Origin of the sequence: Clostridium uliginosum (assembly GCF_900112485.1) — a bacterium.
GTDB classification, from domain to species: Bacteria; Bacillota; Clostridia; order Clostridiales; family Clostridiaceae; genus Clostridium; species Clostridium uliginosum.
This window is the reverse complement of sequence record NZ_FOMG01000027.1, coordinates 1-56,021: the sequence shown is the minus strand read 5'-3', so window position 1 is coordinate 56,021 and position 56,021 is coordinate 1. Positions and strand designations below refer to the sequence as shown.

The 56,021-nt window shown below is 29.6% G+C and carries 58 protein-coding genes and 2 pseudogenes; 34 read left to right on the top strand and 26 right to left on the bottom strand.

The features are described 5' to 3' along the window. Positions 1-394: 394 nt before the first annotated feature. Positions 395-526, top strand: a pseudogene (locus BM027_RS14735) (Rid family hydrolase); the annotation flags it as partial. Between the two features lie 14 nt (positions 527-540). Continuing rightward, the gene (locus BM027_RS14730; RefSeq protein ID WP_090093485.1) at positions 541-1,314 is read left to right on the top strand and encodes a PhzF family phenazine biosynthesis protein; all 774 of its coding nucleotides are present in this window, start codon (positions 541-543) and stop codon (positions 1,312-1,314) included. Positions 1,315-1,704: 390 nt separating this feature from the next. Here the strand turns inward: BM027_RS14730 and BM027_RS14725 are convergent, their stop codons facing one another. Then, on the bottom strand, positions 1,705-2,343 hold the full coding sequence (locus BM027_RS14725; protein WP_090093482.1) for a hypothetical protein: 639 nt from the start codon (positions 2,341-2,343) through the stop codon (positions 1,705-1,707). A gap of 74 nt (positions 2,344-2,417) precedes the next feature. Further along, positions 2,418-4,082 carry an MFS transporter gene (locus BM027_RS14720; protein WP_090093479.1) on the bottom strand — a complete coding sequence of 555 codons (1,665 nt, stop codon included), beginning with the start codon at positions 4,080-4,082 and terminating at the stop codon, positions 2,418-2,420. 185 nt (positions 4,083-4,267) lie between these two features. Here BM027_RS14720 and BM027_RS14715 point away from each other — a divergent pair, with 185 nt between their 5' ends. From BM027_RS14715 to BM027_RS14710, 3 genes are all read left to right on the top strand, one after another. Next, positions 4,268-4,873, top strand: a complete 606-nt coding sequence (locus tag BM027_RS14715) for a TetR/AcrR family transcriptional regulator (protein ID WP_090093489.1) — start codon at positions 4,268-4,270, stop codon at positions 4,871-4,873. A gap of 351 nt (positions 4,874-5,224) precedes the next feature. Further along, a complete protein-coding gene (locus BM027_RS18945; RefSeq protein WP_139209558.1) occupies positions 5,225-5,404 on the top strand; it encodes a histidine phosphatase family protein in 180 nt (59 codons plus the stop codon). 636 nt (positions 5,405-6,040) lie between these two features. Continuing rightward, a complete protein-coding gene (locus BM027_RS14710) occupies positions 6,041-6,310 on the top strand; it encodes a hypothetical protein (protein ID WP_090093477.1) in 270 nt (89 codons plus the stop codon). A 308-nt stretch (positions 6,311-6,618) separates the two neighbouring features. On the opposite strand, the gene BM027_RS14705 is transcribed toward BM027_RS14710, so the two are convergent. Then, a complete protein-coding gene (locus BM027_RS14705; RefSeq protein WP_090093475.1) occupies positions 6,619-7,194 on the bottom strand; it encodes a TetR/AcrR family transcriptional regulator in 576 nt (191 codons plus the stop codon). A 134-nt stretch (positions 7,195-7,328) separates the two neighbouring features. On the opposite strand from BM027_RS14705, the gene BM027_RS14700 reads away from it, so the two are divergent. The 9 genes from BM027_RS14700 to BM027_RS18045 all read left to right on the top strand — a co-directional run bounded on the left by BM027_RS14700 (position 7,329) and on the right by BM027_RS18045 (position 13,745). Continuing rightward, complete coding sequence (locus BM027_RS14700) at positions 7,329-8,336, top strand: zinc-dependent alcohol dehydrogenase (protein ID WP_090093473.1); 1,008 nt, start codon at positions 7,329-7,331, stop codon at positions 8,334-8,336. Between the two features lie 150 nt (positions 8,337-8,486). Further along, positions 8,487-8,723, top strand: a complete 237-nt coding sequence (locus tag BM027_RS14695) for a helix-turn-helix transcriptional regulator (RefSeq protein WP_090093471.1) — start codon at positions 8,487-8,489, stop codon at positions 8,721-8,723. After that, positions 8,724-9,173, top strand: a complete 450-nt coding sequence (gene def / locus BM027_RS14690; RefSeq protein WP_090093469.1) for a peptide deformylase — start codon at positions 8,724-8,726, stop codon at positions 9,171-9,173. 198 nt (positions 9,174-9,371) lie between these two features. Next, a complete protein-coding gene (locus tag BM027_RS14685; RefSeq protein ID WP_090093466.1) occupies positions 9,372-10,148 on the top strand; it encodes a class I SAM-dependent methyltransferase in 777 nt (258 codons plus the stop codon). Between the two features lie 67 nt (positions 10,149-10,215). Next, the gene (locus tag BM027_RS14680) at positions 10,216-10,653 is read left to right on the top strand and encodes a hypothetical protein (RefSeq protein WP_090093463.1); all 438 of its coding nucleotides are present in this window, start codon (positions 10,216-10,218) and stop codon (positions 10,651-10,653) included. A gap of 215 nt (positions 10,654-10,868) precedes the next feature. Continuing rightward, entirely contained in the window at positions 10,869-11,807 is a 939-nt protein-coding gene (locus BM027_RS14675; RefSeq protein ID WP_090093460.1) for a phosphotransferase family protein, read from the top strand. 186 nt (positions 11,808-11,993) lie between these two features. Further along, positions 11,994-12,416, top strand: a complete 423-nt coding sequence (locus BM027_RS14670; RefSeq protein ID WP_090093458.1) for a VOC family protein — start codon at positions 11,994-11,996, stop codon at positions 12,414-12,416. 500 nt (positions 12,417-12,916) lie between these two features. Beyond that, positions 12,917-13,540 (top strand): GyrI-like domain-containing protein, encoded by a 624-nt coding sequence (locus BM027_RS14665; RefSeq protein ID WP_090093455.1) that lies wholly within the window; start codon positions 12,917-12,919, stop codon positions 13,538-13,540. A gap of 67 nt (positions 13,541-13,607) precedes the next feature. After that, entirely contained in the window at positions 13,608-13,745 is a 138-nt protein-coding gene (locus BM027_RS18045; RefSeq protein ID WP_242943346.1) for a hypothetical protein, read from the top strand. Here BM027_RS18045 and BM027_RS14660 read toward each other — a convergent pair. The 4 genes from BM027_RS14660 to BM027_RS14645 all read right to left on the bottom strand — a co-directional run bounded on the left by BM027_RS14660 (position 13,742) and on the right by BM027_RS14645 (position 16,307). Beyond that, entirely contained in the window at positions 13,742-14,251 is a 510-nt protein-coding gene (locus tag BM027_RS14660) for a GNAT family N-acetyltransferase (protein WP_090093452.1), read from the bottom strand. The genes BM027_RS18045 and BM027_RS14660 overlap by 4 nt on opposite strands. Positions 14,252-14,512: 261 nt before the next feature. Continuing rightward, positions 14,513-15,091, bottom strand: coding sequence for an HD domain-containing protein (locus tag BM027_RS14655; protein ID WP_090093450.1), 579 nt, complete (start codon positions 15,089-15,091; stop codon positions 14,513-14,515). Between the two features lie 35 nt (positions 15,092-15,126). Next, a complete protein-coding gene (locus BM027_RS14650; RefSeq protein ID WP_090093448.1) occupies positions 15,127-15,336 on the bottom strand; it encodes a PfkB family carbohydrate kinase in 210 nt (69 codons plus the stop codon). 17 nt (positions 15,337-15,353) lie between these two features. After that, entirely contained in the window at positions 15,354-16,307 is a 954-nt protein-coding gene (locus BM027_RS14645) for a nucleoside hydrolase (RefSeq protein ID WP_090093445.1), read from the bottom strand. 102 nt (positions 16,308-16,409) lie between these two features. On the opposite strand from BM027_RS14645, the gene BM027_RS14640 reads away from it, so the two are divergent. Continuing rightward, positions 16,410-17,042 carry a Crp/Fnr family transcriptional regulator gene (locus BM027_RS14640; protein WP_090093436.1) on the top strand — a complete coding sequence of 211 codons (633 nt, stop codon included), beginning with the start codon at positions 16,410-16,412 and terminating at the stop codon, positions 17,040-17,042. A 24-nt stretch (positions 17,043-17,066) separates the two neighbouring features. Here the strand turns inward: BM027_RS14640 and BM027_RS18745 are convergent, their stop codons facing one another. The 3 genes from BM027_RS18745 to BM027_RS14630 are packed head-to-tail and all read right to left on the bottom strand — an operon-like array spanning position 17,067 to position 19,540. Then, entirely contained in the window at positions 17,067-17,195 is a 129-nt protein-coding gene (locus tag BM027_RS18745; protein WP_278320252.1) for a hypothetical protein, read from the bottom strand. A gap of 47 nt (positions 17,196-17,242) precedes the next feature. After that, positions 17,243-18,634 carry a L,D-transpeptidase family protein gene (locus tag BM027_RS14635; RefSeq protein WP_090093434.1) on the bottom strand — a complete coding sequence of 464 codons (1,392 nt, stop codon included), beginning with the start codon at positions 18,632-18,634 and terminating at the stop codon, positions 17,243-17,245. Between the two features lie 39 nt (positions 18,635-18,673). After that, positions 18,674-19,540 (bottom strand): DMT family transporter, encoded by an 867-nt coding sequence (locus BM027_RS14630; RefSeq protein ID WP_090093432.1) that lies wholly within the window; start codon positions 19,538-19,540, stop codon positions 18,674-18,676. Between the two features lie 193 nt (positions 19,541-19,733). Here BM027_RS14630 and BM027_RS14625 point away from each other — a divergent pair, with 193 nt between their 5' ends. Continuing rightward, positions 19,734-20,633, top strand: coding sequence for a LysR family transcriptional regulator (locus tag BM027_RS14625; RefSeq protein ID WP_090093430.1), 900 nt, complete (start codon positions 19,734-19,736; stop codon positions 20,631-20,633). Between the two features lie 244 nt (positions 20,634-20,877). Beyond that, positions 20,878-21,513: a hypothetical protein gene (locus BM027_RS14620; protein ID WP_242943345.1), complete on the top strand. Its 636-nt coding sequence runs from the start codon at positions 20,878-20,880 to the stop codon at positions 21,511-21,513. A 250-nt stretch (positions 21,514-21,763) separates the two neighbouring features. On the opposite strand, the gene BM027_RS14615 is transcribed toward BM027_RS14620, so the two are convergent. Continuing rightward, positions 21,764-22,810, bottom strand: coding sequence for a PDDEXK nuclease domain-containing protein (locus tag BM027_RS14615; protein WP_090093427.1), 1,047 nt, complete (start codon positions 22,808-22,810; stop codon positions 21,764-21,766). Positions 22,811-23,044: 234 nt separating this feature from the next. Next, entirely contained in the window at positions 23,045-23,410 is a 366-nt protein-coding gene (locus tag BM027_RS14610) for a MerR family transcriptional regulator (protein ID WP_090093425.1), read from the bottom strand. A gap of 234 nt (positions 23,411-23,644) precedes the next feature. On the opposite strand from BM027_RS14610, the gene BM027_RS14605 reads away from it, so the two are divergent. Beyond that, on the top strand, positions 23,645-24,436 hold the full coding sequence (locus BM027_RS14605) for an SDR family NAD(P)-dependent oxidoreductase (RefSeq protein WP_090093422.1): 792 nt from the start codon (positions 23,645-23,647) through the stop codon (positions 24,434-24,436). 444 nt (positions 24,437-24,880) lie between these two features. On the opposite strand, the gene BM027_RS14600 is transcribed toward BM027_RS14605, so the two are convergent. The 7 genes from BM027_RS14600 to BM027_RS18290 form a co-directional block, all read right to left on the bottom strand. Then, on the bottom strand, positions 24,881-27,475 hold the full coding sequence (locus BM027_RS14600; protein ID WP_090093419.1) for an FtsX-like permease family protein: 2,595 nt from the start codon (positions 27,473-27,475) through the stop codon (positions 24,881-24,883). Continuing rightward, entirely contained in the window at positions 27,472-28,161 is a 690-nt protein-coding gene (locus BM027_RS14595; protein ID WP_090093417.1) for an ABC transporter ATP-binding protein, read from the bottom strand. The genes BM027_RS14600 and BM027_RS14595 overlap by 4 nt, the downstream gene beginning before the upstream one ends. Before the next feature lie 82 nt (positions 28,162-28,243). Continuing rightward, positions 28,244-29,233: a sensor histidine kinase gene (locus BM027_RS14590; protein ID WP_090093415.1), complete on the bottom strand. Its 990-nt coding sequence runs from the start codon at positions 29,231-29,233 to the stop codon at positions 28,244-28,246. Further along, the gene (locus BM027_RS14585; protein ID WP_090093412.1) at positions 29,220-29,906 is read right to left on the bottom strand and encodes a response regulator transcription factor; all 687 of its coding nucleotides are present in this window, start codon (positions 29,904-29,906) and stop codon (positions 29,220-29,222) included. Before BM027_RS14585 ends, BM027_RS14590 begins: the two co-directional genes overlap by 14 nt. Then, on the bottom strand, positions 29,903-30,097 hold the full coding sequence (locus tag BM027_RS14580; RefSeq protein ID WP_090093409.1) for a helix-turn-helix domain-containing protein: 195 nt from the start codon (positions 30,095-30,097) through the stop codon (positions 29,903-29,905). Before BM027_RS14580 ends, BM027_RS14585 begins: the two co-directional genes overlap by 4 nt. A gap of 497 nt (positions 30,098-30,594) precedes the next feature. Beyond that, a complete protein-coding gene (locus BM027_RS14575; RefSeq protein WP_090093406.1) occupies positions 30,595-31,449 on the bottom strand; it encodes an AraC family transcriptional regulator in 855 nt (284 codons plus the stop codon). 1,731 nt (positions 31,450-33,180) lie between these two features. Continuing rightward, complete coding sequence (locus BM027_RS18290; RefSeq protein WP_175560002.1) at positions 33,181-33,336, bottom strand: hypothetical protein; 156 nt, start codon at positions 33,334-33,336, stop codon at positions 33,181-33,183. 189 nt (positions 33,337-33,525) lie between these two features. Between BM027_RS18290 and BM027_RS14570 the strand changes: the two genes are divergently transcribed. Together BM027_RS14570 and BM027_RS14565 are read left to right on the top strand one after the other, a co-directional pair. After that, on the top strand, positions 33,526-34,761 hold the full coding sequence (locus BM027_RS14570; protein WP_090093402.1) for an AAA family ATPase: 1,236 nt from the start codon (positions 33,526-33,528) through the stop codon (positions 34,759-34,761). Next, a complete protein-coding gene (locus BM027_RS14565) occupies positions 34,748-35,404 on the top strand; it encodes an RloB family protein (RefSeq protein WP_090093399.1) in 657 nt (218 codons plus the stop codon). The genes BM027_RS14570 and BM027_RS14565 overlap by 14 nt, the downstream gene beginning before the upstream one ends. Before the next feature lie 254 nt (positions 35,405-35,658). Here BM027_RS14565 and BM027_RS14560 read toward each other — a convergent pair whose 3' ends face one another. Further along, positions 35,659-36,372 (bottom strand): ferric reductase-like transmembrane domain-containing protein, encoded by a 714-nt coding sequence (locus BM027_RS14560; RefSeq protein WP_090093396.1) that lies wholly within the window; start codon positions 36,370-36,372, stop codon positions 35,659-35,661. A 506-nt stretch (positions 36,373-36,878) separates the two neighbouring features. On the opposite strand from BM027_RS14560, the gene BM027_RS14555 reads away from it, so the two are divergent. Next, positions 36,879-37,436: an NUDIX hydrolase gene (locus BM027_RS14555; protein WP_090093393.1), complete on the top strand. Its 558-nt coding sequence runs from the start codon at positions 36,879-36,881 to the stop codon at positions 37,434-37,436. Between the two features lie 154 nt (positions 37,437-37,590). Here the strand turns inward: BM027_RS14555 and BM027_RS14550 are convergent, their stop codons facing one another. Next, a complete protein-coding gene (locus BM027_RS14550; RefSeq protein ID WP_090093391.1) occupies positions 37,591-38,448 on the bottom strand; it encodes an AraC family transcriptional regulator in 858 nt (285 codons plus the stop codon). A gap of 395 nt (positions 38,449-38,843) precedes the next feature. Here BM027_RS14550 and BM027_RS14545 point away from each other — a divergent pair, with 395 nt between their 5' ends. Continuing rightward, entirely contained in the window at positions 38,844-39,545 is a 702-nt protein-coding gene (locus BM027_RS14545) for a DUF554 domain-containing protein (RefSeq protein WP_090093388.1), read from the top strand. Positions 39,546-40,003: 458 nt separating this feature from the next. Here the strand turns inward: BM027_RS14545 and BM027_RS14540 are convergent, their stop codons facing one another. Then, positions 40,004-40,978: a polysaccharide deacetylase family protein gene (locus BM027_RS14540; RefSeq protein WP_090093385.1), complete on the bottom strand. Its 975-nt coding sequence runs from the start codon at positions 40,976-40,978 to the stop codon at positions 40,004-40,006. A gap of 616 nt (positions 40,979-41,594) precedes the next feature. On the opposite strand from BM027_RS14540, the gene BM027_RS14535 reads away from it, so the two are divergent. The 7 genes and pseudogenes from BM027_RS14535 to BM027_RS18040 all read left to right on the top strand — a co-directional run. Then, positions 41,595-42,047 (top strand): ASCH domain-containing protein, encoded by a 453-nt coding sequence (locus tag BM027_RS14535; RefSeq protein ID WP_090093383.1) that lies wholly within the window; start codon positions 41,595-41,597, stop codon positions 42,045-42,047. Between the two features lie 462 nt (positions 42,048-42,509). Next, complete coding sequence (locus BM027_RS14530) at positions 42,510-43,097, top strand: cupin domain-containing protein (RefSeq protein WP_090093369.1); 588 nt, start codon at positions 42,510-42,512, stop codon at positions 43,095-43,097. A gap of 521 nt (positions 43,098-43,618) precedes the next feature. Next, positions 43,619-44,074, top strand: a complete 456-nt coding sequence (locus tag BM027_RS14525) for a DUF3990 domain-containing protein (protein WP_090093367.1) — start codon at positions 43,619-43,621, stop codon at positions 44,072-44,074. Next, entirely contained in the window at positions 44,067-44,513 is a 447-nt protein-coding gene (locus BM027_RS14520; RefSeq protein WP_090093365.1) for a hypothetical protein, read from the top strand. Before BM027_RS14525 ends, BM027_RS14520 begins: the two co-directional genes overlap by 8 nt. Positions 44,514-44,962: 449 nt before the next feature. Further along, on the top strand, positions 44,963-45,400 hold the full coding sequence (mntA, locus tag BM027_RS14515; RefSeq protein ID WP_090093362.1) for a type VII toxin-antitoxin system MntA family adenylyltransferase antitoxin: 438 nt from the start codon (positions 44,963-44,965) through the stop codon (positions 45,398-45,400). Then, positions 45,390-45,818 carry a HepT-like ribonuclease domain-containing protein gene (locus tag BM027_RS14510; protein ID WP_090093359.1) on the top strand — a complete coding sequence of 143 codons (429 nt, stop codon included), beginning with the start codon at positions 45,390-45,392 and terminating at the stop codon, positions 45,816-45,818. Before mntA ends, BM027_RS14510 begins: the two co-directional genes overlap by 11 nt. A 417-nt stretch (positions 45,819-46,235) precedes the next feature. Continuing rightward, positions 46,236-46,331: pseudogene (locus BM027_RS18040) on the top strand (alpha/beta hydrolase); the annotation flags it as partial. A 256-nt stretch (positions 46,332-46,587) separates the two neighbouring features. On the opposite strand, the gene BM027_RS14500 reads toward BM027_RS18040, so the two are convergent. Then, a complete protein-coding gene (locus BM027_RS14500) occupies positions 46,588-47,658 on the bottom strand; it encodes a Fic family protein (protein ID WP_242943344.1) in 1,071 nt (356 codons plus the stop codon). A gap of 273 nt (positions 47,659-47,931) precedes the next feature. Between BM027_RS14500 and BM027_RS14495 the strand changes: the two genes are divergently transcribed. Together BM027_RS14495 and BM027_RS14485 are read left to right on the top strand one after the other, a co-directional pair. Next, positions 47,932-48,459 carry a PadR family transcriptional regulator gene (locus BM027_RS14495; RefSeq protein WP_175560001.1) on the top strand — a complete coding sequence of 176 codons (528 nt, stop codon included), beginning with the start codon at positions 47,932-47,934 and terminating at the stop codon, positions 48,457-48,459. A 354-nt stretch (positions 48,460-48,813) separates the two neighbouring features. Continuing rightward, positions 48,814-50,034, top strand: coding sequence for a glycosyltransferase (locus BM027_RS14485; RefSeq protein WP_090093349.1), 1,221 nt, complete (start codon positions 48,814-48,816; stop codon positions 50,032-50,034). Between the two features lie 16 nt (positions 50,035-50,050). Here the strand turns inward: BM027_RS14485 and BM027_RS14480 are convergent, their stop codons facing one another. Then, positions 50,051-50,860, bottom strand: coding sequence for a nitroreductase family protein (locus BM027_RS14480; RefSeq protein ID WP_090093346.1), 810 nt, complete (start codon positions 50,858-50,860; stop codon positions 50,051-50,053). A 167-nt stretch (positions 50,861-51,027) separates the two neighbouring features. Here BM027_RS14480 and BM027_RS14475 point away from each other — a divergent pair, with 167 nt between their 5' ends. From BM027_RS14475 to BM027_RS14465, 3 genes are all read left to right on the top strand, one after another. Then, positions 51,028-51,387: a winged helix-turn-helix transcriptional regulator gene (locus tag BM027_RS14475; RefSeq protein ID WP_090093344.1), complete on the top strand. Its 360-nt coding sequence runs from the start codon at positions 51,028-51,030 to the stop codon at positions 51,385-51,387. A 668-nt stretch (positions 51,388-52,055) separates the two neighbouring features. After that, on the top strand, positions 52,056-53,702 hold the full coding sequence (gene cplR, locus BM027_RS14470; protein ID WP_090093341.1) for an ABC-F type ribosomal protection protein CplR: 1,647 nt from the start codon (positions 52,056-52,058) through the stop codon (positions 53,700-53,702). Positions 53,703-53,925: 223 nt separating this feature from the next. Further along, positions 53,926-54,498, top strand: a complete 573-nt coding sequence (locus BM027_RS14465; RefSeq protein ID WP_090093339.1) for a hypothetical protein — start codon at positions 53,926-53,928, stop codon at positions 54,496-54,498. 305 nt (positions 54,499-54,803) lie between these two features. Here the strand turns inward: BM027_RS14465 and BM027_RS18940 are convergent, their stop codons facing one another. Together BM027_RS18940 and BM027_RS14455 are read right to left on the bottom strand one after the other, a co-directional pair. Next, the gene (locus BM027_RS18940) at positions 54,804-55,034 is read right to left on the bottom strand and encodes a PD-(D/E)XK nuclease domain-containing protein (RefSeq protein ID WP_175560000.1); all 231 of its coding nucleotides are present in this window, start codon (positions 55,032-55,034) and stop codon (positions 54,804-54,806) included. Positions 55,035-55,519: 485 nt separating this feature from the next. Further along, positions 55,520-55,786 carry a hypothetical protein gene (locus tag BM027_RS14455; RefSeq protein ID WP_139209557.1) on the bottom strand — a complete coding sequence of 89 codons (267 nt, stop codon included), beginning with the start codon at positions 55,784-55,786 and terminating at the stop codon, positions 55,520-55,522. Positions 55,787-56,021 lie beyond the last annotated feature (235 nt).

Sequence of the window (56,021 nt, the reverse complement as noted above, 5' to 3'; positions counted from 1 at the left end):
GCATGAGCAAGTAAAGAATAAGATTCCTGAAGAACATAGCAAAGCAACGATTGAATGGTTTAATAATATTAAATCAAGGCAAGTTTAAGATTCTTTTAGTTCTCAATTTTCTTATATTGTTCAAGAACTCAAAAGCTAAAGCCACATACTGGAATTAAGATACAGTATGTGGCTCTTTTTTACATGTATGTCGGCTGTACCCCACTAGGGGGTATACCCTTTTGAAATATATCCTATTAATTAACACACTTAGTTCAATTTTATGGTATTAAATGATATAATCTATTCTTATAGAATTGAATACTTTACTAAAGGAAAACGATATGATTACCCTTTACGCATCAGCCAGTAAAGAAAATTACCATCTGCTTGATAAAGAGGCATTTTATATTATGACTTTACAGCATTTAATACGGTTTATGCAAAGTACTTTACGGAAAAGCCAGCCAGAAACTGTATTGCGGTAAAAACACTCCCACTTGGTATTTTGTGCGAGGTTGAAGCTGTTGTTTTTTTAGGAGAATAAAGGAGGAAATTAAAATGAGACAATATGTAGTAGATGCTTTTACAGACAAGGTATTTGGAGGAAATCCTGCCGCAGTATGTGTTATGGATGAGTGGCTTCCCGAGAATACTATGATGAAGATAACAAGGGAAAACAATCTATCTGAGACAGCTTTTGCAGTAAAAGAAGGGTTAGATTATAAATTAAGGTGGTTTACTCCAGGTGGTGAGATTGATTTATGCGGTCATGCCACTCTTGCAACAGCATATATTATAACTAATTTTATTGAGCCCGAAATAACAGAAGTTTGTTTCCATACACTTAGTGGACTGCTAGTAGTTGTGAAAAAAGGCGACCTTCTTGAAATGGACTTTCCATCTTATAAATTAAAAAAGGTAGATGTGACTGATGTAATGGTGGAAGCTATTGGAGTTAGGCCTTTAGAAGCATATATGGGAAGAGATTTACTCTGTATTCTTGAATCAGAGGAAGAAGTTAGGAATCTAAATCCAAATCAGGAAAAGATAAGCACACTGGATGGACTGCTTTTGCAGGTTACAGCCAAAGGTAAAGAATTTGACTGTGTGTCAAGATCATTTGCACCTAAATTAAATGTACTAGAAGATCCAGTATGTGGATCAGGGCATTGCCATATCATTCCGTTTTGGGCTAACAGATTAGGAAAAACGGATTTAGTTGCCTATCAAGCTTCTCCAAGAGGCGGCACGTTATATTGTGAATATCAGGGAGAAAGAGTAAAACTGAGTGGTAAAGCAGTTTTATATTCCACTGCAAACATTAATTTTTAATATACTTTAATTAAAGAAGGGCTGTATCATAATACAAATCATTTAATGATATGATGTATATTCAAAAAAAATAGAAATAACATTTGTGTAAGAAGCATTGAAAAATAAGCTTAGAGTTTCTTCATTTGAAGTTGTTCCATAAATGATTGTCCTAATGCACATTAGGAGCAATCTTTTATGGGTACAACTTTAAATGTTAGAAATTCTTAGCGAAATTTTTCTAGTCTTCTTTAATAAATGTTATTTCTATTTCTTTGTTATTACTTTACTTGATAATTCTGAGACAATACCTTATTTTTTTACAATGTTCTTTTATTGTTTAAGAACTCAAAAGCTAAAGCCACATACTGGAATTAAGATCCAGTATGTGGCTCATTTTTAGATGTATTATTATTTTGTTTCTTTTTTTGGATACATGTTTTTTAATTCAACCCCGTAAAATGTATGTTTTTCTTTATCTAGAAGTATTTCAACTTCCTGAAAATTTTTATCAATAACATTAGGATCTAAAAATGTATATGTATCACAGTGTTCACGTGAAGTATCAATATTTGATGGCTTTCCATAAGCTGCAGTTATTTCTTCTTCAGTTGCATAGAAACTTATTCCCTTAGGTAGAACAGCAGAAACTTTGCTATCACCTGCTCCGCCAAAAGTCATTATTGATCCTACGTCACATTTATTTAATTTGCGAGCTTCAGAACTATTATTTATAAAACTTACAGTTATATGTTCTTTGTTTTTGATAACTTCTATATTTATTACATAGAAATTTGTCCCAATAGTTTTATTAGCACTTGCAGGATCTATTGACCAGCCATCTGCTTCAAGTTCTGAAAAGTTCACTGGAAGTGTGTATTTTTTTCCATCTAATAATATGTCATAGCTAAAAAGATCATCAGAAAGCGCAGAATAGTCAATTGACTTAGCTTCATTTTCTTTAACAGGTGCTTTAACAGGTGCTTTAGATCCACAGCCGCATAAAAGAATGCATAAGATAAATAGCGCCATAAATTGTAGTTTTTTCATTAGTAAATCCCCCTAAAAATTTTAATTAGCATAAATATTTTACCAGATATAATCACATATGGAAAATAAAATTTTTAATATTTTGTATAAACCATCATTTTTTCATCATCGGTTGGCTTTCTATCCGTAAATAAGCCACATATAGATAATATAAAAACTATAGCATAGGAAACTACAAAGGTATTATCAAAAGCCTTGGTTAGTTCTTTATTTTTAATATCTTTACCAAAGTTTATTATGTATTTCACTTTGGCCTTTTGTTCATTTAGGGTAGTTAAAACTTTTTCTTTTTTATCAGTAGATACCTTAGATAGCATTATCTCACCTTGATTATCAATATCCTTAATAACATCTTCATTTGAACTTGATATTGAATCTTGATTTAAATTATTAATTTTACTTAACATTTTTTCTTTAATACTTGGATCTAGATTTGCTTGTGAATTTATCTCAGTCGTAACATCCTGTTTAATATTATTAGTTGCACTTGTGATATTACTGTTTAATATACTCACAAGAACTGCAATTCCTACACACATCCCAATTTGCCTTGCTGCATTAATAATTCCTGATGCCATACCACTTTTTTCTACAGGTAGGTATTTTATTGATGAAGCGATTGATTGTACTGAAAATCCAAATCCAATTCCCATAATAATAAGCGCTATTCTCATGTTTGTTACTGAAGTGTTTATATTTATCTGTGATAACAATACTGTACCTATTCCAACAATAAGTATTCCTGAGAAATTAACAAGTCTTGCTCCAATCTTTTTAACCAAAATACTACCTAGGGGAATACCTAATACTGAAGTTATTGAAAGAGTCATAAGTATGAGCCCAGATTTAAGAGGAGAATAGTTAAATATCTTTTCCAGATAAAAATTTAATAATAAAAGTGGCGAAGCTGTTGCAAAGCCTGCTGACATATATAAAATGCAAGAGGCCGTAAAGGTACTTTCCTTGAATAAATTAAGTGGTAGCATTGGTTCTTTAGTTTTAATTTCAACAAATAAAAATGCAATAATTGATAAAATACAAATGCAAAAAAGCGATACTATTGTTTTTGATTGCCATCCATAATCGTTTCCTTTAAGAAGTGGGAAAACTAAGCAAAATATACTTATCATAAGTAAAATTGCACCTAGAATATCTACTTTTTTTGAAACAGTAGTATCATAAGATTCATTTAAAGATATAGCTGCAAAAACTATAGCTACAATAGAGATTGGAACATTAACATAGAAAATATATTTCCAGTTTAAATACTGGAGAATTATGCCGCCTATAGGTGGACCAACAGCAGCTGCAATAGCTGTAATTCCACCGGATACAGCTATTACGAAGCCTTTTCTTTCTTTTCCGAAAATCTCAAGTCCTAGAGGCAAAACAACTGGTGTTATAATTGAAGCCCCTATCCCTTGAAAGAATCTCATAATAATTAAAAATACAAATGAATTTCCTACTCCACAAAGTAGTGATGATAGTCCAAATATAAATAACCCTATTATTAATATTTTCTTCCTTCCAAATTGATCTGCAATTTTAGAACCTATAATTAGAAAAACCAAAAATGATAACAAATATGAAGTTGTAACCCAGCTCACATCATTAATACTTTTACCTAAATAAATTGCCATATCTGGCAATGCTATATTTACTATAGTGCTATCCAGCACACCTAAAAAACAGCCTATAATTAATGCTGTAAAACCTAAAATAACTTTACTTCTTTTCATAAAAACCTCCTAATATGAAATATAATTCATATTCGCATTATAGTTTTTATATCTAAAATTGTCAATAACATGAAACCAAGTTCATATTATTGACAAAAAATATTATTTATATTAAAATTTCAAGTGATTAAGGTGTCTTGAATTAATGTTTTTATGCTAAATGGAGTATATGAATGGAGTATATTATGAAAAGAGAAATAAGAATACCAGTTCAAAAAAGGTCAATTGAAAAGAGAAATAAGATAATTGATGCTGCATTGCAAATATTCAATGAGAAAGGATATTTCAACACTAATACAGCTGAAATTGCTAAAAGAGCAGAGTTAGCTACGGGTAGTTTATATTCATACTTTAAAGATAAAAAGGATATATTTTTGGAGGTATCAAATTTATATGGGCACACTATTTACAATCATAGTGTTAAGGAACTAAGTAAAATAGAAGATACAAATGATTTGGATTTAATGATAAAAACCACTATAAATATAATACTTGAAAGCCACAAAATATACTCAAAATTTCATCAAGAAATGATGACATTATGCTATATAGATAATGAAGTTAAATACCAAGTTCGTGAGCAACAAAAACTTTTACTCAATAAATATATAGAAAAATTTAAAAATTTAAATTTTAAAAATAGCAAGGAAGAATATTTTTTATTATATTCTTTAATTGAAGATACCTGCCATGAAATTATTTATAATGAGAAATCAGATCTTGATAGAGAAGATTTAATAGAAGTGTGTGTAGCGCTAATAAAAAAAATATTACTGCTTAATGTAGTGTAATAACGTCTTTTTATACCTTGATGAGTATTAGATTTTTTACACATGCCTTAGTATAATTTTCTAAAGAAAAGACAAAATGTAAAGGGATTGCGAAAAATGCAATCCTTTTTTATTTTGCTTAAAGTAATTATCTCGTTTCGTCTTTTTTCAAAGCCAAAAAATAAAGATAGAAACAATATAGTTACTTTGGAGGTATTATTAATAAGTTCTTATTATAAATATAAAAAAAGAATAATTTTTACTACATAATGCGTTACAAGTTAGGTTACTATATCTGTAACCTAACTTGTAACCTAGATAGTAACTTAATTTGTAACAAAAATTGTTACATTATTTTAGAATAGTGTTGATATTATACCAAAAGAAAAAGATGCTCTAATAGTCTCACACAGTGTAATATTATCTATAATTATTGTTAAATTATTAGGTTTATCATTAGAGAATATTCATTCTTTTTATTTTCAACATGGAACATATTCTATGGTAGAAATACAAGGAAATGCATCAAAGTTAAGATGTTTTAATAAATAGTATATTTATTATAGCTCCGCATTATTTTAGGTTTATAAGTTTTATATCTGTACATATTAGAATTACTAATTTTGTTGTTTTAAATACGATAATGCTAGCGATATACGAAAGGAAATTTAAGAGTGTAATATACAGAACGTAAACCAATATATTATTTATGAAAATGATTAAAATGTAAACTTTAAAGTTACTTTTATTCATATCATTTGTGACAATTATATAAATTTATATATATTTCAGTAGTATATAAGCTACATTAAAGTTGCATTCAATTTCAAAAAAAATTATACGCGCATATTAAAATTAGAAAGAAATACAAAAAACATTGCACTAAATAGTTATTTTGTGCAATGTTTTGAATTACTTTCTAATTTAAGAGTTTTTTATGCTTTATTTATCGATATAAAGCATATGATAGGAAAAATATGTTATCATATTTTATATTGATATTTGGAAACACATTTTTTTACAATATGTAAATTTGACGTAGCAAGATATAAAAAGTTCTTCGGAAATTGAACAGTTTTTTATTTACAAAATATGTTATAATTAACTCATCATAATAGTAATTAATGATGAATGTAAAATAATTTTATTAATAAGTTCTAGTTTAAAAAATTTAGGAGAATTATTTAAATGAAAATTTCAGATAAGTTCTTTAAGCGTTATACGTTTCTTATGTGCTTTTTCCCAATAATATATTGGATGATTTCTGATATTTTTAATGCTAATAAATATATTAAATTTTTAACTGTTATTTTTTTTTCTTTATTTACTATGTTATTAGATATTGAATATAGAATAACTAATAAGCCACTTATAAAGAAAGATTTAATCCAATTAATATTATGGAACCTAATTATAGTAATTATGTTGATTTATTGGTATATAAGATTTGTATATTAAAAGATAATATACAAATCTTATATTATTTATTAACAAGAGTATGATTGGTCTTAATATACTAATATGTAATCTATGATAATTAATAATATATTTACACTTACATCACAAATTTAAGTTGTAAGATAAACTCACCAAAATAGAGGTCAAGCTTTTGACCTCTATTTCTATATACATTATCTATATTTTTTTCTGATATATTTTAGAGTATAAAACAAGAAGACTATTCTTATTATGAACCAGGAAAAAATTATTGCTGAAGGTACAAAAGAAGAATTAAAACAAAAAGTTAATGATTTTGTAAAGTAGTATTATAACGAAATATATGTATTGAACCCATTGGAAATGCACTTTAAAAAGATTTCTGAAAGTTCTTCAGGTGATTCATTGAAATCATTATCTACCCAACGTTTTAGCATCATTGTAAATCCTGCTTGAAAATAGACAAAGTAGTACATCATTTCATCTTCAGATTTAAATCCTATTTTTTGACAATATGGTTTAATAATGTTGTTCCATAATGGTTCAAAGCCTTGTTCAATAGGAAACTTTTTACGGGTTTGCAAGCATACACGATAAAAGTTTCTATACTGATATATAAAACTTAAAAATATGGTAAGGTATTTAGGATTAAGGAAATTAGTTTTAGTAGCTCCTGTACCTACATATAGAGACAGAAGCTTCTGATGAATATTACACTCTATTTTTTCTATTAAATCATAGACATCCAGATAATGTGCATAAAATGTTGAACGGTTTATATTAGCTATTTTGCATATTTCTTGAACGGTAATTTTACTGAAGTCTTTATATTCTAACATTTCTAATAAAGCTTGTTGTATTTTTGTCTCTGTATTTTGAAATCTCTGATTATTTTTTCTGTTCATATTTATTCTCCTATTTATTATTCCAACATATGTTCTGATAATGATGGTTGATTATAATATCATAATAAATGATAATAAATAATACAAGTATCAATTTGTTAAATGTATATTAATACAGGAGGAGATGAATTATTATGAAGGCTGCAATTTATAATGGTGAGAAAAACATTATATTAACTAATAAAGAAACACCAGTTTGCAACGATAATGATATTTTAGTAAAAAATATTTACGCCAGCATCTGTGGTTCTGACATTGCTGTTTATTTTCATGGAGAACATGGACATAGAATAATTAAGGGACAGGAATTTGGGCATGAAATGGTTTCGAAAGTGGTGACTGTCGGAAAGAATGTGAAAGATATCAAGGTGGGTGATAGAGTTTATCCATATCCACTACTTGCTAGAGGTGACCCAAAGCGTGCTGGAAGTCTAGGTGGATTTTCAGAATATATATTGATTCCAAATTGTGAATTAAATAAGCAGGTTTATAAAGTTAGTGATAAAATTTCATCCAAAGTAGCTTGTTTGATTGAACCATTTACTGTGGGAACACGTGCTGCAAGAAGGTCTAATCCAAAACAAGATGAAAATGCAATTGTATTTGGAGCAGGTACAATTGGCATAGCGGCAGCTATAGCATTGAAGTTTTTTGGTTGCAAGACAATTATGTTGGTTGATATTACTGATTTTCGTTTGGAAAAAGCTAAGGCTTTAGGATTTGAAACTTGTAATTCAAGTAAAGAGGATTTGAGATTAAAAGCAAGCAAGATATTTGGGCAGGCGTATAATATATCGGGTATGACAGCAGATGTCGATATTTTTATTGATGCAGCAGGAGCATCTGAAATTCTTGATACATATCAGGCAATGGGGAAGATAGAAAGCCGATTAGTTATCGTCGGAGTTCATCATGCGGTACGAAATGTAGATATATTAGCAATGACATTTTCACAGCATAGTTTGATTGGATCTGGAGGTTATAAACCAGAAGATGTAATGGATGTAATTACTATTATGGAAAGTGGTAAATATGATATTGAATCCATTATAACTCATGAATTTGAATGGGAAAACTTAATATCTGCAATTGAAATAGCAAGTAAAGTTGATGAAGCGTTAAATGTGATTATTAAATATTAAAATTATGAAAGAAAATAATAAGTTCTATGTATGGTATTCGAAAAGTTGTAAGTTTAAAAATAACACAAGATATGATGTAATGTTAACTTGACATGAAATTAGGATAAGAATATACTTTATGTAAGGTAAACATGACAGGAGTGATTGTTAATGAAAAACAAACTAAAAGAATTTCGTGAAGTTATTGGATTAACACAGGAACAATTGGGAGCGCTTGTAGGCGTATCAAGACAAGCGATAAATTCCATTGAAACAGAAAAATATGAACCATCTATATGGTTAGCTTATGATATTTCACAAATATTTCACTGTCCGATAGAAGAGGTTTTTCTTTTTGAAGAAAGTGAAAGAAAATCAAGAGCACAATTAAGTAGAGGGGTAATTTAAATGGCATTAAGGAAAATCAGACTTTTTGGTGATGAAATATTAAGAAAGAAAAGTAGAGAAGTTGAGGTTGTAAATGAAAAAATAAGACAGATATTAGATGATATGGCGGAGACTATGTATAATACAGAAAATGGGGGAGGATTAGCAGCACCACAAATAGGTATACTAAAAAGATTAGTTGTTATAGATATGGGACAGGGACTTATAAAATTAGTTAATCCGAGGATAATTAAGCAAGAAGGAAGTCAAGAAGTTATAGAGGGATGCTTAAGTAATCCGAATGTATTTGGAAAAGTATTAAGGCCAGAAAAAGTAACAGTAGAAGCACTTAATGAAAATGGTGAAGAAATAACATTAACAGGTAAAGGAGATTTAGCAAAATGTTTTTGCCACGAAATTGACCATTTAGAAGGTCTTCTTTTTACTGATTTTGTTACTGAATATATATAAAATATTAGTAGAAACATACTTAATAAAGTAGTTAAAAATTTATTTGTTCGAGATTATAAAAAGAAAAAATACTTTTTAAAATTATTTAAACGTATTAAGTTCATTCCAATGATGTCATTATTGAGAATGTAATATTTTTTGCTACGTCATAGTAAATTATGACGTAAGTAATAATATGAATGTGGAGGTGTATATAATATGAGCAACTGGACTACAACAACGGATGAAAGTAAAAAAAGATGGGAAAAAAATGCTGACTTTTGGGATGAGAGAATGGGTGAGCATAGTAATACATTTCATACAGAAATTATTAGACCATCAACTGAGGTGTTATTAGAAGTTAATGAAGGAGAAGAAATATTAGATATTGCTTGTGGTAATGGGAACTTTTCAAAGAGATTGGTTGATTTAGGAGCTGAAGTAACTGCATTTGATTACAGTGTTAATTTAATAGAAAATGCTAAAAAAAGGTGTGCTTCATATTTAGATAATATTAAATTTAAAGTAATAGATGCAACAAACTATAATCAACTTATTGAACTAGGGTGTGAATGTTTTGATAAAGCTGTAGCTAACATGGCTTTAATGGATATTGCGGATATTAATCCATTGCTTAATGCAGTTTATAAATTATTAAAGCCAAATGGAATATTTGTGTTTTCTATTATGCATCCATGTTTTCAATCCCCTAAAATGAGAAAAATTGTTGAAACAGAGGAATTACCTGGAAAGGTAGAAACTAGAAATGCTGTCCAGATATTTAAATATATAACTCCTCAATGCTATGAAGGTATTGCAATAGTAGGACAACCAGTTCCACAACTATATTATCATAGATCTCTATCAGAATTACTTGAACAAAGTTTTAGAGCTGGTTTTGTAGTTACTGCTGTTAAAGAACCTGTGTTCAAAACAGATAAAACAGAGTGGAATGAAATACCTTCTGCACTTATTATTAGGTTACGAAAGGATTAATATTTATAAAGTAATCTATAATTTATAATCCAGATATGTTTATATTGCTTAAAGGAGAATTTAGAAAATGAAGAAAAAAATATATAATAAAAAGAAATTTTGGAGTGGTATAGTATTTCTATTCTTAGCGGCAATTAGCATTCCAGATACAATTATCAGATTTAATAACTTAGATATCTTAAGAATTATAAAATATATTATATTAGATACTTTTTGTGTTTTATTTGGGGTAACAGAAGTATATAGAAGTTTAAGCAATAAGTGTACAAAAGAAGATGTGCAAAATGATGATGAACGAGAAAATTTGATTAATATGAAATCAAAAAGCAGTGCGTTTAATATTACATTTTTAATTTGTATTGCTATTACAATTCTATCTATAATTGCATTGTCAGTAACAAAGAATATTATGTTAGGGGGCTTTTTTATTGGTATAGGAATTGTTCCTACAATTATGGTAATTGCTGAAGTAGGTAGTTATTTTTATCATGACAAGCGAAATTAATTGTATAAGTGAGCAATAGTTTTAGATAAATTTACTACTCAATATTCGTAAATAAAAAATAGCAATTAAGTAATTCTAGATATGTGGATCTGAGAACATATAAAGTTAAGTTATATATAATTAAATGATTTTGTACTATAAAATTTAGTGAAGATGCAGAACGTATTTCATTTCAGCTATTATTTTTCCTACTTAGTTAAAGCGGGGGTAAAGCTATGTATAAAGATATTGAAAATAGATTAGGAACGAAAATAGAAGATGTTAAGATTTTAAAATCAGGGTGGGCAGGAGAAATTATCTCCCTAAAATCAAAAGATAATGATCAAAGATATGTAATTAAAACCTATAATAGTAGTAAAAATGCACTTGAAAATATAAAACAAGAATGGGCAGGGTTAAACTTTCTTTATAAAGCAAATTATCCAGTTCCAAAACCCATAAATTGTGACTTTTCTAATGAAAAACCGTATATAGTTATGGAAGAAATTGAAGGAGAAAATTTATGGACATGTTATGAGAATTTATCTAAAGAAGACAAGGAGCAATTATTAGATAAATTTATAAAGGTATTTTTTGAACTTCATGAATTAGATATATCAATAGTAAACAAGGAACTTGTAAAAGATTCTACAACCTCTTTTATTAAAAAAGAAATTAATGAAATTAAAGAATTAGTAAAGGAAAATAATTTAGACGGTTTTACTCAAATAATAGATTGGTTAGATACAGAAAAAATGAATATTGTAAGTCATAAATTATCTATAATTCATAGAGATTATCATCCATGGAACGTGATAGTGGATAACAATGAAAAACTGTATGTAATTGATTTGCTATGGGGAATTGGAGACTATAGATTTGATTTAGCATGGACATGTACCCTAATGGAAAGAAGTGGATTCGAAGAATTTAGTCAAAAGGTCTTCAAAAAATATACAGAGCTAAAAACTGAGAACATTGATAATTTTGAATATTTTAAAGTATTTTCAACTTCAAGATGGCTAATTAATGTCATCATCTCACTAAAAACAGGTGAAAACCTTAATGAAACAAGAAATGAAGAATTTAAAAAATTTATTTCTCCACTTATACAAAAAGGATTAAGTTTAATACAAGAAATTACGCAAATACGAGTTACCGTATTATTCAAATGAATTTGCAGTACTTTTTTTCGTTGTAAACTGTTTTTAATAAACGTAATATAAGCTTATTTGCTAATAAAGAATAACACTCTTAAGCAAAGAACAGGATAAAGAAATTATTTTTCAAGGTTTGTTGAAATATAATTTAGCGAGAATTGAAGATTATTTATATTTTATAGAGAAAGTGAGGAAAATAAAATGTTACAATCTGTTGTACACATTGCATTAGTAGTCAAGGATTATGATGAAGCAATTGACTTTTATACAAAAAAACTTAATTTTACATTAATAGAAGATACGTATCAACCAGAACAAAATAAACGTTGGGTGGTCGTGTCTCCACCAGGTTCATCAGGAACAACAATATTACTTGCAAGAGCTTCTAAACCAGAACAAATATCGTTTATTGGAAATCAAACAGGAGGAAGAGTTTTTCTATTTCTTGGAACAGATGATTTTTGGAGAGATTACAATGAAATGATTGAAAAAGGTATAGAGTTTGTTAGGCCCCCTAAAGAGCAATCATATGGTACAGTTGCAGTATTTAAAGATTTATACGGTAACTTGTGGGATTTAGTTCATTTTAATGAAAATCATCCAAGTGCTCAACGAGTAAAATAAGCATTAATTATGGCAAATTGATTAAATAACCAATAAATTAAAATTATTCATATTATGAGAATATAAAAATAGAAATTACTAAAAGAGGTGTTTAAACGGAAAGTATAGTTGTTGTTCTAATATTTCTAATAGCTGGTATTATTATTTCAAGATTATCAAAATTAATAGGTTCAGAAATATTTAAACATTTAGGAATAATCTTTGAATTTTTTCATGATATTTTTGAATTTTTTCGAAACCTTTTTCGAAAATTAGGAAATGCAATTAAGAGAATTATAAGATAATATATTGACTCTATCATTATGTAAGGGTATATACTCTTTTTAAAGTAAGTTATCTACATGATTAACTTTATAAAAGGAGGATATATATGTCAAAGACGATTATTAAATTAAAACATAAAGTGTGTGACTATACTTGTATGTAAAATGGCATTGAAGATTTATATGAAAGAAAATCAGGAGAAGAAGCATATAGATGTATTCTAAAAGGAGTAAACAATGAAGCATGAATGGAGAAAACATGAAAAAGAATTATATGTTCCAAAGGATAAACCACAGTTATTAACTATACCTAAACAAAAGTTTTTTGCAATTAAGGGTAAGGGTAATCCTAATAATGCAGATTTTTCTGAGAGAATTGGTGTTTTATACTCATTAGCCTATGCAGTAAGAATGATGCCTAAAAATGGTTTTACTCCAGATGGATATTTTGAATATACCGTGTACCCATTAGAAGGAGTTTGGGACTTAACTGAAGAAGGCAAAAATAGTGATATTTTAAACAAAGACGAACTGCTTTATACAATTATGATAAGACAACCTGATTTTGTTACAAATGAAGCAGTTATAAAAGCGTTTGAAATTGTAAATAAAAAGAAACCACATCCATTATTGAAAGAAGTATATTTTGATGAAATAGAAGATGGCTTATCTGTTCAAATTATGCACAAAGGTTCGTATGATGATGAACCAGCATCTTTTGAAAAAATGTTGAATTTTATAAATGAAAACGGCTATGAAAGGAAATCCATGGTTCATAGAGAGATATATTTGTCTGATGCCAGAAAAACTGAGAAAGACAAGTTAAAAACAGTTTTAAGATACATGATAAAAACTAAGTAAACATAATATTCAGTAGATATGTTATAATTTCCCAAGAAATAACTAGTAATATTGGGAGGGAATCATAATGAAATTTGGAGAAAATGAAATAGAATTAAAAGACGGAACAACATGCATTTTAAGAAGCCCAGATGAACATGATGCGGAAAAAATGATTAACTGTGCTATTCAGTTAATCATTTTTTTGATAAGTAAATTTGTTTAAAGTCCAAACTCTTTTGCATACTTTATTGTTCCATTTATAGGCTCTGCATTTTCCTGTAATTTAATGGCCATGAAATTTACAGGGGGAATACCATCAGGTGTCTCAATTCCTAACTGTTCAGCTGGAATATAACCAAAACGTGGATAATATTTTTCACTTCCTAAAAGATTAGAATACTTATAACCTAACTTTTTTGCAATTCTGTGTCCTTCCTTGATTAAAGCACTTCCCACACCTTGCTTTTGATATTCTGGCAATACAGATAAAGGTGCCACAACAAGCACTGTACTCATTCCAACTTTAGCATCTGTAAACATGATATGCCCCACAATTTTATCATCAATTTCTGCAACTAATGATAATTCAGGTACAAATGCGTCGCTATTTCTTAACGCAACAACTAAATCTTGTTCGTTTCCATCCTTGTGTTCTGCGGTTGCAAAAGCAGTTTTCACAACGGAATATACTTCATTAAAGTCTTTACTATCTTCTTGTCTTATTAACATATTTTATACCTCCAATTTTATATTTAAATTCGTTTCATTGTATAGAACACATAACTAAAATTATCATTGTGATAAGTGTAAATGTCTATTTCTGACTGTAGTGTATTTATGGCCTCTAAAGTAGCTTCGTTTCTTAAATACTTTTTCTTTATATCATCCAGATTTTCCTGCATAGGATCATAGTAATTTGTTGTCCAATCAGTGACAGGGCAGATGAAATATTCCTTTGTGTTAAAGCCAATAACATTTTAAAATTTTTTTCTATTTGTTAAAAGAAATCTTACTTTTTGTTTCCAAATCTAATACTTTTCTTATCATATCAAAAATTTCATTTTGACTTGTCCACACTTTTCCATACTCTAAGTTAAAATTATAATCAAAATTAGCTGGATTAGATCCTTGAATATGTTGAATAAGTGTCTCAATTTTATCTATACCATGAACAAACTTCGATTCCTTACTAATTCCATCATTGTATTCATTCCAAAGCTGCAATAATTCATCTTTTAATGAATCTTCAAGTTCTCCCAATAGTTTGTTCATGCAATGAGTTTCTCGCTGCATTTTTACGTTCTTATCTTCTTTCGTTATGGCTGGTATATCACCTTCATATGCTTCACCTAAATCATGGATAATACACATTTTTAATATCTTAGCTACATCAACTTCTATTTCAAAATTAAGTAAGCATAAAGCAATCATACCCATTCTCCAAGAATGTTCTGCAACACTTTCTTGTTTTTCATTACTTAACCACGCATTCCTTAATTGTATTTTGATTAATTCAGTTTCTTTAAAAAATTTAATTAATCCAACAATTTGATTAGATATCTCATACAACTATATCACTACTCCTATCATAATAATTAATAACTTCATCTAAGGCTTGGTATGGAATCTGAAGCACCATTTCTAGAAACAGTAATTGACGCTGCTTTTGATACAATTTCTAAAGAATGTTTTACATTTTGTGACTTTATTAATTGACTTATAAAGAACCCTAAAAAAGTATCACCTTCTTTTACAAGGTGAGAAACTGAATATACTTTGTCAATGTTTAAAGAACCGAAATTTAGCATTTTCATAACCTCACCTCTAAGTATCACTTTATTAATAGCTCAAACATTTTCCTTTTAAAAGTTTTATTATCTAAGGTTTTACACACCAATGCATTTGGTTTATTATTTGTAAACCCATTAGATACAGCTGGGAAACTTCCATCATCTATAATCACTTGTCCATAAGTAGCAGCTTCTTTAGTGCAGACATAGCAATAACAATTTAAAGATTCTAAAACAATGCTATCCCAAAGCACTACCCCCATTGCTACAGCATCGGGCAAATCAATAATGTATTCTCCACATCTATTTAAATTATAATCAAGTAATGCTTTATTACACTTAACAGAAAACTCAGCTTCTTTTTTACCACTAGCCATTAACATTTCCATATCTTCTTTATTTAAAGCTGCATCACCAAGACAAACATCAAAACCAATTATTGTCATTGGAATATTAGAGTTTAACATAACACTATAAGCTTCAGCATCAACATAAACATTAAATTCAGCAACTGGTGTAGTATTACCACGACCAAACCCTGAAGTTCCCATGGTATAAATATGTTTAACTTTTTTCATAGTAATAGGATCCTTCATAATAGCCAAAGCAATGTTTGTAGCAGGACCTATTGCTACAAGTTCAACTTCATATGGATATGTGCTAACAATTCTTAAAATAGCATCAACAGCATGCTCTTCTTCTGGCTGTAATGAAGGATGAATTAAATCACAATCCCCCATACCATCATTTCCATGCACATTTACCGCTGTAACTAAATCGCACATTAAGGGTTTATTTGATCCAACATATAAAGGTGGCTTTTGTCCATTTCCAACCTCTATTGTCATCAATGCATTTAGTGTTGCAAGATTAAGTGGAACATTACCACATACTGTTGTTATAGCCTCCACATTAACTTCACTAGATTTTAAAGCCATAATAATTGCAACTGCATCATCACTACCACAATCTGTATCAATAATAATTTTTCTCATGTTAATCCTCCCTAAATAAATAATAAACAAATCTTTTTGTTGACTATATTATATTCTTAAGAGTATACTTCAAAAAGGTCAAATGACCAAAAGGAGAAAGAAATGAATCTTAAGAAATTAGTTGAAAATGCACCCGATAACGTAAAAAAATCATTTATTTATAGAAAACATTGCAAAGACAGCTCTATAATATCACCTGGAGAAGGAAATGATTATCTCTTTATATTAATAAGTGGAAGTGCCAATGTTATAATGTACAGCTTTTCAGGAACTGTATTAACATTTTTCACATATCAAGCATATAGTTGTTTTGGTGAATTAGAGCTCTTTAATAAAAATACCAAGACTTTTTATATCAAAAGTCAAACAAATTGTGAGACTATTTCTATTCCTAAGAATACTGTCTTTGAATGGATGAAATTAGATTTTGAGTTTACTAAATATTTAATAGAGCAGCTTACAGAAAAATTAATTAAAAATTCTAATGCATTTATTAATGTATCTCTTTTAAGTATTAAAGACCGATTATTAAATAATATTTACTCACATTATTTAGCTAATGATTTATCAATACTAATAAAAGAATTAATATGTTCTGAAACTTGTATTCCCTTAAGAAGTTTAAATAGAGCTATTGTAGAATGTAAATCTGATGGTTTTATTGATTTTAAAGATAAAAGATTTCAAATATTATCAATCTCTAAACTTGAGTCACATTTGAAATCTCTAATATAGTTTTTATTCTTAATATTTTAATTGTTATTTTTCAAAAAATTTCTTTGAGTATTGAATGATTCCTTCAACATTTAAAATAGCATCATTAGAAATAGATATTGCCATTAAAAATTCATCTGGTATTTCAAACGGTGCTACAATATTTCTTAACATTAAAGAATAAGGAGTCCCCTTTATTATACATGTTTTTGTGTAATTAATTACTTTTCATAATAACAAACAACAGGAGTACCAGACTCAATGTTATCAAATATTTTATTTGCCAATTCATATGGTGCATTCACACATCCGTGAGAACCACTTGTTTTATAGATTTCTCCTCCAAACTTATCTCTCCAAGATGCATCATGAAGTCCTATATTTCCATTAAAAGGTAACCAAAAATTAACTGGTGCACTATAGTTTTTACCTTTTAATGTTGCCTTTCTTTCCTTATAGTTTAATCTACATACACCTACTGGAGTTTCACAATTGTTATTTAAATTACCAGTAACAACATCGCCTTCAGTAACAAGAGCTCCATTTTTATAAAACCATACATGTTGTTTTGTCATATCAATTTCTAAATATGTATTTCCAATATCATTTTTATCATGTGAAACTGCAGTTTGTGAATATGCAGGTTCTTTAGTTACATCTTGTCCATTTTTAATAATTTCAATAAGATCTTTTACTTCTTTAGTTTTATCAATTAACCAACCATAGTTACCACCATTAACTTGTATTGTTTTTCCTGATGATGAAAGAAAATCTATTGCATTGCCAAATGTATTATATTCACGTGCTAGTGAAGTTATATAACTTATCATCTTTTTTTCATTAAATACAACATTCATATTTTCATCAGTTTCAAGCCACTTATTTATTATAGAACCATCTGCAGTTTCTTGTTTACTTCCAAAAGTATATGTGATTTTCATACTTGTATATTTATCAAGTAACTTTTTAGCTTCAAGTACTTCATTAGAATTTGTAATATACTTAGGATTTTCATACGAATTTGTATCACCTAAATTTAATAGTGTATCACCTTTAAGAAAAGAACTCTTTATATTTTCATATAAATTTTTTTTAATAATTTTATTTCCCATTACCTCTTTTTCAATTTCATAAGCGTCATCTATATAATTAAAGCCTGCATTTTTAGGTTTAACTATATTTTTACTATCAAAATATGATAATTTATTTATTTGTTCTTTTAATAAAGTTTCATCAAATTTAACTAATTCATCAAATTTAGTATGACTATTACTAAAAATTGAAGTAATCCATGATAAAGGATTTTGGCTGTCTTTTAAATTAGTAATTTTATCTTTTGGGTTATATGTTAAAGCAATGTTAGTTCCCTTAATTTCTTCGTTTTTGCCATCTCTTCCCTGTAATTCTAACACATATATAGATATAGATGATGATATTAATTCATCTGCTTGCTTTACAGTCTTTCCGGTAACATTGATACCATTAATCTTAGTACCAAAATGAAAATGATTAATAAAATATGCTGATCCCCCTAAATATATTGACATAAAAATAGAAAAGCAAATAATCATACTTTTCTTATTTTTGTTGCTTTTATGCTTTTGTCGTTTCATAATAATTAGTCTCCTCTTTTTATTATACAAATATATTTTTTATTTACCTTTTAGATTAAATATAAAGATACTTAAAATTATAATAGTTCCACCAATGAAGGTACCCATATTAGGAATTTCTTTCAGTAGAATAAATCCTAACACAGTTGAAAACAATGGAGTAACAAACATGAAATTAGTTACTTCACTTGTTTTATCTGCCAAAGACATAGCCTTTCCCCAAAGAAGGTAAGCAATTGCACTAGGCATTGCACCGAGATATATGACAGACAGAATATGTTTTGGCTGAGAAGTTATTATCTGAACAACTCCTTGTAAAGAGAAAGATGTAAGTAAGATGGAACCACAGATCATGCTGTATGTAACGATTTCTAAGGCTGTATAACCTATGGAGTAAAGTTTTCTGTTTAAAATATTGTAACAACAGAAAACAATGGCAGCACCTATGGTCCAGATTAAGCCGATATTAATAGATACCACGCCATCCCATAACATAAGAATCAAAACGCCTACAAAGGCCAGTGCGATGGTTAACCAACCAACTTTTTTAATCTTTTCTCCATAACATTTTGATGCGACAACTGTAGTCATAATTGGAGTGGTGGTGATAATGATGCTAGAGGTCGCAGAGGTCAGCGTTTGGATACCGTTGTTAAGAAAAATCATGTATATTGCAAATCCTAAGCCACCGGATAATAAGAACCATAGTATGTCCTTCTTTTGTGGTTTCCGGATGTGATTAGGTATGCCGATGATGAGCAGGAGAATTGACGCTACAGTGCAACGAATAAAACTTATTGAGTTGGGGGTATAATGTGTCATAGCTACTTTGGTTACTGGAAAAGAAGATGCCCAAAAAAATACGGTAAATACCGCCATTATATTCATTTTTAATTTTTGATTCATAAATTAGATCAACTCCATTTTAAGTAGTTTAAAGACTGTGAATTCTATGTACTAAAAGTAGATTAGTTTTCATAAAAAAATATAGAATTGCCACTTGCATTCATTACGATTTCATATTATCATAAGGTTTATTATTAGTAAAATTGGAATATATGAATGTTTATATTAAAAAAACTGATATGGAAGTGATGATATGGAACTTAGAAATGTGAAAACCTTTATTAAGGTTGCTGAGATGAACAGTTTCTCAAAAGCCGGTGAAATCTTAGGATATGCACAATCTACTGTAACTCTTCAAGTGAAACAGTTGGAAGAAGAGCTTGGAGTGCCTCTTTTTGAACGAAAAGGGAAAAAAATTAGTTTGTCACAAAAAGGACATGAATTTCTTGTTTATGCAAATAAATTGGTGAAATATGAAGCGGAAGCAATACAATCTATCAAGCATATGGACAAAGCTAGTGGGGAGCTACGAATTGGCATTTTGGAATCACTGAGTGTTTCAGAATACATAAATAGTATCAAGGAATATATGGAAACCTATCCTGAGGTTAGTCTCATTGTAAAAATCGCTACGACTTTGGAATTGATGAAAATGTTGGAAAAAGGGTTGTTAGATATTATTATTCTACTGGATCAGAAAGTGTTTAATTCTAATTGGGAAGTTCCTTTTGAAAAAGAAGAGAGAATTCTTTTTTTCTGCTCACAAGAACATCCTATGTCAAATAAACACATTTTATTAGAAGCTTTATCCAGAGAAACGTTATTATTGACAGAAAAAGGTTGCAATTATCGTCATGTGTTTGAAGAACTTCTTGCAAAGCAGAGGCTAAAAGTAAACTGTTGTCTAGATATTGGTAACACAAATATAATCATTGATTATGTAAAAAATGGACTTGGTATTTCACTACTGCCAGAATTCAACTTGAAAGAAAGTCTAGAAAATCATACTATCAATGAAATCTTAGTAAATGATTGTAATATTGTTTTATATACACAGGTAATCTTCAACAAACATAGATGGATGTCACCATCCATTAAGGCTTTCTTGTCAACTATTTCTAATTATTTTAGTGCGCTGAACCACTCGGAATAAATAAGTAGTTCATATTTTTATTGTGATATATTTATAAATATATTATTACTTTTGCAAGTGTATCAATAAATTTATTACCCCATTCACTGCTCTTTTATATAAAGGTTTTATTTGTATATTTTACATAAAATATAATAAATAATTCAATATACATATTGAATTACATCCAATAATTATCCGTTTTATGGTAAAATCATAGGTATACAAGTAATATTAAAAAATTGTTGTAAATATAGGGGAAAAAATGAAACGAAATAAAGAATTTATGGAAATTTATTCAGCTAAAAAAGAAAAAAAAGAAATGAGATCATTGATACGTTCAGTGGTGCTTATTTGCAATATAATGAATTTTCTTTCTGTGGATATTTATAATCTAGCTATATATAATAAATCAATGTCTTGGTCTGGGGTAATTAATTTTTTTATTATTATGAGTGTGTACAATTTAATTTCTTTAATTCTATATATTTTTCCAGAAAGATTAGAATTTTTAATAGATTTGTATACAGCTGTAGCTTTCATTGTCAGCTCAATTTTATATTTCTGTCTTTCTATGATAATTTTTGTACAGGAATTAGATATATTAGAAACTTTTATAGTGATTGTTATAAGCATAATGGTATATATATGTTTAATTATTGCTATAGCAAGAAATATTAAAAATAAAATGAGAAATGGATTTAGAAAAATAAAACTAAATAAAGGATTAATATCATCATTTACTTCTTTGTGTGCAGCTTTAGGTATAGTAATTGCAAAAACAACACAGTCAGATGTGTTAATACCAGCTATAGCATTATTATTATTATCTTATATATTTACACCTACCATAATAGGATTTCATAAATTTTATTTAAAGATTAAGAAAAGCAGAAATTAATTTTATTTATATTCTATCTGCTTCCACATATAAATGGTACTCTTCAATTTCTCCCATCAGTTCTTTATTTAAAACCTATAGTGGGGACTCCGAGATACGTGTAAAAACCGGTAACTTTATGGAAATTAAATCCATTGGATACCAGTTTTTATCAAATTTTGTAAGTAAAGCTTCCTAAATTAAGACCTCTGGGGTAATGGTCTGGAGTTTACGAACGACTTGATACTATTTTTATTTAAGAAAATAAGTTTTACTCATCTTCATCTTCATCCATAAGTATTTCCCCATCAAAACAGCTAATACGATTTTCTAAATCTTCAATAGTAGGTAAAGTGTCCTCAAACTCTTCAGGTAGTTCCTCAAATAACTTGCATTCACTTACTCCAATTGGTTTGGTCATGTCCTTAAGAGCATATTCTGCAATCAGCTTGTTTTTCTCTCTGCATAGTAGAAGTCCTATGGTTGGATTATCTTGTTCTGTTTTTAAAATATCATCAACAGCAGAAAGGTAAAAATTTAATTTTCCAGCATATTCAGGTACGAATTTTCCAGTCTTTAATTCAATTACCACATAACATTTTAATTTCAAGTGATAAAATAATAAATCAATATAGAAATCTTCTCCAGCAACTTCTAGGTGATACTGATTTCCTACAAATGCAAATCCTGATCCAAGTTCTAAAAGTAACTTAGTAACCTGTTTTACAAGTTCCTTCTCTAATTCAACTTCTAACATATCATCCCTAAAAGTAATAAAATCAAAAATATAGGGGTCCTTTAAAATTCCCTTTGCAAGTGTACTTTGTATTTTGGGTAAATTTTTTTCGTAGTTTGTAGTTTTGTCTACTAGGACTTGCCTTTTATATAAATTAGTTTGAATCTGATGAGCCAATATATTTAAAGACCATCCATTTTCTACAGTCTTTTGAATATACCATTTTCTCTCATTATGTGATTTAACCTTATTTATAATCTCAATATTATGTGACCATGTTATTTGTGCAGACACTGTCTGCACAAATTCAAAATCTGTATATATCTCTGCAAACTTACGCATATACTTTAAATTTCGCACTGAAAAACCTTTCAATGTAGGAAACTCCATTTTAATGTCCTTTGCAAGTGTATCAATAAATTTATTACCCCATTCACTGTTCTTAAGAATTACATTTCCTATATTCCAATATAACAATATAAGTTCTGTGTTTACAGATTTTATAGCTCTATATTGTGAAGACTGTATTTGTTCCTTTATGACTTGTATAGTTTTGAAATAATCATTTTCATTAATTAGCATCATATCACCATCCTTTTTAGATGTATATTTTTTCATAAGAAAATCTATTTTTCCTTATCATATTCTAAGAAAATTAGAACCTCTAGGGTACTGGTCGATAGTTTATGAACGACTTACAAAATAAAATTTTTAGTTTGCAACATTCTATTAGTATGTAGGAACTTAAGAAGTATCTAAAATAAGGTACTTCTTTTTGTTTTATTTATAGGATATCATAAATATGAAACTGTAAAATTACCTTTGTTTATCCATCTCCGTCTTATAATAATTAATTTTATCATTTAATTTTTTTAGATGCTCATTGGATTTAGCGATTTCTTCTTTGAGAGCAGTTCTATGCTTTATCAGCATTTCCATCCTTTCATTCATAGTAGAATCACCATCAGCACGTAGCTTAGCATATTCTTGAATTTCCTTGATAGGCATTTTAGTATCCTTTAATCGTTTTATAAATTCTATCCAAATTACGTCCTTTTCACTATAACAACGTCTACCATTTTCTTTACGATTTGGAATAATTAAATTTTCTTTTTCATAGTAGCGTAATGTGTATATGCTTATATTAGTAAGACTTGAAAATTCTCCTATTGAATAATTCATCTTGTAATTCTTCCTTTAAAATTTAAGCTCTATTTTAATATCAACACGGTTTTAAAACAGAGCAAATATTTAATTAGTTCTTGACATAGAGTTAACTCTAGATTGTACACTTCCAATATAACGCACATTCAAAAAAATAACAAGGAAGTCAGCTTGTCTAACACAAAATATACATCGCATCTTTGACTTGTTATTTTCTTTCATGTGCCTAACATAAAAAAGGGAGTGGTTCAAATGAACAGAAATGATAAATATACAGTTATTACAGGGGCAAGTTCTGGTATAGGATATGAAACTGCAAAGGCATTTGCAAAACGAGGTAAAAATTTAGTTATTGTTGCTCGTAGTAAAGAAAATCTAGAAAAATTAAAAGTGGAGATTTTACATGATAATACATCATTAGATGTCATAATTAAAGTTGTTGATTTATCTATTATGTCAAATGTCCATCAGTTGTATCAAGAGCTAAAGCCATATGAGATTGAAACGTGGATAAATAATGCAGGTTTTGGTAATTATGAGAGAGTAGCACATCAAAATTTAGAAAAGATAGAAACTATGCTTCGATTAAATGTAGAAGCGTTGGTGATTCTATCTTCCCTGTTTGTACATGATTATCAAAATATTGAGGGTTCAAAGCTTATAAATATTTCATCTGCTGGTGGCTATACTATTGTGCCATCTGCTATTACGTATTGTGCAAGTAAATTTTTTGTAAGTACATTTACTGAGGGATTAGCAAGGGAATTGCAAGAATCTAATTCTAAGCTACAAGCAAAAGTATTAGCACCTGCGGCTACAAAAACAAATTTTGGAAATGTAGCTAATAATATAGATAAGTACGATTATGATAAGTCTTTTGGAAATTATCATACTAGTAAACAAATGGCTAATTTTTTACTTCAATTATATGATAGCAATGAGGTTGTTGGAAGAATCAGTCGAGAGTCTTTTGAATTTGAGTTAGCATCTCCATTATTTGATTATGCAGGAAACTCAAAAAATAATCAAAAGGTTACATTATAATAATAGGTGTTTAATAAAGGCTAATACATTTACATAATATTTTTTACTGTGATGAAAAAGCATTTCGATTTTCTAGTGATTGTTAATCGCCATAACTTACAATATAAAATTTTGTAATTAAAACTTCCGAAATTAGGACCTCTGGGGTAATGGGCTGGAGTTTATACACACGGTTTTTAATCGTGTCATTACTACGACCACGTAATTCTAGATCTTTAATCATTTTTTGTATTTTTTGATACATTTTATCACTCCTTTTAAAAGGTGTGTAAAATGTGAGAAGTGAAGTTCCTTGAGAAAGAACTTCACTTCTTATTTTTTCCATATAAACTTTTATTTAATCACCAAACCAAGCCGTCGCTTTTAGCGATTTAAGTTCTATAGGACGATTGTGAATCATGCAAATGTTTTTTGATTTTCTATCAAGTTAATATAGATTTTGAATCAAGTCATGTCATCCCGAAGCGCGTCAATGATATTTTCTTTTTTTATCTTGCGAGTGGCATACAGCATTGTGATGAACACGATAAAGAGCACGCTGAACACGCTGATTGTCATACTTGACCACGGGAATACAAAATCGAAGTTGTCCATCCTTTCTATGGTCACCAACCCTTTATAAATCAGCCACGAAGAGATTGTCGCTATTGGAATCCCAAATAGCAACGTCCTCATGCCATAAAAGACACACTCGAAATTCATCATCTTTTGGAAATCGCGGTCGGACATCCCCACAGAGCGGAGCATGGCAAGCTCCCGCCTGCGTAGCCTGATATTCGTGGAAATGGTGTTGAACACATTAGCAACCGCAATAAGCGAAATCATGATGACAAAAACATAGGTAAAAACATCAATAACAAATGTTAGACTGCGATATTGTTCAACCATCGTGTACACATTTTGTAGGGTATACGCAGACGTAATTCCTGCGTCCTGAATCATCGTTTCCATTTTAGCCACCGATTGCGAAGGCTTTTTTGACAGAAAGCTCAGGCCTATATCCGCATGGGTATCCGGTGTTTCAAACTTCTCTTTGAGCGAATATGGGGCCACCACCATAAAAACGTATGGATTCTTCTCGGAAGATTGCTTTAGGGTCTTAAGGGGGTCCACCGGGTACGTATCGACAAACGTAATGTTTATGCTTTGCCCCTGTTCCATCTTCGGCTTGTCATTTATTTGGGGAGCGACACTGAAAGTCATGGAAGGACTGGCAAACATATCAAACAGTTCGCTCGGCCCGTCTTTCTTGGCAACCGGCTTTTTGGCAACGGCAATCATTTTCGCGTCTTTCCCCGTATATTCTTCTTCGGACAAGTCCAATTTTTTGATAAAACGCAGATATTCGCTATCCTCAATAAACTGGATGTCCATTGGAAGATTAACCGTTTCGTCCGGTGCAGTATAACCCGCGTATTCCTGGTAACGGTCTGAAAAATCGCTTGCCTTAACTGCGCATGAATACGCGAAAATCGCTTGGTACGAGCTTTCGTAAACCCCGTTTGCGGTTTTTAGTTTGTTGTAAAGCGGGAACATTTCGCTGTCGTTCATGTCCTGAGTGGTAAATACGATGTCATAGTCAAAGTCCATTATTGATCGTTCTGCAAGCCGTTTTAAAGTTGTTCCAAAAGCACTTCCCGATACAAACAGTACAATACTTAAAACAAGGGATAGAACAATGCTGCGATAGCGTTTTTTGTTTCTCTTAAAATTCTTTAGTGCAAGAGTTCCCTCCAAACCGTAAATATGCTGTGCAAGTTTTGATGTTTTCACAGCTTTCGATTCGGTTTTGACCTCGTTGGTCTGGCGAATACTCTCCATCACGGGAGTCTTTGCGGCTTTCCTGGCCGGGATATAGGCTGAAATCAAAATGGTAACCAAACTGATCACAGCTGCCGCGACAATTGTGGGGATAGACACAGATAAAGTTAAAGGCACGGTGCTTGGGATAATGTTCCCGAAATTCTCTGTAACAATAGGAATTACAAGCCAGATACTTCCTATGCCGACCATGACGCCAATGGGTATGCCGATTGCGCCGATGCAAAGTCCCTCAAACAGCACCGAATTTCGCAGTTGCTTTGTTGTGGCGCCCACTGACGAGAGAATCCCAAATTGGCGTGTGCGTTCGTTCAGCGAGATGTTGAACGAGTTATAAATCAGAAAAATCGAGCCTACCATTATTATGGCAACCAAAATTCCGCCAACCGTGTACAGAAACGCGTTGAACAGTTTATTGTCCGAAACACCCATGAAGCGCAACACATTATCGTTAAAGACGTAAGCTTGGCTTCCAGCTGTGTTGCTTGCGTAAGTCTGAACTCCGTGCGGGTTTTTAAGCGTGACAAATATGCTGAAACTGTCCGCTTTGTCTTGAGTATCTGCCTTCGTTATCAAGGTGTATCCCGGTGCGGAATGTTCCTCAAAACCAGGTCTTTCGCAGATACCGACAACCGTGTAGGTTCTCTCGGCTTTTGGCACAAGAGTTTCTTTGACATTCCCAGGCTCTCCTCCGGAAATGTAAGGGTCGTGTTGACCGAGATTTTTGTTTCCGTCCATGCGGTTTCCAACAGCAAGTGAAAGCGTGTCGCCCACCTTGAATCTAACGCCGCCTTTGGCCGCGACGTGGGATGGGACAAGAATCTCCCTGCTGTTTTCTGGCAGTCTGCCTGAAATCAGAGTTATTGGCAAGGTATCAAAGGCTTCCTTGCTGAATCCGGCAATAAAAGAATAAGGCTTTTCAGGGCTTTTCACGCCGTCAAGCGTTGCATAGCCGATATTTTCAAACGCTGCGGTGTTTGAAACTCCATTGTCGTGGGTTCGTTCCTGCATAAAAGAGGAATCAACATCCAAAAACTCAACGTGCCAACCACCGTATTTCTGGGTCGCACCGTTTACTAGAAAATTTAACAGGGAAGTGCCAAAGGTAGCGACTGCCGTAATCATGGCGGCAGACAGGATAACTCCGATAATCGTTACAAGCGTTCGTGTGCGACTCTTTTTCATTCCTTGCAAGGCAACTTTGTTAAAAATGTTCATGACCGTGTCACCTGTCTCTCATCCCGTACTACTTTGCCGTCTGATATGCAGATAATGCGGTCTGCCTGCAGGGCGATGTTTTCGTCATGTGTAACGATAATAAGAGTCTGGTGATATTTGTTATGACTTTCTTTCAGTAGCTGGATAATCTCATGTCCATTGCGTCTGTCCAAACTGCCGGTGGGTTCGTCGGCGAGCATGACCGCTGGTGCGTTCATCAATGCACGGCCGATTGCAACACGTTGCTGCTGGCCGCCCGAAAGCTGATTTGGCAAATGTGTTTTTCGTTCTTTTAAGCCAAGCAGGTCTAACAAGTCATTCAGCCTCTCCTTGTTGACCTTCCGTTTATCCATCAGTATAGGCAAGGTGATGTTTTCCACCACATTCAGAGTGGGAATGAGGTTGTGAAACTGGTAAATCAGCCCAACCTGCCTCCTGCGGAAGATGGCGAGTTTTTCATTGCTTTGGGCATATACATCCTGCCCGTCCAAATACACCTTTCCGCTTGTCGGCACGTCCACACCACCGATGCTGTGAAGCAATGTGGATTTGCCGGAGCCGGAGGAACCGATGATTGCGGTAAACTCCCCCTTTTCAATTGTAAGTGAAACATGGTCAAGCGCGGTAACTTGGTTTTCGCCCTTGCCGTAGACCTTGCATAAATTTTCAACTTTTAAAAATTCCATTATGTGAGTCTCCTTTCTCATGGTTTACCCATATAATAGCACCTTCAACTTACATCTCTGTGACTTTCAGGTGAGAGATTCGTCACTTTGGGAAACGAATGGAAAATATCGCGCCGCCCTGCGGGTAATTTTTGGCGGTAATCGTCCCTCCCTGCCGTGTTATAATCATCTTGCAAAGAGCAAGTCCTATCCCATATCCTGTCGCACCTGCGTTTTTCCCACGATAGAACCTATCAAACAGGCATGGTAAATCTTCTTTTTCAAAACCCGCGCCGTTGTCGTGGATGGCAATCTCAGTAAACAGTGGGTTGTCCGTGCAGACAATCTCAATCTTCCCGTTATCGCCTGCGCTTTCCATGCAATTTTTGAGGATGTTTTGAATTGCTTCCGAAAGCCAACCAGAATCGCCCTGAATGATTATCCCTTTCGGCACGTCTATTTGCAAAACAATATCGTGCAGCTCCATTGGAATCAAAAACTGGTGAAGCGCAGCGCTTATCAAAGTGTTCACATCTATCTGCTCGCCTTGGAAAACCACAATGCCCGCGTCTAGGCGGGATAATTTCAATAGGGAAGTAAGCAGCCAATCCATCTGTACAAACAATTCCTTTGTTTCCCATATCAATGCTTTCCGTTCATTTTCGTCAGGGTTATTCTCTAACAATGATAGAATAAGGTTTACGGATGTGAGAGGGGTGCGGAGTTGGTGGGCTATGTCAGCCAGCGAATCGGCAAGATGTTCTTTTTCTTTTTTTAGTGCGTCGTTTTGCTCCCTAATACGCAGCGTCATTTTTGTTATCTCGCTTTGCAGAATGGAAAGTTCGCCCTCGTCCGATTCACCAATATACAGATGGTCAGCGTTATGAAGCACAAGATCGATTTGATCTGAAATCTGTGCAATGCTTTTATATCGGGCTTTGGTAAACGCAAAAAACGCTGTTCCAAAGGCGGCGGCAGAAGCAATGGCAAGGATTCCAGCCGCCGTATTTATTGCAAATCCCAGCGTTACAGTGGCAGCAGCTATTAAGGAGAACAAAATGGCAAACTGCCGAAACTCTCTATTCCGAAGCATACTCGCCCCCCAATCTATACCCCGTCCCGCGAACGGTCAGAATTATTTGCGGGCTTGCTGGGTCGTTCTCTATCTTCTCTCGCAAGCGTTTGATGTACACGGTCAATGTATTGTCATTAACAAACTCGCCCGCCGCGTCCCACAATTCGTCAAGCAGCCTGCCCCTCGTGATAATACTTTTTGGGTTGTTAATAAACACCAACAACAAGCGGTATTCTAAGGCTGAAAGAAAAACCTCGCTGCCGTCCTTTTTCACGACGCCGCTTGCCATATCGACATGAAGCCCGCAGATTTCAAAAGCCGATGAAGAACGTCCGCTTTTTCGCAGGGCGGTTCTGATTCGTGCGATCAGTTCACGCGGACGAAAAGGCTTGGTGATATAGTCGTCCGCGCCCATGTTCAGCCCGGTAACAACACTTGCTTCATCGCCGGAAGCTGTCAAAAAGATGACGGGAATATCTTGCGTTCCTTTGATTTCCGTGCAAACCGTAAAGCCATTTCCGTCAGGCAAAGAAATATCTATAAGCGCCAAGTCAAATTTATTCCCGGCAAGTGCGGCAAGGGCTTCACTCCGCGTAGGGGTGTGAGTTACTGTAAATCCCTCCGAGCGGAGCAAAAGTATAAGGTTTTTAGCGATTGCCTTATCGTCCTCAACCAAAAATATCTTTTTCATTTATTTTCACCATCCTTTACGTTACTGCTCCTATATCGTCCGTCAGCCGGTTTTTCAGCGTCAACCGGAACAAGCCATGTATTTCCCATTTTTTTAGCTCCCTTAATCCGCCCGGCAGAGCAATGGTACACTACCATTCTGTCTGTGATTCCCCAATTTTTCGCTGCTTCTTTTGTCGTTATATAATCCACGCATAACACCTCCATAGCTCTATGGTATTTCTTTTGACGGAAATATACAAGCTGAAGTATAAAACAAAAAAATACGGGAGCGTGGAAAGTAGTTCACGCTCCCGCACAGGCTAAAGATGTTAGGCGGTGTTAAAGGTCAGCAACAAGTAAAAATAATTTTAAGAAAAGACTTTTATTAAAGATAGTTCAATTTTATATAGTAATTTCTAATAACTTTTGAAGAAGATATATTTTTCAGTTACTATTGGCACGGAATAGTAAATTTTATTTTATACATTTAATAATTTTTATAGAAAAAAAATTATTCCTAAAAATTAGGACCTCTGGGATAATGGTCTGGAGTTTACGAACGACTTGCTAAAGTTCAGTTGACAAATTTTCATGTTTACTTGATAGAAAATAACAAATGGTCATAACCACTTGTGCAATTTATGCAATAAACACAACACTAAATATATGCTTAGTGCTGTGTTTTTTATTTTAAATTTATTGATAAGTTATTGCTTTTTTGTAATTGGAAGCCACACTTCAAATTTACAATCAGCAGGATTAGCATCTAAATATACCTCAATATCTGGTGCATTGGCATATTCATAGCCAGAGGTTGGCAGCCACTCTGTAACAGTTCTTTTTTCCAGTTCTTGAATTGAATCTGGCATAGAACCTTGTCCAGAAAAAACAGCCCAAGTAGAAGCAGGTACAATATACTCAGTCATACCATCAGGGATTTGTTTGTCTGATGCTGCTGCAATATAATATTCCCATTGATCTAAATCATCCATGCAGGCACTAACCCCTAAAAGTCCCATAGGTTCATTATTCATAAGAGATACAATTTGAGGGATTTTACCCTCCTGCGTGGCCTGATTCCAAAGCTGAGGTACTATTTTAAAACTTTCCTCAACATTTTTTCCAATTAGACCTTTGATCCCCACAATTCTAAATGCGTCTTTTTTTACAATACGATAATCCATTTCTGATGCTCCTTTTATTGTTATTTTGAAGCTAATAGGTGGATAGGCTTTTAATGAAGTTCCCTCCTTTTGTGCAACTGAGGGCGATACCTTATGTATATTTTGAAAAGCTCGATTAAAGGCGGTAGGTGACTCATAACCATAACGCAAGGCCACATCTATAACTTTATAACCACTTTGTAAATCAAAAGCAGCTCTAGTTAATCTTCTATGTCTTATATATTCAGAAAGGGGCGTCCCAGCTAAGTATGAGAACATCCTTTGAAAATGAAATGTAGAGCAGCAGGCAATTTGTGCTGCCTTTTCATATTCAATTTCACCATCAAGGTTTTCTTCAATATATTTTAATGCTTCATTTAAATTTTCATACCATTCCATCTCATTATCTCCTTATAACAACTATAATAAATTTAAAGTTAAAATACCTCTCATTTTGGAGCACAAATATGAGAGGTATTATTTATAGTGTATATGAAACTTACATAATGTTCAACATATACCAATTAATTATGAGCTAATGGTTAAATAACCTATGAGAAAATTAGCTTGATGAATTTATTTCTCATCAAATTTTGCACGTAAAACTTCCCCAATTAGGACCTCTGGGGTAATGGTTGTTATTCAATAAATTATAAATCAAAAGTTCCTAATATATGGTGAAAATTACATTTGATTTAGCCTTTATTGTTTAGTATACTCGTAAAAAGGAGGTTTTTAAATCATAAATTTGAAAATTCTTAAGGTACTTATTACATACTTAAAGAAAAGGAGAAGTTTTAATGAAGGGTAATTTAAAAGATTATATCTTGTATATAGTAATAGTGACTTTATGCTTAATTGCACTTAAAGTTATGTAATTAAAACTAATATATCAGGAATTGGGATCTAAAATCTCCATTCCTGGTGTCAGATAAATTTAAATTAACTTGCTAAAGACTTCTTAAACAAATTATAAAATTAGAAAATAGGCATTATAATAACAGATTGTATATTATAATGCCTATTCTATTTGTTAATCTATTTAAATTGCCATCTATTATTTTGTATTTTTTGCTATATTCATGATATAAACAATATATATAGTAGTTTGTATTACATTTATTGAAATATATTTTATATAATAGAGCTATGAATAAATTATAAATGTAATACAAATTATTTCAGAATTTCTGCACCTACTATAGTTTCCTAAACTTTCCTTCAATTCATTGCATTTGTTCATAAGTAAGTATTGAGTTTCAACTCATCCCCCTTTACTGTTGTCCCTCACGTAGCACGTAATCCACTTAAAATACTCTAATATAATTAATATTAATACCGTCATAATTCGCTGAATCTGGCGGTAAATAGTTTGTAATTGCATAGCGTTTTAATTCTATTTGGTGGCTGAATTGGTATGTTACTATCTATTGAATTAATATTGTTACTATAATTATTTTTAGGCAAAAAAATAAAGGGTACAAGATTAACTCCAATACCATTAAAAGTAATTATATTATTAAAATAAATTATAAATTTAAGTTTCAAATCTATGATAGAAATTATAATTGCTATTATATTTATTAGATTGTGTTATATGCTTAATCACATTTAAGGCTATATAATTTCACTTGATAAATCAAGAAATATGAAAGCTCTATCATTTATATTTTGACCAAATATAAATAAATTATAAATAGTATTAATTACACATTAGATAAATTATACTAAAATTCTTATTTTCTTAAATGTTGAAATATAAAAAACTATTAAATTCTAATTTTTTATACCAACTCATATAATAATTAATAAATATACATATAGCAATTGAAAAAGGAGGAACAATTTTTTGTTTAGTAATAATCGTGATAATTTTCTCATTTCTATTGTGAGTTTAAGCTTAGTCTTACTTACATTTATAATATTTTTCGCAATAGTTATGAGAAGGTAACAATAGGCTTAAAGAATATCTGGTATGAAAAACTAGAAAACAGATATTCTTTAAAATAAGCTTAGTAAACAAATTATATAGTGATTAACTAAACAGAAAATTCAAATCCTTCTTTTCAAACAAATTAAACAATAAATATAGGTGTAGAAATTTTCAGATTTCTGCACCTATATTTATTATTACTCTATACTATAAAACCAACTATCAAGTACATTTTTCAATTCATAGCACTTAACTATTGGTAGTACTTGAGTTTCAATCCAAACGCCTTTAGAGTTACCTCTAACATAGCATTTAACATCTTTAGAATAGCTTGATACATAATCTAAATCCACACCATCAAAGCTTCCATTACCTTTATTTTCATTTGCCTTAAATTAAAGTGAAATGAAAAAACAGACCAAAGATGTATCTAATATGAATATATTGTACAAATGTGGAAAGAATAATTTATGAGATAAATTCTCATATTTGTTCACATTTTCGAATAAATATAGTACTATAGCATTAAGGATGTGAGAAAAATGCTTATACAATTTAATTTTAAAAATTTTAAATCATTTAAGGATGACTCTAGTTTAGATATGACTGCAACTTCAATTACAGAACACTCATACAATTTAATTTGTTCTGGTGATGAAAAATATATTAAAACTGCTGCTATTTATGGAGCAAATGCAAGTGGTAAAAGTTCTGTAATTCAAGCTTTTAAATTCATGCAAACTTGGGTGATTCTTTCTTTTAAAAAATCAGCAGAAAATAAAGATATTCCAATTAAACGATTTGCTTTTGATAGTGAAGCTTTGAAAGAACCAGCTGAATTTGAAGTATTCTTTAAATTTAATAATAACGAATATCAATATGGTTTTTCATTAGATAACAAGAAAATTATTGAAGAATGGCTTTATTTTAAAAAAGACAATAGCAAACATAAATACATTACTTTATTTGAAAGATCAAAAAGCGATATAGAATGTGATTCTAAATTACTAAAAGGTGCAGAAAACTTTATTCCTATGGTAGGAGACAAAACTTTATTTCTATCTATAATATCAAATGCTAAAATTCCTTACGCAAAAGATATTTTTGAATGGTTTTTAGCTCCTGTTATAGATTATGGAAATATAAAATTTGAAAGTGCATTAACACAACTACTTTCACCAAATATTGAAGATGAATCTTATCAAAAAGAGTTAGTTAATTTCCTAAATGCTATAGATATAAATATAGATGGTATTATTGTGGAAAAACCTGAAAATGAAAATGATAGACCTAAAATCTATACCAAACATCTAATGAAAGATAAAAAAAATTATTATAAGATGCCTATTACAGAAGAATCAAGTGGAACTCAAAAAATGTTTACACTTTTTTATTATTTACAAAATTCACTTGAGATGGGGGTACCAATATTTATTGATGAACTTGATGCAAAGCTTCATCCATTACTTTTAAGATATATTATAACTATGTTCCATGATGAAAATATAAATAAAAATGGTTCTCAACTTATATATGTAACTCATGACAACTATACATTAACGAAGGATATTTTTAGACGTGATCAAATATGGTTTGTAGAAAAAGATTCTGATTCAGTATCACATTTATATTCCTTAGCTGAATATAAATGTGATGATGACAAAAAGGTGAGAAAAGATGCTTCTTATAGCAAAGATTATCTTCTTGGAAAATATGGTTCTGTTCCTGTTTTGAGAGGTTATGATATGTGGAGGATGCAAGACAATGAAATTAAATAGAGCTGGTCGTAAGCATAAAAGAAATGAAGGGAATAAAACCAATCAACCAGGTAATTATTTAATTGTCACTGAAGGTACTGAAACTGAAGTTAATTATTTTAAAAATATAAAACGACTAATTGAAAAGTCATTTAATAATAGTATTATGGTTGAAAGAATAGACTTAGATATACACGGTACTGCTCGCTCTACTACAGTTTTGGTGAAGGAAGCTATCAAAAAACGTAGTTTACAATCTTACAGTGATGTTTGGGTAGTATTTGATAAAGATGAAAATATAGATTTTGATGAAGCTATAGCCCTTGCTATAAAAGAAGATTTGCATGTAGCTTGGTCAAATGAATGCTTTGAACTATGGTTATTACTTCATTTCCAAGATTTAAAATCAGCTATTGGCAGAAATGATTATTATTCTAAATTAACTAATCATTTTAAAGATAAAAATATTAATAATGGTAAGTATGATAAAAACATCTATAATATTTTTGATATTACATCTTTATATGTAGATACTGCTATAAAAAGAAGTAACTCTTTACTAGAAGATCATAGATGCGATAAGATATTTAGCCCAAATAAAATGAATCCTGCAACTAAAGTTCAAGATTTAGTTGCAGAATTAATTAAATATATTAGTAAATAACCATAGTGATAATTATTTATCTATATAGGAGTATTCAAAAAATAACAAATAAGTCAGCTAGTCTATTTCGTATCATCAATAACAAAAACTGTTCCAGTTTTTGTAAGGTAACAGGTACCTTACAAATATTGGAGGATTGCTGACAATCTTTGTTGCTTTAATATTTTTAGCTTAAAGCGTATTATTCATATAATAATGCTCTGATTTATAGAAATAGAATATCCATTATTTTAATTTATCAATACATTTTTTCTCTAATCTAGTGACATAACTTTAGCTTTAAAAAATTCTGATTTTCTCTTTTGGTCAATTATATAATTTCTTACTCTTAAAACTACATATATTCCAAAAATTAAAGTATAGATTATGATATTAGTCATATGCTTGTCAAGCTTTGCAGAATACAATACCATTACGTGAACATATATCATAAGAAAAAATGGATAGGCTAATCTTTGAACTTTTTTCCAAGTAGATGCCTTCATTTTTTTTCTTATACATCTAAAAGAAGTTATAAAAAGTGGTAACATAATTGATATCATAACAAGAGTCAATGATGCTGCTATCAATTGAAGCTTACCTAATGAAGCTGGATCTAAAAATAGCTTTGGGAAATAATATATTCCATAAATTATGTTATGCCCTAAAGTTGAAATACATGCCATAATTGATATCTCTCCCCTTATGCTAAACAATCTTTTTGCTATTGCATTGTTCTTTTTAATTGCCCCCAAATACATAACAATAATAAATGTTGCGGTTGAAAAAGCACCTCTTTTAAATGGATTTGCTAGATATGTTGTAACCCATTTTGGATATAATTCATACATGTTGGTTCTATAATAATAAATTATAAAAATTGTAAATAGAATCGTTAAAACATAAAAAAAACTAGGTCTTTTCTTTATCTGTTTGCTGAATGCTAAATAAAATCCCATTGAAAATAATATTGAAATAATAAGTATCATTTTAATCCTCCTTTGTTTTATTTAATTATTTGGATCTATTTTAAAACCATGTTGATATTATTATATATTGTAAAACATATCCAATTATTTAAATAAATAATACCATCCTATAATATCATTCTAATTTGTTCTAGTCAATAATTGATATCATTTGATAAATTATATCAAGTTTAATTTCTATGTTTTTTATTTATATTATAATTCTTCCTTAAATCGCAAGCTTGCACTATATCTATATACCCGCTCCCTGTGTAATATATTATACTTATTCACATTTATCACCAAACTGGGGCTGTCTCAGAATTACCAAGTGAAGTAATAACAAAGAAAGGTAACAGGTGCCTTACAAATATTGGAGGATTGCTGACAATCTTTGTTGCTTTTTAATGTATATGAAAACAATTGTTTTTTTACATAGTAAGAATGATAATTTTATGTACAATTTGGTATAATTTATATATTATAGTGAATTATTACGAATTATATTTAAGAAGGCGGGTGGTAATGTGAGTTGGATTGATTCAATAGAAGAATTTGTCCCTTCCGATGAGCAAGAGAGAAAAGACAAGGAAGTAATATTGAAATACATAAATATGTTTGATGATATTTTAAAAAGAGATAATGAAATTATTCATATAACAAGTTCTGGGTTTGTACTAAATAAAGATAAAGTATTAATGGTACATCATAATATATTTAATGCATGGTCTTTGCCAGGAGGACATGCAGACGGTGAGGAAAATTTATTAGGTGTTGCTATAAGAGAGATTAAAGAAGAAACAGGAGTAAATAATCTTATTCCTATCACTAATAAGATTGTTTCATTAGATATTTTACCTTTGTTAGGACATTTTAGAAAAGGAAAGTATGTTTCATCACACTTACATATATCAGTAGTATATTTAGTTCAGGGTGATGAGAATGAGCAGGTTATTATTAAACCAGATGAGAATAGTGCTGTTAAATGGATTCCAATCAGTGAGATAGATATACACTCAAGTGAATCCCATATGAAGAAAATTTATAATAAAATACTATCCAAAATTGAAAAATTACCAGTATAAATACGAAATTATATACAGTGATTAGTCACATCTTTCTTAAGATCCGAAGTAGCTATTTTTTAAAATAAACAGTTAATAATTTTTTATATTTAAAATTATTAACTGTTAGATAAATTGGAATTTGATGAACTCCAATTTATCCTCTTTTACATAATTATTTTTTCTTAACAGGAATCCAAATTTCACTGTAGTAGTTTTCATCTTGGATACCTTGCGGATAATCAGCCACATTTGTGTACATTTCAATATTATAACCTGCTGCAATTTCATAATCCTTGCAATTAGGCAACCATTCTGAGAAGATTTTTTTATTCGCATCTTGCAGAGATTTTGGCATTGCGCCCTTGCAACCAAAAACAGCCCATGTGTGTTTAGGAATAATCTTTGTAACAAAACCATTAGGTATTTCTATCGACGGATTATAATTGTCTGCAATCAAATATTCAAACTCATCTGAACCCATGCTTTCATCTATGCATACTCCGTACATTCCGCATACAAATTCCCCTTTTTCTGTTTGATAATGTTCTGTCCAAAACTGTGGAATTTCTGTAGTTGCACTATCATATTTAAACACCTTTGATACTCCCATAATAGTAAACGAATCTTTTTTAACAATTTTGTAATCCATAATATAACCGCCTTCCAATAAAAATTTGATTTTCAGCGGAGCAAACGATTTAATCATTGCTCCATCTTTTCGAACAGCAGTAGGTGTTACACCATGAAATCGAGTAAAAGCTTTTGTGAAACTATCTGGTGAAGCGTATCCATATTTCAGTGCAATATCAATGATTTTTTCATCACTAGAAACAAGCTCACTGCCGGCAAGAGTAAGCCTGCGTTGTCTGATGTACTCTCCGACCGTAAAACCACAAAGCATTGCAAAGCCTTTTTGGAAATAGAACGGAGACATAAATGTTTTTTTTGCAATATTTTTTATTGTTATTTCTTCAGTGATATTCTCCTCAATATAGCTGATAGCTTCACCGATTCCTTCAATCCACTCCATAATCATCACCCCTGTCTGTACATATATCTTATCTTTTTTCAAACGATTATTCCCGACTTTTTGTGTTATGTTTTGTCTTTTCTAAAAGATTATTAAATAACCTGTACATCAAATTACTATTTGTCTAATACTCAAAATTGTTTCTATTTTTATTGTAACATATTTTGTAAATATATTATTACTTGTGATCCACAATTTTCACTTATAAAAATAGCCTTAGGCAAGTCATATAAATAACTGATACATAAAAAAAGTCTTTTACTCCATTATAATAATCTGCATAATTTCAATGAATTCAATGTCATTTAAGTATTGACAAGATAATAATTTTATGTTAAAAATTACTATCTTGTTTTTAACAAGAAATAACTTAAAGTATAAGGAGATGTTTTATTATGCCTATAGGTGTATTCATTGATTGTTTTTGCATATTATTAGGAGGTACACTAGGTTCAAAATTTAAATCTGTTATTCCGAATCATATCAAAGAACCATTAAATATTATTTTCGGGATATCTGCAATCTCAATCGGTATTGTATCATGTATAAAACTTAAATCTTTACCAGCTGTGATTTTATCACTTATTTTAGGCTGTCTCATTGGAGAGCTTATAAGATTAGATACTCACATAAAAAATGCTTTTTCAAAAATTATACTTAAATTAAATTTTAATATAGAAGGTAATTATGAGGAGTATATGAATTTCTACATTATTGTTGCTGTCACTTTTTGTGCAAGTGGTGCAAACATTTTTGGAGCACTTGACGAAGGAATGACTGGCAATATGACTATCTTGATTTCTAAAGCTGTTATGGATATTTTCGCTTCAGTTATTTTTGCAACTACTTTAGGATATGCCATAAATCTTATTGTAATCCCTCAGTGCCTTATTTTATCTTCTTTATTTTACCTAGCAAAACTAATTATGCCTAATATTTCACAGGCTATGTTGTCTGATTTTATCTCTATAGGAGGGATTTTAACTTTTGTTCTTGGTTTAAGTATCCTAAAACTTATAAAAATTAATGTTGCTAATCTTCTTCCAGCTTTGATTTTAGTTTTCCCTGCTTCATATATGTTTGGATTGTTGTTTTAGGATACTTTTTCTAATTAAGTAAATTGCCATTATAGGTTACAAGTTTTGTTACAAGTTTTATTACACTTTTTGTTATAAATTAAGTAACCATTTTTTGTTTAATTACATACAAGATACTGTAAAGGGGCTGTCTAATAATACAAATCATTTAATGATATGATGTATATTCAAAAAAAGAAATAGAAATAACATTTGTGGAAGAAGCATTGAAAAATAAGCTTAGAGTTTCTTCATTTGAAGTTGTTCCATAAATGATTGTCCTAATGCATATTAGGAGCAATCTTTTATGGGTACAACTTTAAATGTTAGAAACTATTAGCTTATTTTTCTAGTCTCCTTTAATAAATGTTATTTCTATTTCTTTGTTATTACTTCACTTGCTAATTCTGAGACGGCCCTAATTTTGTTTTAAATATTATTTAGTTTCACCATATAAGTAAAATTGTAAATTTAGTTATCTAACTCGGAAGTTCATCTAATGTTTTAAATTCATAACCTTGATTCTTCCAATCTTTAATCAAGCTGTCTAAGATAGTTGCATTAGTTTTAGACACAGCATGAAGTAAGCAAATCATACCATCACGAGTATTTTTTAAAAGCTGTGTTTTAGAAGATCCAGGATCAGGCTGATTGTCTACATCATAATCTTTATAAGCAAGAGTAAAAAATATAGATTTATAACCAAGTTTTTGAGTATAGTAAAGTGACAATTCACTAAAAGTTCCTTCTGGTGGTCTAAAATATTTTGACATTTTACAACCAGAAACATTATTCACTGCATCTTCTACTTGAGTAATTTCGGCATTAAAAGCAGCTTCATCTGTAAATGTAGGCATAGATTTATGATGTACAGAATGATTACCTATTATATGGCCCTCATTGCTCATCCTTTTTAGTAACTCAGTATCTGAAACACCATTAAAACTTCCAGTTACATAAGGCTTGGTTACAAAGAAGGTAGCATGTACATTATTTGCCTTTAAAGTATCAAGAATACTAGCAGTATAGCCATTTTCATAGCCTTCATCAAAAGTAAGATAAATAATTTTTTTTGAAGTATCTCCAAAACCATAGGCTTTATATTTCGATAAAAGTTCAGCGCTATCTCTTGATGAATATAACCATGACCACTCTATGGGTTTAGTACTAAGTGATGAAATGTCAGATGATACTTTTGGAGTAGATGACTTTGGGGTTGAAGTAGATTTTTCTTTAGTCGTAGAGTCAGGTTTAGGTGTAGACCCTGCTTTAGAAATAGAATCTGATTTATCAGACTTTGGCTCTTCTATGGGATTTTCGTTAGTAGAATCACTAGTTATTTTTTCATTGCTTGAAGGATCTACCTTTGTATTGTCTTCATTTTTATTTGCCACTCCACAGCCTGACAAAAGTAACGCTAGAATTATACATAAAGCTAATTTCTTTTTAATCAATTTCTCTCCTCCATATTTTTTAATTTAGGATCTGTTTTAAGACCGTGTTGATATTGTAATATCAACACTCTTCTAAAACATAGCGTTAATTTAACATGGTTTTATCTATAGTATCATGATGTAATACTTATTATTATCGTTATAATTACATTATACAACATTTTATTACTAAATTCCCTATAATTTCTTATGCTCTTAATGTTATATATAAGTTCTAATTAATAAAATTCATTATTGCAAAGTTACTTGTTGCAATTGCTAAAAGTACAAATTCAATTTAAATGAACAAACTTTTTCAGAACATATATATATATGTTGAAATAAAAAATCTTCAACAAATTAAGTAGCTGTTGCACTTTTATTACACATTTAAATTTGCAACATATATATATAAACTAAAGAAAATATAGAAATTTTCAGTAAGAAAAGCATTGAGATTGTTTTTCATCTCATAATAAGAAACAAAAAAATTATAAATGGATATTTAAATAAACATTTACAAGCAAACTCACTTAAAAATTGAATATGTGGCATTTACAAAATATGTTATAATCAATTTAAAATAGTAAGATATTATGAAGCAAGGATTGTTTATATAATAGGAGGATAAAAATATATGACTGAAAAAGAAATGTGGAATTTATATACAAAAAATAACGATGTGAAAAATAAGACCTATGATGCTTGGTGTTTTGGTGGGGATGCTTCTTCAATCGCAAATGAACTTGCAAAACTTGTAGTAAACGGGATTAAAACTGCAACTGCATCAGCTTATCAATTATATGAAATTGAAAACAGTCCATTGCCACCAATAGGTGGTTTAAACATTATATTAGATTCTGATAATAATGCTGTTTGTATAACTGAAACAACTAAAGTTTATACTTGCCCATTTTTAGAAGTATCAGAAAGTCATGCTTTTAAGGAGGGTGAAGGGGATTTCTCCTTAGCATATTGGAGAAAGGTACATAAAGATTTTTTTTCAAAAGAACTAAAAGTATATGACCTCGATTTTGATGAAAATATGATTATTGTTTGTGAAGAATTTGAAGTAGTGTGGAAAGAATAAGCAACAATATTCTTATAAAACATAATAATAATTTATTTTGTATTAACGGGAGCTCAAATTTAAGTTTTGGCTATGTTTTAAAAGAGTGTTGATATTGTTATATAATAGCGAACTGGCATTGAAATTTGCTTTGTAGAACTCTTAAGTGAAAATCAAAATTTTATATTTTGTTTTTGAACTTACTCAGCGAATGCATATGAGTCGAGTTTCCTATGTGTATTTGACTGTCCATGAGCTTTATATCACAATATCAACACGGTTTTAAAACAAAGCGTAAATTTTAAACATTGGAGGAAAATAGTATGTCAGAAGATGTTAATTTATTTATGATTTGGATAGATAATGAAGTAGGCTACACAAAACCATATTGAGATAATACGAATTATCTACAACTAATACAGCACATTTGCAAAATCTAAAGCATATTATAATTTTGAAATGCTATAAGAAGGAAGAAATAATATGTATAATTATAGAATGTATTCATCAGATGATTCTCCTGATACATCAAGTTGTGACTCATACCACATATATAATAATAATTGGGACTATCCGTCTCCTTATTTCAGATGTGTTCCCTATACTAAACTTTTTGATGACACAAAGTTTAGTTCAAGATTTGATTCCTCACAGTTAGAAATGGACAATAACAAAATGGTATTGAAAGACTATGGTCCTAAGCCTTTAGTAATTAATATTGATAAAGCAACCAAGCAAAACAATAATTTCCGTACTGGTTTATGGACAGGAGATCATTTTCAAGTTACTTTGATGAGTATCAATGTTGGTGATGATATTGGTTTAGAGATTCATCCAGATACTGATCAGTTCATACGTATTGAACATGGACAAGCAGTTGTTAAAATGGGAAGAAGTAAAGAAAATTTAGATTTTCAAGTAAACGCCCATAATGACTTTGCAATCATGATACCTGCTGGTATGTGGCACAATGTTATCAATACAGGTGATAAACCACTTAAAGTATACGCTATCTATGCACCACCTCAACATCCACATGATGTAGTTAATGTTACTAAACCAGCAGAATAAGTTTACTTAAATAACTATCAATAATTAAGAATAAACAAATATTGTCTAACCCTATATGAATTTATAGTATAGAGTTAGACTTTTTTTATTATTACTATGATGTTTTTATATAATGATTTACTATAATGAAATAAAGAAAAATTCTAAATGTATTATTAAATGCACTGATAACTAAAACAAATAGGATATGTAACGTATTTTATTACAAAATAAGTTACTAATATTGTTACTAACATTGTAACAGTATTAGTAACAATAAATAATGCTAAAACCATTGCATCTAATAGTGTTTATAGCTTATATATCAGTTAAAATTCCAGCTTTTTTAATCATTTTATTGTTTAAAATTAGTTTCTTTAAATTTTGCTTATGAAACATTATAATGCCTTTTAAAAGTTTTGTAAGTAAAACTTCCAAAATTAGGACCTCTGGGGTAATGGTCGGGAGTTTAATAATATTTTGTGTAGTAACTAACACAATGATATAATAATACAGAGAAGCTTGATGGAGGTGAGTATTTTATGTTATATCATGCATCTGGAGAGGCTGTTGAATTTCCTGAGGTAAGAAAAAGTAAGTATACAAAAGATTTCTCATGGGGATTTTATTGTACAAATAATTTTGAACAAGCTAAGAAATGGGCAAGAAGAAACAGGGAGTATCCTACGATTAATTATTATACTTACACAGAAAATAAAGATCTTAATATATTAAAGTTTGAAGAAATGACAGATGAATGGTTAGACTTTATAGCTAAGTGTAGAAATGGATTTATACATGACTATGATATAGTAGATGGGCCTATGGCAGATGATACTGTATGGAATTATGTAAATGATTTTTTAAAAGGTGATATTTCTAGAAATGTCTTTTGGGAGTTAGCTAAATTTAAACATCCAACTCATCAAATAAGTTTTCATACATTAAAAGCGTTAGATTGCCTTAAGTTTGAGAGGAGTGAAATTATAAATGAATGATACTAACAAAAATGATTTGTTTTATATATGCTCATTAATAGAATTTATAGGTAGAAAAACTAAAAATAGAAGATCTGCAATTGTTGATATATTAGGCAAAAAAGAATTGAAAAGACAATTAGAGCTTGCAGATGTTAATCATTGTTTATCATTTGAACAAGTAAGTGATGAAATTATAGAGTATTTTAATATTGAAGATGGTGATTTTGATTCCGTTGGAATGTGTAAATATACTGTACCTAGCGTTCAAGCTATAGGAAAAGAATATCAAGGGTTAATTATTGATGTTATGCATAATGATAGTGATATAATAGATGTAATGTATGAGGTGTTTAAATCCTTTATTAGTGATGAAATCTCAGATTTTAATTCGTCTGTATATTATAGTAGTCCACAGTACTTAAAATATTCTTATTTAGAAGGTAAACTATTAGCATAAAAGGATTATACTCATGGTAACAATCACCATTATACAAATTATATTTTAAATTATTTGACAAATTTACATTAAAATTATACTTTTTACATAAAGGTTATACGACTGACGGAAGTGGAATAAACCACATGAATTATAACAAGTAATGAGTCCACTATCTGGACAAAAATCCAGATAGTGGACTTTTTATTGGTTCAATTTCATTTTACAACAAGTCAAAATATATTTTTAGGCAAATGGACTTGTTATTTTTTTGAATGTGCCTTATACAAATAAAAAGATCGAATGTAAACCAGATCAATTAGTACAATACTAAAAATGAAGAACTAGTAATACAGTTAGTAAAGCATGTGGGAATAAGAAGGAGTATATGTGCCACAGTAATTTTGTTTATAAATCAGCATTAGTGGTATATAATAACACTATAGAAGTCAATTATATGAGGTGTAGATATGAATTTAACTAAAAATAGTAATTTATATGGTAAAGATGAAATTATAAATATTCTAAAATCTGTACAAAGTATAGAATTATTTAAAAAACAAAACATAAATGCTATTATTTTATTTGGTAGTATTGTTACGGATAATTTTCAGGAATATTCTGATGTGGATATTGCTATTTTAAGTAAAGAAAAAAACAATCTTAATAAGATTATGGATTTAGAAGAAACATTGAGAAATATGTTAAATAGAGAAATAGATATTATCGATTTAAATAATGAGGACTTGGATTTAAGATTTAAAGTATCCGTATATGATACTGGAATGTTAATATATAATGATGAGTTAGACCTGTACACAAAGGATTATAATAAAACAGATATTATATATATAAACAATGAGGAATTTAGATTCTTTAGAGAAAGGGATGTGATATATGATGAATAGAGAAAGACTATATGATATTATAAAAAATATTAAAGAAACACTATCTCTTTTAGATAAAGCATTAATTAAATTAGAGGTTATAGATGATGAAGATATAAAAGAACTTATTAAATCATCAGTGAAACAAAGTTTTTTAGAATATTTTATTTTGATAGAAAGTTTTACATCGTTATGTTTAAAGGAATTAAAGCTGTATAGAATAAGTGATGATATGGAAAAATCACTAAAGAAACTATATGAAAATAATATTATTAGTGAAAGATTATATCTTTTTTTAAATCAATATAGAAGATATAGAAATAGAATAGCACATGTATATAAGCAGCCATCTGTAGAGGAAATTATTGAGTTTGTAAAAGATAATAAAACAAATATAAATGAAGTTATAAATATAATGACAGAAATTTATAAAAAATAAAAACAATAACTATAAGGCACATTCAATATTTTAGAAAGGATTTAGTAGAATATTCAGAACCACACCCAAGTTTTGTATTAGAAAACAAAGATTTAGCAAAATATGTTATAGCTCAAAATAAAACAAGATATAAACGTTGGACTAAAGTTTTAAGATTAAAATTAGACAATATAGATTGGTTTGATTGCCCTAATTGGTATAGAGAAGGAATTAAAAAATTGATACTTACTAGATGTGATATTATAGATTCTATTTAAAAGTCACATTATTTGTAACAAATTATGTTACAAATAATGTGACTTTTTCAATTTGTTTTGGTATAGTGTTGAAATTAGGGATAAAATTATATCCAGCTTCAGTAATTGCTGTCTATATATTTAAAAATCAAATCAAAATTTCAAATAAGGTGGTATAAAAATGAATAAATTAAAAGTAGAAAAAGTAAATTTTTATAGCGATGTACTTGGTAAAGAAATGTCAATGTTGGTGTATTTACCTGAATGCTATAATAGTTTAAGGCACATGAAAATAAATAACAAGTAAAAGATGCTTCCTTGCCTGATGTAAAATATACATTACATCTTGAACTTGTTATTTCTTTCATATCCCTTAATTAAAAATTTCTACTCTTTGAGTAAAGCACCGTAATAATTTCTGAGCTTAAAATTTTTGATAGCTTATCAATAATGTATAAGTATAATTATATCCCACCATTTGCATAATGTATAATTATAAATTGTGCAATTACTTAACTCTTACTTTTCTAAATTTATTTGTGCCTATTACTTTCTTTTACTAAATTAAACAACCTATCATTACAATAAACTCTTTCTCTTCCAATTTTCTGAGAAGATAAAAAATTATTTTCTTCTAATTGTTTTAAGTAACTTACTGCTGTTTTTCTACTTACTCTAAGTCCATCTTCAATATAGGAGATTTTAGTATAAAATTCAAAAAATAATAACTCTAATAATTCTTTTGAATATATTTGTGGTAACTTTTCTTTTAATTCTTCACTATAACTATTCATTTCTTCTACTATTCTTTTAACTAATTTAAAAGTTTCCAAAGAAGTTTCTTCAATACCTTGTAATATAAATATTACAAACCCTTCACAATTATTAGAATCATCTTGCATATCCTTTAATAGTTCATAATATGAAGCTTTATTTTCAAGAATATATTTACTTAAATATAATATTGGACTATCAAGTAATCCTTTAAGAACTAAATATAATACATTAAGTATTCTGCCTGTTCTTCCATTACCATCATAAAAAGGATGAATTGCTTCAAATTGATAATGTATAATAGCTAATTTTATCAATGGATCTACTTCATCTTGGTCTTCATTTATATAGATTTCTAAATTTGATAAATAATTTCTAACTTCTTCTTCAGATTGTGGTGGTGTATATACTACTTCTCCAGTTAAGGCATTTCTAAGAGCAGTTCCTGGTAACTTCCGTATTCCTGCTTTGCTTTCCTCAACTATACTTTGAATTTCAACTAACATATTAGTAGTTAAAAATTCATTTTTTTTAATTAATTCATATCCATGCCATAAGGCTGTTCTGTAATTTACAACTTCTTTTGCTGATAAAGTAGCCATCTTTTCATATGTAAGTGCTTTATACAAATCATCATGAGTAGTTATTATTTGCTCTATTTCAGAACTATCTTTCGCTTCATTTATATTAATAGCATTTATTAATATGTGTTTATTAGGTATTGTATCTGCATAACCTTTTAATTCTGCAAGTGCTCTATTTGTCTTTGCTAATTGCTTTAATATATCTATAGTATTAAAATCTACATCTAGTGGTAATTTTTTTAACATATTTATTTTCCCTTTCATCTTATATCATATATTCTAATATTATAGGCAATATCCTCTTAAATATTACCTATATCACTTTAATATAGGTAATATTTTTGTTTTTTTACCTATATTAAAGTCATATAGGTAATTATATATTAATTTTACTTGTTTTCATATCCTTTATATGAGTAATTATTATTTTGGATTGAATAATTTTACCAAATTCTATATTGACAAATATATCATATACTACTATACTTTATAGTAGTATAATAAATGGTGGTGATTAAATTGTCTTCAATAAATTTAATAATACTTGGCTATTTGCAAAACAAAGAAAAAAGTGCCTATGAAATGGTTAAAGAATTTGATAGCTGGAATCTTAGTAATTGGTTAAAGATCAGTGATCCGTCAATTTATAAAAATATAATTAAATTATGCGATAATGGATATTTAAATTCAAGAACTGTTAAAGAAGGTGAAATGCCTGAAAAAACATTATATTCAATGAATGAAAAGGGAAATACATATTTCAATGAACTAATGGAAGAAAGTTCAAAGCATATTGGAAAAGTTTATTTTGAATTTAATGCATTTTTTAATAATATAGAGCATTTACCAGAAGAAAAAAGAAAAGAATATCTTAAAAACTTCAAAAACAAGATAGAAGAACGTAGAGCGTTTGTAGCGTCAAGATATAATCATGAAAAACAGCACAATGAAATAACTGGTTCTGGATTTATTCTATTAGAACTATATAACGAATTTTATAGTGTTTTACAAAAATGGTCTGAAAAAGTTTTTGATCATTATAATTAATAATTTAAGGCATATTGAATTGTTATTTTTTTGAATGTGCCTAATGTCTCTAATAAATACTTATATTGAGAGACATTTTTTTGCCCCAACTACTATATTTTATAGTAGTTTATTATATACTAATACATCTTACATTTAGGAGGTTTGTCTTCAGGTATAAAGAAAAGTTATTTTAAAGATATTGATGCGAAATCGGCAGCAGAATTTATCCATAGTGCCTTTTTCAATTTCATTTTTTTCATGAACTTTTTAAGAGAAAAACTTTCTGATAACGAACTAAAATATAAGATTATCCCATTTATAGATTTTTTCATAAATGGGATAAGAAAAATTTAATTTAAGGAGATGGTTAATTTGAAAAAAATATTATTTGCTCCTGGAATAGCCGCTATTGAAGCTTTAGGAAGTATAACCAGATTAATTGCAATAGCAGATGAAATAAAAAAAAGACAGAAAGACTGCAGCATAATATTTAGAGCTGCAGGAAGAGAAGCAGATTATGCCGCATCTTGTGGATATGAAGTTGTACAAGGATATAAACCTAAGTTCGATTTGCAAAAGTTGTTTAAGCAAAACAGCAATAACGATATTAAAGGCAATTCATCTCATAATTTTTCTATCAGCAGTGTATGTGATGTAATAAGGCTTAAAGGTCTTATTTCCAAAGAATATGTACAAAATACCTTTAAAGAAGAAATGGTCTTAGTACAAAGTTTTAAGCCAGATCTGATATTCGGGGAATTTGAAACAGTTATGCCTATAGTTGCAAAGAAAATGGACATACCCTATTTTTGTACAGGGGGTACTCCAAGCAAGAAAGACTTCTGTTACTTTGGATTTTCTAATAAAACTGAATACGGATATGCAGAAGATTATAATGAACTCTTAAAGACTTTAAATTTAAAAACTATAGAAAACATATGCGAACTTAATCAAGACTATAACTGCAGCAAAGTTTTCGTTCCAAGCATACCTGAACTGGAGAATTTAAAAGACAGCTCAAAATATATATTTTTAGGCTCAGTGACACCTAAGAATTTTATAAAATCAGATTTTAACTTTGAAAAGAAGCGCCCACTAATATACGTATATTTAAGCGCTGGTGAAATAAAGCCGGATGTATATCAAAAGGTGATTTTAGACACATTTTCAGGTTCGGAATTTGATGTTATAGTCACAGCAGGAGGAAACCCTCACTTTAAAAGCAGTGTGAGCTCTAATACTAGTAATGTACACTTTATGAATATGGTTCCATCAGATAAGGTTATAAAAATGACAGATATAGCTATTCATCACGGCGGTCAAAATACCACTGTACAATGCATTGAAAATGAGGTACCTTCAATTATTTTTCCTGGAAAACATTTCGAACGTTATTTTAATGCCGAAAAAGCTTCTGAAATAGGCTGTGCACTAAATCCAGGCATAAATAATTTTAGTAAGGAATTTCTTTTAAAAACATGTAGAAAAATTATTAAAGACAATGCATTTAAACAAAATCTCAAGATATATTCAGATAAAATAAAATGCTGCGGCGGTGCGTCTAAAGCTGCCGATTTTATTTTAAATTATTAAATTTATTTTAAAGTTGTTAGTTAATAAATGTAACATCTAATGGATTTCTGTCTACGAGTTTCTTATATTTATATTTGGGATATCCAACCATAACAGCACCTGTTATAACTCTGTCTTCAGGTATATTAAATAGAGAAAGCAGTGGTAAATAGTTGGAAAATGCACACATTTCAAATAATCCAGCCCAGCAAGAACCAAGTCCAATGGTAGTTGCATATAGTTCAGCATAAGTAAGCTGAGAAATAGTATTTTCTCTTCCATTTTTAAAGTCTTTTGGAGCTGTTGCTAAGATAAGATGTGGAGCATTACGTAACACAGTATCCATTCCGGTAGTCTTATAAGTTTGAACATGCCTTGGAAAACTCCAATGAGATGGATTTTTAAGTTGCTTTTCCATCCAATCATAAATAATTTTTATAGCCTTTTCCAATATCTTTTTGTTTTCCACTATTATATAAGAAATGCCTTGGCTATTACTGGCAGTAGGTGCATAATGTGCAATATTAATTAATTCTAATAATTTTTCTCTAGGTACAGGTGCATCTTTATAACAACGTATTGAACGACGAGATCTAAGAAAATGCTCTGCAGTTTTTGAATTTATAACTGGAAAGTTTTCTATATCAGTTTGATCAGCTATAGGTGATTTTATATTATCTAGTGCTCCACTTGGACATGCAGCTACACATTGTCCACAAGCAATACAGTTATTTGCATTAGTTACATTAGGTCCAGTTTTGTCTATAGATAAAACTCCACTTGGACATACTTTTGAACAAATTCCACATTTAATACATTTTGATTGATTTACATTAATTAAATTCATTAAATTTCACTCCTAGTTTGTTAACAATATTTGCTTCACATTCAAGTTCCTATGATATAATACAATTTATATGATTATGTTGATATTATCAAGTACGCACTTTTGGGGAACGCGGTTCCCATTTGTATACCATATAGAATTGATTGAAGATATATGAAGGAGTAAAAATGATAAAATTTAAAGGCATTGAATATAATTGTTCTATGGAATTAACATTAGATATTATAGGCGGTAAATGGAAATCTATTATTATTTGGCATTTAGGTAAAAAAACTATGCGTTTTAATGAATTAAAAAGAAGTTTACCTAATATTACACAAAAAATGTTAACTCAACAGCTTAGAGCATTAGAAGAAAGCAAGTTAATTAATAGGGTTATTTATAATCAAGTTCCACCTAAAGTGGAATATTCCCTTACTGATTATGGAAGAAGTCTTTTACCAGTTCTAACTGATCTATGTGAGTGGGCAATTAACTATTCTAATTTAATTAGATGTGAAAATACATACACACAAGAAACAAAATAAGAATAATAAACAACTAAAAAATTGTTATAGTATTACATTATTTTAGAAATGGACAGGGCATGTTCTATCATTACATATTACACAATTCTTGTAAGCTGTGAATGATAGCAAAGTGTAGTTTTAATATTGGATAGTTATAGCAATAGTGATATAATAAAACTATATTAAAGAAAGGGTAAGGTAATTTCAACTATGAGAATGTAATCTACAATAAAGACTTAATGTATAACAACAAAATTGAATTCATGTGTATAAGTGGTGTTTTATAAAGATCATAGTATTTTTATGAGCTAATTTTATTCTAGTGAATTTAAAAACCTAACTTTAAAGGTATTATTGTTATGCTTAAATTTAAGGAGAGTAGATTATAATCTAATAAGTAATGATGTTACCATGTATTAATCTAAAAGTAAGCTATGAATTTTAGGGCTTAATAGCCTAATTTATAAAAAAAGTTTTACATTTAAATAATACAAATTACTCAAAGATAATATAGTGGGCTAAAGTTCTTTAAAGAGATATAAAAATTTATAATTGTAGATTATAAATTTATTTGGCAAACATATATGAGTAAGGGTTTGGATGTTTAGTTATAAACATCTAAATTAAATTTTCATTAACTAAAATAGATATATACTCTCTCCTATTAAACTAGGAGGGATTTTTTTATGCAATTAGCAAAATTAGATAAGATAAAGAAGTATTATGGAGATAGATTAATTTTAGATATTAAAGGGTTTGAAATTTTAGAAGAAGATAGGATTGGAATAGTTGGGGAAAATGGAGCTGGCAAAACAACTATGTTAAATATATTAATGAAAAATATTGAACCAGATGAAGGACAAATCTTTTTGACTGAGAGTTATTCATATATAAGCCAAATGGAAGAATATTTTGGTGAATGTGAAGAAAGCAAGGTTAAAAAATTATTTGATGCACCAGATAAATATGAAGATTTTTTATCGGGAGGAGAAAAAATTAAATTAAAAATATCAAAGGCTTTAAGTGAAAATAAAAAACTTATAATAGCAGATGAACCTACTTCAAATTTAGATAGTAAAAGTATTAAAGTACTTGAAGATATGTTAAAAAATTATAAAGGAGCATTATTACTAGTATCTCATGATAGAGAAATTTTAGATTCACTATGCAATACTATTGTTCAAATAGAAGATGGGAAAATATCAGTATACAAAGGGAATTATTCTAAGTATTTAGAATTAAAAAGAGAAGAAAGAAAAAGAGAAGAAATTGAACATAATGAATATTTAAATGCAAAAATAAGACTTAAGAATGCAATTATAGGAAAAGAAGAATTAAGAAACAGTATAAAAAAGACTCCAAAGAGAATGGGCAATTCAGAGGCAAGGCTTCATAAAATGGGAGGACAAAAACAAAAAAGAAAAATTGATAAAAATATAAAGGCATTAAAAAGTAGAATTGATCATTTAGAAGTTAAAGAAAAACCAAAAACTATAAGTGAAACTAAAATAAATATACAAGCTGGTATGGAGATAATATCTAAAAACATTATAGAGGTTAATAATCTGAATTTATCTGTAGAGAATAAGTTATTAATAAAAAATGCTACTTTTAAAGTTAAAAGAGGGCGTAAAGTAGGAATAATAGGTGATAATGGATGTGGGAAAACTACTTTATTAAATGAAATACTAAAAAAAGAAAATGACAATATAAAAATTGCGAGTAGAGTAACCATAGGATATTTCGATCAAAGCCAAAGTATATTACAAAAAGAAAAAAGTATTTTAGAGAATGTGAGAGAAAACTGTTCATATGATCAGGGCTTTGTAAGAATTAACTTAGATAACTTTGGATTTAAAGGGGATGAGGTTTACAAACTTGTAAGTTCATTAAGTGGTGGCGAAAAGGTCAAGGTAGCTCTCTGCAAAATACTACTAAGTGATAACAATATTCTAATATTAGATGAACCAACGAATTATTTAGATATTAAAGCTATGGAAGCCTTGGAAAAAGCATTGATAAGCACAGAAAAAACAGTAATTATAGTATGTCATGATAGAAAATTTATAGGAAATATATGTGACTATATAATTGAAATAAAAGATAATAGTATAAATGAGTTTCACGGAAGTTATAAAGAATATATTAACGAAAAGAATAAACCTAAAATAAACAAAGCTGAAAAAATAAATAAAGATAAATTGTTGCTATTGCAAAATAAACTTTCTGAAGTAATTTCTCTTTTGTCAATAGAAAATGATGTATCTAAAAAAGAAAAATTAGAGTATGAATATAAGCAATTATTAAAAGATATAAGGGTATTAAAAAATTAATATAAGGCTCAATTTTAAAACCATGTTGGTATAAGTATACCTTTAGCAACATATAAAGTGAAACTTTTTAGGTGGAGTTTTGTATACTCCAGCTGAATTTAGTTGAACTTATCCAGGAGCGTGCAGCCGTTATCGCCCACTTGAAGAAGAGGGAGTGTTACGGATGCTAGCTATCGGATAAAAAATGTAAGAATTAAATCACAAGAGTAAAAGGAGAAAAAAGATGAAAAAATTTGATTTTAAAAGTATAGTTGTAGGCTTAGTGATTGGTATAATAGGATTTTCCATTGTTTTTGCAGCAGGAGAAAGAAAACTAGCAACTATTAGTGAGAAAAAGGTTGCGACTGTTCCTGTAGCAGAAGAAACAGAAGGAATAAAATCAGCAAATATTAATAATGATAAAGTATATTTTAATGGAAATGAGATAAAGTTAAAAAATCCTTTAGTTACAATTGTAAAAGATGGGAGTTCTGAAGCCCAATTATATATGCCGATGAGCGAATTGCTAGAATATATGCATTTCAAAGTTGAATGGAATAGCGATGATAGTTCTGTATATTTGACTATGAACGGTCAAAATAACCAAAAAAACATGGAGGTTACACCTGATATTTCAAAAAATCAAGCAGATACAGAAGCTATAGAAATCATACAGAAAACAGGAAATTGGTCATATATTGAGAAATATATCCCCGATATGTCTTCTAATGGTATTGAAAGAGCTGTCGAAATATATAACTCAAAGCATATAAATATATCTGAACATAAAAAAGCATCTGATTATATAAAGAATTAACCAATAAATAGTCAATGAAAACTCAGTTATTAGTTTTGTGCCTAAAATGCCATTTTGAGAAATAAGGCTAGTAAATAAACTCCAATTTAGTGATAAGATACAGATGCTATTATTATTACACTAGTAACAAAACACGTAACTAAGAAAGTCACATAATTTGTAACATAAAATGTTACAAATTATGTGACCTTTTATAACGTTATAGGCTGAATAAGGCACATGAAAATAAATAACAAGTCCAAAGTTGCCATGGATATTTTTCATCAGGCAAGGAGACGAATTGCCCTCATAGCGGGTCTATTAGGTCAATTTGCCGACGCAGCATGATGCAAAATAGGCTGGCAAATGGACTTGTTATTTTTTTGAATGTGCCTAATTATCGTCTCTATATTCTTTTTGTCAAAACTAGTATTATATCTATTTTTAAAAGCTGTACTATTTCTTATGATATTTTCTTTATCATATACAAAGAAAAATATATTAGTATATTTATAATGAAATATATCTCCTTGTCTGACGCAAAATATACATTGCATCTTTGACTTGTAATACCTTTAGAACATCTGAATATTCAAAATTAGCTGTAGTAAATTTATACGCTTGCTCTAAAATTTCTTTAGGTACTTCGTTTATTTTTGAATTATCTGTATATAATAAAGTACAAATACTTAAGCATATATATTGCATTAACTGAGGTGATGTTAGACTTTCAATAGCTATACTTTTTGCTATATCATCTTTTATTTTAATATTAAGCTTTTCAAACCCTTTTATTGCAATTTTCTCTAGTTCTTCATTCTTCCAAGGCTTTATATTAATTAAACTTAATCTTCCTGTTAAATCAGCATTTTTTCTTAGTGCATCATCTGCTCTGTAAGGTAATGATACAACAATTGCCTTAAATTCTTTTCTTATTGCATCTTTTAGCTGCTGTGCATTATGAATTAGACTCTGAGAGATTGAACACTATATGGCTTTTACTTATGTTGCTAAATTATTTAATATATATGTTCTAATTAAATTAATAAAATTCATCCAAAAATCCACTGGAGAATTTATTACATGTATTTTTCAATGACTCTGATACTAAAAATGCTCGAATACTTTCCTCATAACTTATACCATCTTTACCACCTAGAAAATTTTTTATTTTATTGGATGGTATTTGAGCAATTATTTCAATATAAGCAATTGAAAATTCAAAATTTTTAATTAGATCATTTAATATTTTAACTAATCCTGACATGTCTGGATCATCTGCTGTGTAAGATTCTTTAAAACGCATCAATTTGATATCACTCCTTTACATATATAGGTAAATTATACACAATAATATAAAATATTCAAAAAAAATAGAGCTAAACCTTTTAATGCATAGCTCTATTTTTTTGAATATTTTCTAGAATGAACCTTGTTTATATCAATTAAAATTAGTTAATAAAATTCAAAATCTAAATCTTTTGTTGTGCAGATGTAACTGTTATCTCTAACACTCTAGTTAAAAAAGAGAACTTTTCTTTCAT

What these genes read in the sequence shown, in the direction of transcription:
- BM027_RS14475 (WP_090093344.1), top strand. Translation starts at nt 51,028, where the DNA reads ATGATAAAATTTAAAGGCATTGAATATAATTGTTCTATGGAATTAACA.
- def (WP_090093469.1), top strand. Translation starts at nt 8,724, where the DNA reads ATGGCATTAAGGAAAATCAGACTTTTTGGTGATGAAATATTAAGAAAG.
- BM027_RS14675 (WP_090093460.1), top strand. Translation starts at nt 10,869, where the DNA reads ATGTATAAAGATATTGAAAATAGATTAGGAACGAAAATAGAAGATGTT.
- BM027_RS14570 (WP_090093402.1), top strand. Translation starts at nt 33,526, where the DNA reads ATGCTTATACAATTTAATTTTAAAAATTTTAAATCATTTAAGGATGAC.
- BM027_RS14585 (WP_090093412.1), bottom strand. Translation starts at nt 29,906, where the DNA reads ATGAAAAAGATATTTTTGGTTGAGGACGATAAGGCAATCGCTAAAAAC.
- BM027_RS14500 (WP_242943344.1), bottom strand. Translation starts at nt 47,658, where the DNA reads ATGTTAAAAAAATTACCACTAGATGTAGATTTTAATACTATAGATATA.
- BM027_RS14670 (WP_090093458.1), top strand. Translation starts at nt 11,994, where the DNA reads ATGTTACAATCTGTTGTACACATTGCATTAGTAGTCAAGGATTATGAT.
- BM027_RS14700 (WP_090093473.1), top strand. Translation starts at nt 7,329, where the DNA reads ATGAAGGCTGCAATTTATAATGGTGAGAAAAACATTATATTAACTAAT.
- BM027_RS18045 (WP_242943346.1), top strand. Translation starts at nt 13,608, where the DNA reads ATGAAATTTGGAGAAAATGAAATAGAATTAAAAGACGGAACAACATGC.
- BM027_RS14645 (WP_090093445.1), bottom strand. Translation starts at nt 16,307, where the DNA reads ATGAGAAAAATTATTATTGATACAGATTGTGGTAGTGATGATGCAGTT.
- BM027_RS14665 (WP_090093455.1), top strand. Translation starts at nt 12,917, where the DNA reads ATGAAGCATGAATGGAGAAAACATGAAAAAGAATTATATGTTCCAAAG.
- BM027_RS14715 (WP_090093489.1), top strand. Translation starts at nt 4,268, where the DNA reads ATGAAAAGAGAAATAAGAATACCAGTTCAAAAAAGGTCAATTGAAAAG.
- BM027_RS14650 (WP_090093448.1), bottom strand. Translation starts at nt 15,336, where the DNA reads ATGAAAATGCTAAATTTCGGTTCTTTAAACATTGACAAAGTATATTCA.
- BM027_RS18745 (WP_278320252.1), bottom strand. Translation starts at nt 17,195, where the DNA reads ATGTTAAGAAATATTGTAGCACCGTTTGAAATACCAGATGAATTTTTA.
- BM027_RS14535 (WP_090093383.1), top strand. Translation starts at nt 41,595, where the DNA reads ATGACTGAAAAAGAAATGTGGAATTTATATACAAAAAATAACGATGTG.
- BM027_RS14620 (WP_242943345.1), top strand. Translation starts at nt 20,878, where the DNA reads ATGAAACGAAATAAAGAATTTATGGAAATTTATTCAGCTAAAAAAGAA.
- cplR (WP_090093341.1), top strand. Translation starts at nt 52,056, where the DNA reads ATGCAATTAGCAAAATTAGATAAGATAAAGAAGTATTATGGAGATAGA.
- BM027_RS14545 (WP_090093388.1), top strand. Translation starts at nt 38,844, where the DNA reads ATGCCTATAGGTGTATTCATTGATTGTTTTTGCATATTATTAGGAGGT.
- mntA (WP_090093362.1), top strand. Translation starts at nt 44,963, where the DNA reads ATGAATTTAACTAAAAATAGTAATTTATATGGTAAAGATGAAATTATA.
- BM027_RS14630 (WP_090093432.1), bottom strand. Translation starts at nt 19,540, where the DNA reads ATGAATCAAAAATTAAAAATGAATATAATGGCGGTATTTACCGTATTT.
- BM027_RS14520 (WP_090093365.1), top strand. Translation starts at nt 44,067, where the DNA reads ATGAATGATACTAACAAAAATGATTTGTTTTATATATGCTCATTAATA.
- BM027_RS14625 (WP_090093430.1), top strand. Translation starts at nt 19,734, where the DNA reads ATGGAACTTAGAAATGTGAAAACCTTTATTAAGGTTGCTGAGATGAAC.
- BM027_RS14550 (WP_090093391.1), bottom strand. Translation starts at nt 38,448, where the DNA reads ATGGAGTGGATTGAAGGAATCGGTGAAGCTATCAGCTATATTGAGGAG.
- BM027_RS14600 (WP_090093419.1), bottom strand. Translation starts at nt 27,475, where the DNA reads ATGAACATTTTTAACAAAGTTGCCTTGCAAGGAATGAAAAAGAGTCGC.
- BM027_RS14635 (WP_090093434.1), bottom strand. Translation starts at nt 18,634, where the DNA reads ATGAAACGACAAAAGCATAAAAGCAACAAAAATAAGAAAAGTATGATT.
- BM027_RS14640 (WP_090093436.1), top strand. Translation starts at nt 16,410, where the DNA reads ATGAATCTTAAGAAATTAGTTGAAAATGCACCCGATAACGTAAAAAAA.
- BM027_RS14560 (WP_090093396.1), bottom strand. Translation starts at nt 36,372, where the DNA reads ATGATACTTATTATTTCAATATTATTTTCAATGGGATTTTATTTAGCA.
- BM027_RS14510 (WP_090093359.1), top strand. Translation starts at nt 45,390, where the DNA reads ATGATGAATAGAGAAAGACTATATGATATTATAAAAAATATTAAAGAA.
- BM027_RS14525 (WP_090093367.1), top strand. Translation starts at nt 43,619, where the DNA reads ATGTTATATCATGCATCTGGAGAGGCTGTTGAATTTCCTGAGGTAAGA.
- BM027_RS14705 (WP_090093475.1), bottom strand. Translation starts at nt 7,194, where the DNA reads ATGAACAGAAAAAATAATCAGAGATTTCAAAATACAGAGACAAAAATA.
- BM027_RS18940 (WP_175560000.1), bottom strand. Translation starts at nt 55,034, where the DNA reads ATGCAATGTATATTTTGCGTCAGACAAGGAGATATATTTCATTATAAA.
- BM027_RS14680 (WP_090093463.1), top strand. Translation starts at nt 10,216, where the DNA reads ATGAAGAAAAAAATATATAATAAAAAGAAATTTTGGAGTGGTATAGTA.
- BM027_RS14695 (WP_090093471.1), top strand. Translation starts at nt 8,487, where the DNA reads ATGAAAAACAAACTAAAAGAATTTCGTGAAGTTATTGGATTAACACAG.
- BM027_RS14565 (WP_090093399.1), top strand. Translation starts at nt 34,748, where the DNA reads ATGAAATTAAATAGAGCTGGTCGTAAGCATAAAAGAAATGAAGGGAAT.
- BM027_RS14595 (WP_090093417.1), bottom strand. Translation starts at nt 28,161, where the DNA reads ATGGAATTTTTAAAAGTTGAAAATTTATGCAAGGTCTACGGCAAGGGC.
- BM027_RS14720 (WP_090093479.1), bottom strand. Translation starts at nt 4,082, where the DNA reads ATGAAAAGAAGTAAAGTTATTTTAGGTTTTACAGCATTAATTATAGGC.
- BM027_RS14730 (WP_090093485.1), top strand. Translation starts at nt 541, where the DNA reads ATGAGACAATATGTAGTAGATGCTTTTACAGACAAGGTATTTGGAGGA.
- BM027_RS14605 (WP_090093422.1), top strand. Translation starts at nt 23,645, where the DNA reads ATGAACAGAAATGATAAATATACAGTTATTACAGGGGCAAGTTCTGGT.
- BM027_RS14685 (WP_090093466.1), top strand. Translation starts at nt 9,372, where the DNA reads ATGAGCAACTGGACTACAACAACGGATGAAAGTAAAAAAAGATGGGAA.
- BM027_RS14660 (WP_090093452.1), bottom strand. Translation starts at nt 14,251, where the DNA reads ATGTTAATAAGACAAGAAGATAGTAAAGACTTTAATGAAGTATATTCC.
- BM027_RS14610 (WP_090093425.1), bottom strand. Translation starts at nt 23,410, where the DNA reads ATGAATTATTCAATAGGAGAATTTTCAAGTCTTACTAATATAAGCATA.
- BM027_RS14575 (WP_090093406.1), bottom strand. Translation starts at nt 31,449, where the DNA reads ATGGAATGGTATGAAAATTTAAATGAAGCATTAAAATATATTGAAGAA.
- BM027_RS14465 (WP_090093339.1), top strand. Translation starts at nt 53,926, where the DNA reads ATGAAAAAATTTGATTTTAAAAGTATAGTTGTAGGCTTAGTGATTGGT.
- BM027_RS14480 (WP_090093346.1), bottom strand. Translation starts at nt 50,860, where the DNA reads ATGAATTTAATTAATGTAAATCAATCAAAATGTATTAAATGTGGAATT.
- BM027_RS14615 (WP_090093427.1), bottom strand. Translation starts at nt 22,810, where the DNA reads ATGCTAATTAATGAAAATGATTATTTCAAAACTATACAAGTCATAAAG.
- BM027_RS14725 (WP_090093482.1), bottom strand. Translation starts at nt 2,343, where the DNA reads ATGAAAAAACTACAATTTATGGCGCTATTTATCTTATGCATTCTTTTA.
- BM027_RS14710 (WP_090093477.1), top strand. Translation starts at nt 6,041, where the DNA reads ATGAAAATTTCAGATAAGTTCTTTAAGCGTTATACGTTTCTTATGTGC.
- BM027_RS14530 (WP_090093369.1), top strand. Translation starts at nt 42,510, where the DNA reads ATGTATAATTATAGAATGTATTCATCAGATGATTCTCCTGATACATCA.
- BM027_RS14590 (WP_090093415.1), bottom strand. Translation starts at nt 29,233, where the DNA reads ATGCTTCGGAATAGAGAGTTTCGGCAGTTTGCCATTTTGTTCTCCTTA.